36 protein-coding genes and 1 pseudogene are annotated in these 42,187 nt (G+C 72.1%); 16 read left to right on the forward strand and 21 right to left on the reverse strand.

Going from position 1 to position 42,187, the window contains the following annotated elements:
• Window positions 1-57: 57 nt before the first annotated feature.
• Complete coding sequence (locus DSY14_RS09400; RefSeq protein ID WP_211716110.1) at window positions 58-2,013, reverse strand: AfsR/SARP family transcriptional regulator; 1,956 nt, start codon at window positions 2,011-2,013, stop codon at window positions 58-60.
• 119 nt (window positions 2,014-2,132) lie between these two features.
• Between DSY14_RS09400 and DSY14_RS09405 the strand changes: the two genes are divergently transcribed.
• The gene (locus DSY14_RS09405) at window positions 2,133-3,011 is read left to right on the forward strand and encodes an alpha/beta fold hydrolase (RefSeq protein WP_211716111.1); all 879 of its coding nucleotides are present in this window, start codon (window positions 2,133-2,135) and stop codon (window positions 3,009-3,011) included.
• A 61-nt stretch (window positions 3,012-3,072) separates the two neighbouring features.
• On the opposite strand, the gene DSY14_RS09410 is transcribed toward DSY14_RS09405, so the two are convergent.
• From DSY14_RS09410 to DSY14_RS09420, 3 genes are read right to left on the reverse strand one after another with little or no spacing between them, the layout of a single operon-like run.
• Window positions 3,073-3,885: an ABC transporter ATP-binding protein gene (locus DSY14_RS09410; protein WP_211716112.1), complete on the reverse strand. Its 813-nt coding sequence runs from the start codon at window positions 3,883-3,885 to the stop codon at window positions 3,073-3,075.
• Between the two features lie 43 nt (window positions 3,886-3,928).
• Window positions 3,929-5,020: an iron chelate uptake ABC transporter family permease subunit gene (locus DSY14_RS09415; protein WP_211716113.1), complete on the reverse strand. Its 1,092-nt coding sequence runs from the start codon at window positions 5,018-5,020 to the stop codon at window positions 3,929-3,931.
• The gene (locus tag DSY14_RS09420) at window positions 5,017-6,051 is read right to left on the reverse strand and encodes an iron ABC transporter permease (protein WP_211716114.1); all 1,035 of its coding nucleotides are present in this window, start codon (window positions 6,049-6,051) and stop codon (window positions 5,017-5,019) included. Before DSY14_RS09420 ends, DSY14_RS09415 begins: the two co-directional genes overlap by 4 nt.
• A 159-nt stretch (window positions 6,052-6,210) precedes the next feature.
• On the opposite strand from DSY14_RS09420, the gene DSY14_RS09425 reads away from it, so the two are divergent.
• A complete protein-coding gene (locus DSY14_RS09425) occupies window positions 6,211-7,224 on the forward strand; it encodes an ABC transporter substrate-binding protein (protein ID WP_249187590.1) in 1,014 nt (337 codons plus the stop codon).
• A 40-nt stretch (window positions 7,225-7,264) separates the two neighbouring features.
• Here the strand turns inward: DSY14_RS09425 and DSY14_RS09430 are convergent, their stop codons facing one another.
• From DSY14_RS09430 to DSY14_RS09445, 4 genes are all read right to left on the reverse strand, one after another.
• Window positions 7,265-7,771, reverse strand: coding sequence for a GNAT family N-acetyltransferase (locus tag DSY14_RS09430; RefSeq protein ID WP_211716116.1), 507 nt, complete (start codon window positions 7,769-7,771; stop codon window positions 7,265-7,267).
• Between the two features lie 190 nt (window positions 7,772-7,961).
• A complete protein-coding gene (locus DSY14_RS09435; RefSeq protein ID WP_211716117.1) occupies window positions 7,962-8,729 on the reverse strand; it encodes a TSUP family transporter in 768 nt (255 codons plus the stop codon).
• A 403-nt stretch (window positions 8,730-9,132) separates the two neighbouring features.
• Window positions 9,133-9,765 carry an alpha/beta hydrolase gene (locus DSY14_RS09440; protein WP_211716118.1) on the reverse strand — a complete coding sequence of 211 codons (633 nt, stop codon included), beginning with the start codon at window positions 9,763-9,765 and terminating at the stop codon, window positions 9,133-9,135.
• Window positions 9,762-10,712, reverse strand: coding sequence for a ring-cleaving dioxygenase (locus DSY14_RS09445; protein WP_211716119.1), 951 nt, complete (start codon window positions 10,710-10,712; stop codon window positions 9,762-9,764). The genes DSY14_RS09440 and DSY14_RS09445 overlap by 4 nt, the downstream gene beginning before the upstream one ends.
• Before the next feature lie 302 nt (window positions 10,713-11,014).
• Between DSY14_RS09445 and DSY14_RS09450 the strand changes: the two are divergent.
• A pseudogene (locus DSY14_RS09450) lies at window positions 11,015-12,517 on the forward strand (DUF2254 domain-containing protein).
• A gap of 65 nt (window positions 12,518-12,582) precedes the next feature.
• Complete coding sequence (locus tag DSY14_RS09455) at window positions 12,583-13,038, forward strand: GNAT family N-acetyltransferase (protein WP_211716120.1); 456 nt, start codon at window positions 12,583-12,585, stop codon at window positions 13,036-13,038.
• Window positions 13,039-13,098: 60 nt separating this feature from the next.
• Here the strand turns inward: DSY14_RS09455 and DSY14_RS09460 are convergent, their stop codons facing one another.
• On the reverse strand, window positions 13,099-13,578 hold the full coding sequence (locus DSY14_RS09460; protein ID WP_211716121.1) for a hypothetical protein: 480 nt from the start codon (window positions 13,576-13,578) through the stop codon (window positions 13,099-13,101).
• A 269-nt stretch (window positions 13,579-13,847) separates the two neighbouring features.
• On the opposite strand from DSY14_RS09460, the gene DSY14_RS09465 reads away from it, so the two are divergent.
• Window positions 13,848-14,621, forward strand: a complete 774-nt coding sequence (locus DSY14_RS09465) for a thioesterase family protein (RefSeq protein WP_211716122.1) — start codon at window positions 13,848-13,850, stop codon at window positions 14,619-14,621.
• A 262-nt stretch (window positions 14,622-14,883) separates the two neighbouring features.
• Here DSY14_RS09465 and DSY14_RS09470 read toward each other — a convergent pair whose 3' ends face one another.
• Complete coding sequence (locus DSY14_RS09470) at window positions 14,884-16,101, reverse strand: MFS transporter (RefSeq protein WP_211716123.1); 1,218 nt, start codon at window positions 16,099-16,101, stop codon at window positions 14,884-14,886.
• A gap of 69 nt (window positions 16,102-16,170) precedes the next feature.
• Here DSY14_RS09470 and DSY14_RS09475 point away from each other — a divergent pair, with 69 nt between their 5' ends.
• Entirely contained in the window at window positions 16,171-17,103 is a 933-nt protein-coding gene (locus DSY14_RS09475) for a LysR family transcriptional regulator (RefSeq protein ID WP_211716124.1), read from the forward strand.
• A 10-nt stretch (window positions 17,104-17,113) separates the two neighbouring features.
• Here DSY14_RS09475 and DSY14_RS09480 read toward each other — a convergent pair whose 3' ends face one another.
• The 6 genes from DSY14_RS09480 to DSY14_RS09505 all read right to left on the reverse strand — a co-directional run bounded on the left by DSY14_RS09480 (window position 17,114) and on the right by DSY14_RS09505 (window position 23,145).
• The gene (locus DSY14_RS09480; RefSeq protein WP_211716125.1) at window positions 17,114-18,052 is read right to left on the reverse strand and encodes a DUF817 domain-containing protein; all 939 of its coding nucleotides are present in this window, start codon (window positions 18,050-18,052) and stop codon (window positions 17,114-17,116) included.
• 85 nt (window positions 18,053-18,137) lie between these two features.
• The gene (locus tag DSY14_RS09485) at window positions 18,138-19,598 is read right to left on the reverse strand and encodes a benzaldehyde dehydrogenase (protein ID WP_211716126.1); all 1,461 of its coding nucleotides are present in this window, start codon (window positions 19,596-19,598) and stop codon (window positions 18,138-18,140) included.
• A 33-nt stretch (window positions 19,599-19,631) separates the two neighbouring features.
• Window positions 19,632-20,417, reverse strand: a complete 786-nt coding sequence (locus DSY14_RS09490) for an ABC transporter ATP-binding protein (protein WP_211716142.1) — start codon at window positions 20,415-20,417, stop codon at window positions 19,632-19,634.
• 54 nt (window positions 20,418-20,471) lie between these two features.
• Complete coding sequence (locus tag DSY14_RS09495) at window positions 20,472-21,365, reverse strand: ABC transporter permease (RefSeq protein ID WP_249187593.1); 894 nt, start codon at window positions 21,363-21,365, stop codon at window positions 20,472-20,474.
• Entirely contained in the window at window positions 21,362-22,192 is an 831-nt protein-coding gene (locus DSY14_RS09500; RefSeq protein WP_211716127.1) for an ABC transporter permease, read from the reverse strand. The genes DSY14_RS09495 and DSY14_RS09500 overlap by 4 nt, the downstream gene beginning before the upstream one ends.
• Entirely contained in the window at window positions 22,189-23,145 is a 957-nt protein-coding gene (locus DSY14_RS09505; RefSeq protein ID WP_211716128.1) for an ABC transporter substrate-binding protein, read from the reverse strand. The genes DSY14_RS09500 and DSY14_RS09505 overlap by 4 nt, the downstream gene beginning before the upstream one ends.
• Window positions 23,146-23,652: 507 nt before the next feature.
• Between DSY14_RS09505 and DSY14_RS09510 the strand changes: the two genes are divergently transcribed.
• On the forward strand, window positions 23,653-24,357 hold the full coding sequence (locus DSY14_RS09510) for a GntR family transcriptional regulator (RefSeq protein ID WP_307851174.1): 705 nt from the start codon (window positions 23,653-23,655) through the stop codon (window positions 24,355-24,357).
• Between the two features lie 188 nt (window positions 24,358-24,545).
• On the opposite strand, the gene DSY14_RS09515 is transcribed toward DSY14_RS09510, so the two are convergent.
• The 3 genes from DSY14_RS09515 to DSY14_RS09525 all read right to left on the reverse strand — a co-directional run bounded on the left by DSY14_RS09515 (window position 24,546) and on the right by DSY14_RS09525 (window position 27,537).
• Window positions 24,546-25,211: a lytic polysaccharide monooxygenase gene (locus tag DSY14_RS09515; protein ID WP_211716129.1), complete on the reverse strand. Its 666-nt coding sequence runs from the start codon at window positions 25,209-25,211 to the stop codon at window positions 24,546-24,548.
• 52 nt (window positions 25,212-25,263) lie between these two features.
• Entirely contained in the window at window positions 25,264-26,256 is a 993-nt protein-coding gene (locus DSY14_RS09520; protein ID WP_211716130.1) for a glycoside hydrolase family 5 protein, read from the reverse strand.
• Between the two features lie 258 nt (window positions 26,257-26,514).
• On the reverse strand, window positions 26,515-27,537 hold the full coding sequence (locus DSY14_RS09525) for a hypothetical protein (protein WP_211716131.1): 1,023 nt from the start codon (window positions 27,535-27,537) through the stop codon (window positions 26,515-26,517).
• Between the two features lie 209 nt (window positions 27,538-27,746).
• On the opposite strand from DSY14_RS09525, the gene DSY14_RS09530 reads away from it, so the two are divergent.
• From DSY14_RS09530 to DSY14_RS09550, 5 genes are all read left to right on the forward strand, one after another.
• Window positions 27,747-28,841 (forward strand): LacI family DNA-binding transcriptional regulator, encoded by a 1,095-nt coding sequence (locus DSY14_RS09530; protein WP_211716132.1) that lies wholly within the window; start codon window positions 27,747-27,749, stop codon window positions 28,839-28,841.
• Between the two features lies 1 nt (window position 28,842).
• The gene (locus DSY14_RS09535; protein ID WP_211716133.1) at window positions 28,843-30,465 is read left to right on the forward strand and encodes an FAD-dependent oxidoreductase; all 1,623 of its coding nucleotides are present in this window, start codon (window positions 28,843-28,845) and stop codon (window positions 30,463-30,465) included.
• Between the two features lie 83 nt (window positions 30,466-30,548).
• Window positions 30,549-32,726, forward strand: a complete 2,178-nt coding sequence (locus tag DSY14_RS09540) for a hydantoinase/oxoprolinase family protein (protein ID WP_211716134.1) — start codon at window positions 30,549-30,551, stop codon at window positions 32,724-32,726.
• Window positions 32,723-33,433, forward strand: coding sequence for a hypothetical protein (locus DSY14_RS09545; RefSeq protein WP_211716135.1), 711 nt, complete (start codon window positions 32,723-32,725; stop codon window positions 33,431-33,433). The genes DSY14_RS09540 and DSY14_RS09545 overlap by 4 nt, the downstream gene beginning before the upstream one ends.
• On the forward strand, window positions 33,430-34,761 hold the full coding sequence (locus DSY14_RS09550; RefSeq protein ID WP_211716136.1) for a transporter: 1,332 nt from the start codon (window positions 33,430-33,432) through the stop codon (window positions 34,759-34,761). Before DSY14_RS09545 ends, DSY14_RS09550 begins: the two co-directional genes overlap by 4 nt.
• A 72-nt stretch (window positions 34,762-34,833) precedes the next feature.
• Here DSY14_RS09550 and DSY14_RS09555 read toward each other — a convergent pair whose 3' ends face one another.
• Entirely contained in the window at window positions 34,834-36,654 is a 1,821-nt protein-coding gene (locus tag DSY14_RS09555) for a serine/threonine-protein kinase (protein ID WP_211716137.1), read from the reverse strand.
• Window positions 36,655-36,932: 278 nt separating this feature from the next.
• Here DSY14_RS09555 and DSY14_RS09560 point away from each other — a divergent pair, with 278 nt between their 5' ends.
• From DSY14_RS09560 to DSY14_RS09570, 3 genes are all read left to right on the forward strand, one after another.
• The gene (locus tag DSY14_RS09560) at window positions 36,933-38,186 is read left to right on the forward strand and encodes a cytochrome P450 (protein ID WP_211716145.1); all 1,254 of its coding nucleotides are present in this window, start codon (window positions 36,933-36,935) and stop codon (window positions 38,184-38,186) included.
• A 75-nt stretch (window positions 38,187-38,261) separates the two neighbouring features.
• Window positions 38,262-39,317: an endo-1,4-beta-xylanase gene (locus tag DSY14_RS09565; protein ID WP_374223996.1), complete on the forward strand. Its 1,056-nt coding sequence runs from the start codon at window positions 38,262-38,264 to the stop codon at window positions 39,315-39,317.
• 81 nt (window positions 39,318-39,398) lie between these two features.
• Window positions 39,399-40,334 (forward strand): aminoglycoside phosphotransferase family protein, encoded by a 936-nt coding sequence (locus tag DSY14_RS09570; RefSeq protein WP_211716139.1) that lies wholly within the window; start codon window positions 39,399-39,401, stop codon window positions 40,332-40,334.
• A 221-nt stretch (window positions 40,335-40,555) separates the two neighbouring features.
• Here DSY14_RS09570 and DSY14_RS09575 read toward each other — a convergent pair whose 3' ends face one another.
• Complete coding sequence (locus DSY14_RS09575) at window positions 40,556-41,521, reverse strand: AraC family transcriptional regulator (RefSeq protein ID WP_211716140.1); 966 nt, start codon at window positions 41,519-41,521, stop codon at window positions 40,556-40,558.
• A gap of 81 nt (window positions 41,522-41,602) precedes the next feature.
• Between DSY14_RS09575 and DSY14_RS09580 the strand changes: the two genes are divergently transcribed.
• Window positions 41,603-42,187, forward strand: a 585-nt coding sequence (locus tag DSY14_RS09580) for an SDR family oxidoreductase (RefSeq protein ID WP_211716141.1), incomplete at its 3' end; no start/stop codon positions are given.

Consider the following 42,187-nt stretch of genomic DNA (forward strand, 5'->3'; position numbering starts at 1 on the left):
CCCCCACACCTGGTGGAGCCGACCCCAGCGCCCTCCCGCCCCTTCGGGCGGTCCGGCTCACCCCGCCCCGTCGATGCGCCGGAGCAGGTCGGCCACCGGTCCCAGGGTGAACATGCCGCCGGCGGCCCCGGCGTGCTCTCCGAGCGCGGGTGTCAGGGCGGCGCGCGCCCGCCGCAGCGCCGGCCGGTGCCCCAGCGCCAGCGCGGCGTGGGCCACCAGGGCCCAGTGGGCCTCCATCACCAGTCCCGGAGCCGGGTCCTGGACCCGGTCCAGGGCACGGGAGGCCTCGTCCGGCCGGTCCAGGGACAGCAGTCGCAGGGGCGCGACCCAGGGGGCGTGGGGTCCCCAGTCGGTGTCGGGCTCCTCCCGCCAGGGCGATCCGTGGCGCAGGCGCAGGCTCAGCAGCGCCAGTGGCAATAGTCCCTGAGCGAGACCGGGCATCCCGGCCGGGATGGTGCGGTCGGCCGCGGCCCGGTAGGCCTCGGCCACCTCCGCCGGCGCCCGGCCGGTCAGGTCCAGGCGCAGCGCCCGGTACCAGGTGGTGAAGACCTCCACCAGGGGGCGTTCGTGGCGACGGGCCAGCCGTGCGACGGCGTCGGCGTGGTGGTCGGCGCGGTCGGTGTCGCCCACCGCCGCACCGGTCTGGACACCGATGAGGTGTCCCAGGATCTCGAAGGTGTCCAGACCCTGCCGTGCGGACAGCTCCACGAGTTCGGTGCCGATCCGGCCCCGTTCGTCGGCCAGTCCGGTGCGGTGGAAGGTCTGCATCCATCGGCCGTTGAGGGCGAACGCGAGCAGGGTGGGATCGCCCAGCCCACGGGCCAGGTGTTCGGCCTCCAGGGCGGCCAGGCGGGGGCGTTCCGAGCGGTCGCCCCGTGATTCGAGGGCGACGGTCGACAGCAGGCGTGCGCGCAGGGCGTGGTGCCCCTGGTGTCCGAGCGCGGTGAGGGTCTCCTCGGCCGCGGCGACCACCCGGGCGGCCTGTGCCGGGTCGTCGGAGTGTGTCCAGTTGGCGGGCACGTCGTAGGCGCCGATGACGCGGGCGGTGAGGTCGGGGTCGCCGAGTGCGCGCGCGGCGTCGACGGCCTCCATGCGGTGGGTGCGGGCCCTGGTCAGTCCCTCGGGTCCGGTGACGGCCAGGGCGCGCAGCAGACCCACGGTGGACTCCAGGCGGGCTCGGGGGCCGGGGCCGCTGCGGTAGGCGTCGGCGGTGCTGTGCCAGAGCCGGTCGACCGTGGCGGTGGGCGCCTCCACATGGTCGGCCTGGTGGAGAATGTCGTGTTCCAGGCGGCGCAGGGACGGCCCCGGGTCCAGGCCCAACCGGTCCGCGAGCAGGGTGCGGGCCCGACGCAGCACGTCCAGGGCCTCCCCCTGGCGTCCGGCGCGGTACAGGGCCAGTGCCAGGGTGTGCCAGGCCTCTTCGCGCCAGGGGTGGTCGGTCACATGGGCGTCGAGGTCGGCGATGACCCGCCCGGTGTCCCCCGTGGCCAGGTGTGCCCTGGCCCGTGCCTCCACGGCGCCCAGACGTCGCTCGCCCAGGCGGGCACGTTCGGCGCGGGCCCAGGTCGTGTGGGCGACGTCGGTGTAGGCCGGGCCGCGCCACAGGTCCAGCGCCTCGTCCAGCAGCGCGGCGGACCGGGCCGGATCGGTGTCGATCGACGACGCGGCGGCGGTGAGGGCGTCCTCGAACTCCCGGGCGTCCACGGTGTGCGTGCGCAAGGCGTATCCGGTGCCCTGGGTGAGAAGGATCCGGGGCGTGGTCCGGGGCGCGCGGTCGGGTTCCAGCGCCCGGCGCAGCGCCGCCACGAAGGTGCGCACGGCCGCGACCGCGCCCGCGGGCGGAACGTCGTCCTCCCACAGATCGTCGACGAGCACCCGGACGGGGACCACGCGGCCCTGGGCGAGGATCAGCCGGGCCAGTACCGCGCGGTGGCGCGGGCCCTTCAAGGGCAGGGGTCGACCCCGTGCGTCCCAGGCCTGCACGGGCCCGAGCACCCCGAATCGCACCGTCACCGACTCACTCCCCCTCTTTCCCCGCACGGACGCGGTCACCGTACCGCGTGCTCATCGCCTGCTCATCGAGGGCGCCCATGCTGGTCGCACGGATCTCACCGACGAGAGGAAGCATCCGGATGAGTATCGAGTTCCCCGGGTTCGAACACCGACGCGTGCCGGTGGCCGACGGGGTGTCGCTGAACGTGGCCGTGGGCGGGTCCGGGCCGGCCGTGGTGCTGTTGCACGGTTTCCCCCAGACGCACCTGATGTGGCGGCACGTGGCCGCCGACCTGGCGGTCGACCACACCGTCATCTGCCCGGACCTTCGCGGATACGGCGACAGCGACCGCCCCGTGGCGGAGGAGGACCACACCTACGCCAAGCGGACGATGGCCGCCGACGTGGTGGCCCTGGCCCGGACGCTGGGGCACGAACGGTTCGCGCTGGCCGGACACGACCGCGGAGCGCTGGTGGCGATCCGCGCCGGGTTGGACCACCCCGGGGCCATCACCCACCTGGCCGTGCTGGACGTGCTGCCGGTGCCGGAGATGTGGGAGGCGCTGCGGGGCGTCCACGGGGCGGTGGGGTTCCACCTGTACCTGATGGCCCAGCCGCCCGGGCTCCCCGAACAGATGATCGAGGCCGCGCCCGACGCGTTCTTCGGGCACTTCCTCGACGTGTGGACCACCGACCCGGAGGCGATCCCGGAGCCGGTGCGCCGGGTGTACCTGGACGCCTGCCGGAACGCGGTGCCCTCCATCGTGGCCGACTACCGTGCCTCGGCCGGGATCGACCTGGAACACGATCTGGCCGCCCGCACGGCCGGGGACCGACTGACCATGCCGGTGACCGTGCTGCAGCAGGACTGGGGCGCCGCACTGGGCTACGACGCCCGCGGGTTGTGGAGCGGATGGGCCGAGGACCTGCGCCACGCCACGGTGACCTGTGGGCACTTCATGGCGGAGGAGGACCCCGGTCTGGTCGTCAAGGAGCTGCGCGCCCTGCTGGCGCGCTGACCGACCCCCGCGGTACCGGCCGGGCCGGCGCGGTCGGGGCGGTCGGGGCGCCCCGGCCGGGTCAGGCCTGGTCGCGCCGCACCCCGCGCCGGTCCACCGGGACGATCATCGGGGTGTGCGTCTCGGGGTCGTCGATGACGCGCACCGGCAGCCCGAACACCTTCTCCACCAGATCCGCGGTGACCACGGTCGCCGGTTCGCCCTCGGCGACGATCGCCCCGTCCTTCATGACGATCAGGTGGGTGGCGTACCGGCAGGCGTGGTTGAGGTCGTGCAGGACGGCGACCAGGGTGTGGCCCTGCTCGGCGTGCAGGTCCGCGCACAGGTCCAGCATGTCCATCTGGTGGGCGATGTCCAGGTAGGTGGTGGGCTCGTCCAGGAGCAACAGGGGGGTCTGCTGGGCCAGCACCATCGCCAGCCACACGCGTTGGCGCTGGCCTCCGGAGAGTTCGTCGACCGACCGGTCGGCCAGCACGCTCACGCCGGTGGACTCCATCGCCTGGGCGACCACCGCCTCGTCCTGGGCCGACCACTGGCGCAGGAAGCTCTGGTGCGGGAAGCGACCGCGGGCCACCAGGTCGGCCACGCCGATGCCGTCGGGGGCGATGGAGGTCTGCGGCAGCAGCCCCAGGCGGCGGGCCACCTCCTTGGCCGGGTAGGAGTTGATCACCTGCCCGTCCAACAGCACGTTGCCCTCGGAGGGCTTGAGCGTGCGCGACAGGGCGCGCAGCAGCGTCGACTTGCCACAGGCGTTGGGGCCCACGATGACGGTGAAGGAGTTGTCGGGGATGGTGACGGCCAACGCGCGCGAGATGACGCGTTGGTCATAGGCGAGGGTCAGGTCGCGGCCGGTGAGGCGGGCGTCGTCGTTCATCGTCGCTCTTTCGGGTGCGGGACGGGGTCGTGAGGGTGCGGTCTCAGGCGCGGCCGCCGCGCCACTCGGTGTACAGCAACCAGATGAGGTAGCTGCCGCCGATGACGGCGGTGACCACGCCCACCGGGAGCTGGGTGGGGGCCAGGGCGCGCATGGCGACCAGGTCGGCCAGCACCAGCAGGGTGGCGCCCATGAGCGCGGAGCCGATGAGGGTGGTGCCGCCGGTGCGCATCAGGCGGCGGGCCAGCTGGGGCGCGGCCAGGGCCACGAACCCGACGGGGCCGGCCACGGCGATGGCCGCGCCGGTCAGGGCGCTGGCCGCGGCCAGGGCGATGATCTGGGTGGACCGGGTGTTCACGCCCAGCCCGCGGGCGATGTCCTCGCCCGACTCCATGAAGCGCAGGCGTCGGCCCACGGCGAACAGCACGGGGGCGAGCAGCGCGAAACCGATCCACACCGCGGCGACCTCGCCCCAGCCGCGTCCGTTGAGACTGCCGATCATCCAGATCTGGGCGCCCAGGGCGTCGGTGAGGTCGGCGCGGGTCATGAGGTAGTCGCGGACCGAGGCGAGCATGGCCGAGACACCGATGCCGACGAGCACCAACCGGTAGCCCTGGACGCCGTTCTTCATGGCCAGGAGGTAGACGACGGCGGCCGTGACGAGACCGCCGGCGATGGCGCCCAGGGAGATCACGACACTGCTCGCGCCCAGGACGAGGATGGCGAAGACCGCGCCGGTGGCGGCGCCCGAGGTGAACCCGATGATGTCGGGGCTGCCCAGGGCGTTGCGGGACAGGCTCTGGAAGACGGCGCCGGCGATGCCCAGGGCCGCGCCCACGCCGATGGCGGTCAGGGCGCGGGGCAGGCGCACGCCCTGCACGAAGAACACGTCCAGGCGTTCTCCGAAACCGAACAGGGCGCCGGGGACCGCCGCGAAGGGGATCTCGTAGTCGCCGACGGTGACCGAGACCGCCAGGGTCACCAGACTCACCGCGGCCAGGACGAGGCAGGTGAGCAGGGTGCGCGGGTGCAGCAGGAACGACAGGCGTTCATCGCGGCTGCGCCAGGCCACGGTGCCCCGGGGGCGGAGCCGGGTGCCGTCGGTGGGGCGGGGTGGTGCCAGGGTCTCGTTCACAGCTGCGCCATCTTTCTACTGCGGACCAGGGCGATGAACAGGGGTGCGCCGACGAGGGCGGTGATGATGCCGACCTCCAGCTCGGAGCCGGGCAGGACCACACGTCCGACGGTGTCGGCGGCGGTGAGCAGGATCGCTCCCAGGACGGCGGAGTAGGGCAGCAGCCAACGTTGGTCGGGGCCGGTGATGACCCGGGCTGCGTGCGGGATGATGAGGCCGACGAACCAGATCGGTCCCGCGGCGGCGGTGGCGGCCCCGCACAACAAGATGACGGCCACGGCGGTCCCGGCGCGGATCAGGGGGATGCGGGCGCCCAGGGTGGCGGCCAGGTCGTCGCCCAGGGCGACGGTGTTGAGGGAGGGCCCCAGGGCCAGGGTGAGCAGGATGCCCAGGACGAGGAAGGGGGCGACCTGCCAGAACAGGTCGAGGTCGCGCCCGGTGAGGGAGCCCACCTGCCAGAAGCGGATCCGGTCGAACACGAAGTCGTTGAGCACGATGACGCCGTAGATCAGCCCCTGGAGGACGGCGCCCAGGGCGGTGCCGGCCAGGGCCAGACGGACGGGGGTGGCGCTGGCGCGGCCCCGGGACCCCAGGGCGTAGACGGCCACGGCCGCGACGGCGGCGCCGATGAAGGCGGGCCACACCAGGGCGGAACCGCCCAGTCCGAACAGGAACACGGCGATGACGACAGCGGCGGCGGCCCCGGAGTTGATGCCGAGGATGCCGGGTTCGGCCAGAGGGTTGCGGGTGAGGGCCTGCATGAGCGCGCCCGCCAGACCGAGGGCGGCGCCCACGAAAATCCCGATGATCGTGCGGGGCACGCGCAGGGTGAGGATGACGTCGTGGTCGTAGGTGCCGTCGTAGTCGGTGAGGGCGGCCCAGACGTCCGCGGCGGGAATGGGCTTGGCTCCCACGGTGACGCTGAGCAGAGCACAGACGGCCAGGGCTCCCAGGGCGACGATCAGACCGATGGGGCGGATGATGCGTCGGGTGAGGGCGGGGCGCGTTGGTGTGGGCGCGCGCAGGACCACGGCTTCCCCGTTCTGATGCTGGTGCGGATGGTGAATGTGGGGGTGATGACGCCGGTGGTGTCGACGTCGCATCGTACGGCACCGGAGGAAACCGGACGAACACCACCAGCACAGGTTAGCCTTACCTACGTCATGCTCGCACGAAAGGGTCCCCGAACGATGCCCCACACGCGCTCACTGTCGACCGCCCTCGCCCTCCCCCTGGTCGGGGTCCTCACGTTGACCGGGTGCGGACCCGGCCCGCGGGAACCCGGCGCCGACGGTCCGGACGCCGGGCCGAGCCGCACCGTGCGGGCCGCCAACGGCGAGGTGGAGATCCCCGACGCCCCCGAACGGATCGCGGTGCTGTGGCGGCCCACGCTGGCCGCCGTCACCCTGCTGGGGCGGGACGTGGTGGGCACCATGGGCACGCCCGGCACCGCCGACCAGGGGTTGGCGCCGTTCCTACCCGAGGACGTCGACGGCGGCGCGTTGACCCTGGTCACCAACTCCCCCGTGGAGGACGACGTCAACATCGAGGAGTTGGCCACGGCCGAGCCGGACCTCATCATCGGTGTGGACACCCAGGTGGGTGCGCAGACCGCGATGCTGGACTCCCTGGAGGCGATCGCCCCCACCGTCCTGTTGGAGTGGGAGGGCACCGGTTCCTGGCGCGGGCACCTGGAGGAGGTCGCCGACGTCCTGGCCGCCCCCGAGGCCGCCGAGGAGGCGTTGGAGGACTACGACACCGCCGTCGCCCAGGCCCGCGCCCGGATCGAGGAGGCCGGAGTGGACCCCGCCGGCACGGAGGTGTCCCTGGTGCGGTTGCAGGACGCCAACGAGATCCGACTGGAGACCCCCGCGTCCTTCCCCGGGCAGATCATCGACGACCTGGGCTTCGCACGCCCCGACACCCAGGTGGAGTCGGACGGGGACACCGACTTCATCCCGCACAGCTACGAGAACCTGGAGCAGGGCGACGGCGACGTCCTGTTCGTCATGGCCGGTTCCGGCTTCCCCGAGGCCCCGGTCACCTTCACCGACGGCGTGTGGTCCAACCTGGACGCCGTCCGGGACGAGCGGGTCTACCGGGTGGACCACGACGTCTGGGGCGCCGCCAACCACCACGGCGCGCACCGCATCATCGACGACGTCACCGCCGCCCTGACCGGACAGGCGGACCCGGCGGTGTAGACGCCCCGCACGGACGGGGGCGCCGTGACACACCACGGCGTCACCCGCCCGCCCAGGTCAGGGTCTTCTCGTAGCGGGTGACCGGGTGCCATCCCAGGTGGGCGGGGAAGGTGACCTCGCCGCGCGGGCGGTACCCGAGACGTTCGTAGTAGGCGCGCAGACCCTGACCGGCGCTCACACAGTCCAGGCGCACCAGGCCGCGACCGGCGTCGGTGGCCGTGTGCTCGACCCAGGCCAGCAGTCGCTCGCCCAGGCCACGGCCGGTGGCCCCACGATCCACCATGAGCCCGTGCACGTAGTACGCGGGCACCGGCCCCGGGTCGGGCCACACCTGCGGGTCCTCCTCCAAGACCCGGACGGCCGCCACCGGCGCGCCGTCCTGGACCAGCCACCATTCACCCCGCTCGATCTGGGACCTGACCTGCTCGGGTGCGACCTCGCCGGGTGCCCACTGCTCGATCCCCCGGCGTCGCTGCCACCGGGCACAGGAGTCCCTCAGGCGGACCAGGTCCGCCGCATGGTGCGCGCGGGCGCGGGTCGGTCTCACGTGGTCCTGCACCATGGGGCCCTTCCGATTGGGTGTGCGCGCACGCGCCGTGTCACCGGGGCGAGCGTCGCGAGGACGTGCGAGCAGGACTATCACGGACGGCCCTCGCCCAGCGGCCCCCGCCCCACGCCACCGAGAGTCGAAGGGCCCCTGGCGTGGGTCACGGGGACGCCGGTCCTGCGCCGCGGACTCAGCCGAACACGTCCCAGGCCATGCGGACCAGCAGGCCGAGCACCACGACGAGCAGGACGGCTCGAATGAAACCGGTGCCCCGTTGCAGCGCCATCCGTGCGCCGATCTGCGCACCGATGATGGTGCACACCGCGAGCCCCAGCCCCAGCAGCCAGTCGATGTGCCCGCCGATGGCGAAGACCACCAGGGCGCCGAGGTTGGTGCACACGTTGACGATCTTGGCCGAGGCCGAGGCGTGCAGAAAGTCCATGCCCAACACCGCGGTGAAGGCGATGATGAGGAACACGCCGGTTCCGGGGCCGATGAGACCGTCGTAGAAGCTCACCCCCAGGCCGGCCAGCGCGAGGACCGCCAGGATCCGGTTGCGGGTGCGCAGGGACCGGTCGGGCGAGGTGCCCATGGCGGGCCGGAAGACCACCAACAGCGCCACCCCGGCCAGGACGGCCATGATGATGGGTTTGAGGACGTCGGCGGTCAGGGCGGTGGCCATGGCCGCGCCCAGCCCCGAACCGATCAGGGCCAGACCGGCGGTGGGCAGGACGACACGCTGGTCGAGTCGCACCCTGCGGGCGTAGGCGATGGCGGCGGAGACGGTACCGAAGACGGCACCGAGCTTGTTGGTGCCCAGCAGGGTGGCCAACGGTGCGTTGGGGGCGGCGACCATCAGGGCGGGGAGCAGGAGCAGGCCTCCTCCGCCGACGACGGCGTCGACCCATCCCGCGGCGACGGCGGCCAGCAACAGCAGGCCCAGGATCTCGGGGTCCATCACCGGACCTGCGCAACTGGAGAGGGGATCATGGGCTCTATTTCCGTACGGGGATCGGGACGCGAGCCAATCTAGCCGGCCCCGACGAGCACGCTGTCAGGGGACCGGTGCAGTGATCCCCTTACACGAAGCGCCCCTCTCCCCCGATGCGCCGCCTCAGCGGCCGAACCGTGGTCCATGGAGCTCCGGACACGCCGCACGACTGTCGGACGTCTCACATCGGTGGCGCACGAGGGGCGGGGGCGATGTGGTCGAGGCCTGAAGTGAGTGCGTGTGCTTGTGGCACACGGAACCGCCACCTTGACAACGTAGATCTCAATAGGAACCGAAGAGAAGCGGTGGCGTTCGGGTCGGGGAACGCCACCGCCGTCCGGTGGTGGCCCGTCTCCCGGGCCCCAGGTCTCTAGAAGTCCGCGGCCGCGAACCACTCCCGGGCCCGCTCCACCGTCTCGGGCGGAAGCCCGTGCCCCCCGGGGTGTTCCTCGACGCGCACGTCCGCACCCCGCTCCCCCAGCTGCGCGGCCAGCAGTCGCGCCTGGTCGATGGTGGTGATCGGGTCGACCGCGCCGTTGCCCAGGAACACCCGGGTCCCCGACAGGTCGACGCGGTCGGGCTCGCGCCCTTGGAGCGGGGCGCCGCCGGCGAACAGCGCCGCGCCCGCCACCACACCGGGGTGGAGCAGGACCAGGCCGGCGCCCGTGTTGGCACCGTTGGAGAAACCGCTCACCACGATCCGCTCCGGGTCCAGGTCGTAGGCGACCGTGGCGGCCTTGACGAAGTCGGCCAGTTCGGCGGTGCGCGCGATGAGGTCCTCCACGTCGAAGACGCCCTCGCGCAGGCGACGGAACCAGCGGTTCGACCCGTTCTCGTCGACCTTGCCGCGCGGCGACAGCAACGCCGCGCCCGGAGCCAGGATCCGACCCAGTGGCACCAGGTCGTGTTCGTCGGCGCCGGTGCCGTGCAGCAGCAACAGCGTGGGCGCGTCCGGCTCGGTGGCCGGCTCGAAGACGTGGACGAAGTCGGTCACGGCGGTCACCGGGACACCTCCAGGTGGGGCAGGCTCGCGGCGATCTGGTCCTGGCGCGGCTGCAGCCACGGCGGGAGCTTCAACGAGCGGCCCAGCTCCAGCAGGGGTTCGTCGTAGTCGAAGCCGGGGCCGTCGGTGGCGATCTCCAGCAGGACCCCGCCGGGTTCACGGAAGTAGATCGAGGTGAAGTAGCTGCGGTCACGGATCTCGGTGACCCCCACCCCGTCGTCGGCCAGCCGCTGACGCCAGGCGTCCTGGACGGCGGTGTCGGGGGCGCGGTAGGCGACGTGGTGGACGGTGCCGGCGGCGACCACACCGCGCTCGGCACCGGGGTCGGCGACCACGTCGACGATGGTGCCCACGCCGTCGCCGGAGTCGTTGGTGTGGAAGCGCATCCGGCCCGCCTCCTCACTGTGCAGGTGGAAGCCCAACTGTCCGCCGAGCATCTGCGCCGTTCCGTCGGCGTCCTGCTCGGTGAGGGTGACGGCGCGGATGCCGCGGATGGCGCGGTCGGTGGGGACCACTCCCCCGTCCCAGGGGTCGGTGTCGTGGTGGTCGGCGCCGGCGGCCAGTTCGATGAGCAGACCATCGGGGTCGCGCAGGCTCAGGACGTCCTCCTCGGCGCGCTCGACGGGGCGGGTGAAGGGGATGTCGAGGGTGGACAGATGGTCGGCCCACCAGCCCAGGGAGCCCTGGGGAACGGAGAAGGTCGTGGTGGTGGCCTGCCCCGCGCCGATCCTGCCCTTGGGCGCGTCCGGCCAGGGGAAGAAGGTCATGATGGTGCCGGGGTTGCCCGCGCGGTCACCGTAGTACAGGTGGTAGGTGTCCGGGGAGTCGAAGTTGACGGTCCGCTTGACCAGACGCATCCCCAGGACGTTGAGGTAGAAGTCGGCGTTGGCCTGGGGGTCGGTCGCGATGGCGGTCACGTGGTGGATCCCCGAAGGGCGCACGTCCATGGGTCCTCATCCTCTCCTGGAGCACTCGGTCGAACGCTCCAACAAGTTGAATCTTAAACTAATTTCCGCCACTTGTCCTCCACCCCGACCCGGAACGGGGCCCGGATCGGACCCCACACCCTCGGAACCGCTCCCTGCGTCGGCCCAAGGATCGAACGATACGCACGAGAAATCTCCGATTCCACACTCATCGGCCCGCTAACCCTCAAGAGATCCGAGCGTCAAAACCGGAGAGCACGAACTTTTCCCTCGTATCGTCCCTTCGGCGCATCCGACCGGGGGGAACTCCGTGATCATCGCTCGTGTCGGAACCGGCGACCGCCCCCGGCCGGCCACGTTGGATCACTCTGGGCAGACCGCGCAAGTCGGCCGGTCGGGCGCTGGGGGAACACGTCCGGGAGTCGTTCGTACCGGTACCGCTGGCCGGGATGGTGTTCTTCGCCGTCCCGGCGCCCGTGACGGCACTCCTGGACATCGCGCTGGGCGAACTGCCGGCCGCCGGCGAGGGACGGGCTGGGGAACCGTCCCCCGAGGACTGGGCCGCCTGGGCGGAGAACGGCCGGACGGTGATCCAGACCATCGGGCCGGCCGCCCTCACCGTGATGGGCGTGGTCTTCAGCATCACCCTGGTGGCGCTGCGGATGGCCACCGACCGACTCTCCCCGAGGATCATCCACCTCTTCACCCGCAGTTGGACCACCAAGCTCGCGCTCACGGTCTTCCTGGGCACGTTCGCCTACACCGTCGGCGTGCTCTAACTCGGCGGTCTCATCGCCGATCAGGACAACCCCTGCGTTCCGCTGCCGTCCACCACACTCTCGATCCTGACGCTGGTGCTGTGTCTGCTCGCCTTCCTGTTCTTCGTGCAGGGGACGATCTCGCTGATGCGGGTGAGCATCGTGATGGACCGGGTGGCTCACGGCTCCCTGCGACGGATCCGCCGCATGGCCGAGTCCGCTCCCCCACCGGCGACCGAGGGACCCGGTGGGGAGGTCCTCACCCGGGTACGCTCCCGGTCCGATGCGGGCGTGTCGACCCGGGTGAACGAGTGCGCGCCGGCCTCCTGGGCCCGGCGCGAGGACGCGTTCGTGCGGGTCCTCCCGCGTATCGGCGACCCTGTGCCCGAGCAGGGCGTGGTCCTCGTCGTCCGCTCCCGGCGACCCCCACGGTCCCCCGAGCGCGCGGCGCGCGCCCTGCACACCGGTCGGGAACGTTCGACCTACCAGGATCCGGCCTTCGGACTACGGCAGATCGTCGACATCGGCGTGCGTGCCCAGGGCTACGGGGAGAACGATCCGACCACCGCCGTGCGGTGCGTGGATCGGATCCAGACGCTCGTGGGGGCGTTCGCCGAGGTCACCCGGCACAGGTGGACCATCTACGACCATAGGAGGGTCCCCCGCGCCGAGCTGCCCCTGCCCACCTGGGAGGGGTTCGTGGACCTGGACTTCAGCGAACTGGTGCTGCAGTGCGAGGGGCACACCCAGGTGACCCGGCGGCTGTCGGCGGCACTGCGCGACCTGGAGGAGGAGGTGGATCGAACGCGCCGACCGGCGCTGCGCCACCACCGACGGGAACTGCGGCGGGTGTGCGAACGGAACCTGCCCGCACACCTGGTGGAGTTCGCGCTGACCCCCGACCGTCAGGGCCTGGGCGGTGGCGGTCGGGAGCCGGAGCCCGTCCGAGCCGGCCCCGACGCGAGGTGGACCGACGACCGGTCCGAGGAACGGGGCGAGAACGACCCCGAGGAACACTGCGGGCGAGCCGACCGTGCACGCGCGGGGACCTGGGCCGACCTGTGGTGATGCGTCCCGAACTTCCGTCGGTGGTGGTCCTTGGCTCCGGGGGCCGCCGGGGTGAGCATGGAGTCATGACAACGGTGGTGCGAGACGCGGCCCCGGGCGACGGCCCGGGGATCGCCGCACTGATCACCAAGGAAGCACCGCACTTCGACCTGAAGGGGTACCCGGACGACGTGTGGCCGGACACCATGGTGGTGCTGGTCGCGGAGGTCGCCGGACGCGTCGTCGGCTGGTTGGAGGGGATCCTGGACGGCGCCTACGCCGGCGCGGCGGCCCCGGCGCCCGCGCCCCACGGATACGTCCTGGCGGTGGTCGTGGACGGGGGCCTGCGCCGCCAGGGCATCGGCACCGCCCTGATCACCGCGTTCCTGGAGGAGGCGCGCGCGGAGAAGGTCGAGTGGGTGTTCCTCATCCCCGAGGGGGGCGAGGGGTTCGAGGGCCGTGTCCGGTTCTTCGACCGGGTCGGGTTCACCCCCGTGGAGGATCACGACGAGGACCGACTGGTCATGGGCGCCTGGACCTGATCGGCCCCCGCACGTGGGCCCTGCCCCACCGAACCGCGCGTGGTGTGCGAGGCGTCCTCCCTAGGAGGCACGACGTCGCGATCCCGGTTTCGTGTCGATGACGAAGAACGCGCGCGCCTCGGCCGAGGCCAGTGCGTGGGTCATGACGTGCGCCGCCTCCTGCTCGGGGAGGTGCTCCACACTTGCGCGCAGAGCCGCGGTGAAGCGGAGGAGTTGTTCCTCCACCGGCTCCGGTGCGGCGAGCGGATCGACCAGGAGCTCACCGTCGTCGGAGACGAGCCCGCCCTCACCCTGCAGAGCGGGGCCCAGCGTGCCGGGGCGGAGCCGGTAGACCCGCTCCAGCGCGGTCACGGTGTCCTCGCCGTAGTTGTAGCGGACGCCGCTCTCCAGGTCGGTGATGTCGCGCGCGCCCAGGTCGGTGGTCTCCTGCACCTTCTGCAACCATCCGGCCCGATCATCGTGGCGCGCGGGGTCGAAGTCCACGCGGCGAGCGGTGAGCACCTTGCCGATCGTCTTGATGCGCAGCTTGTCCTTGTGCATGAGTCCTCCGGAGGGGTGTGGGCGGGCTGTACCAAGGTAAGGCCCCGGAGCGTGACGGGAATCCCCGTCCCACCCGCGCGGGGACGGCCTCCTCGGCGGCGACCCGGAGGCCGCCGAGGACGACCCCCCTTCGCGTCGCCCGCGGGCAGGGGGTCGATCCTCGCCGACCCTACGACGGACGGGGCCGGTGAGGGCGGAGCCGACGGATTCACGCTCGCGGGCATCGGGGAGGATGCGAAGGGCACGACCTCGCCGTACAGGAGAACCCCTTGTCCCAGAACGCCTACTTCGTCCGGTCGGACCACGACCGCTACCTCCCCACAGAGCATGTCAGTGGCGCTTGGAACCCCTCCGAACAACACTTCAGTCCGCTCGGTGGACTCATCACCCACGCCATCGAGACGCACAGCGAGCAGCGCGGCCTTCAGCTCTCCCGGATCGGCTTCGACATCCTCGGCACCCTCGCCATGACCGAGTGCCGCATCGAGGTGCGCACCCTCCGCCCGGGACGCACCATCGAACTGGTGGAGGCCCTGGTGCACATCGGTGATCGCACGGCGGTGCGCGCCCGCGCGTGGCTTCTCGTCGCCGGTGACACCAGCGCCGTGACGGGCGGGGCGTCCGCACCGCTGCCCGATCCCGACGGGTTCGGGAAACAACCGCTGAGCTCCGTGTGGCCGGGCGGGTACATCGCCTCTCTGGACGCGCGCCAGGTCCGCGCACCCGAGCGGGGACGGGGCACGGCGTGGATCTCCAGTGACGTCGACCTGGTGCGCGACGAACGGGTGGGCCCCGTCGCCTCCTACGTCGCGCTGGTCGACACGGCCAACGGCGTCGCGGTGCGCGAGTCTCCGCAGGAGTGGATGTTCCCCAACGTGGACCTCACCGTCCACCTCCACCGACGGCCGGAAGGGCCGTGGGTGGGGCTGGACACCACCGTCGCGTTCGGGCCCACGGGCCTCGGGCTGACCAGCACGGTCCTGCACGACCTGGAGGGCGAGGTGGGACGCGCGGAGCAGAGCCTCACCGTCCGTCCTCTCTGAGGGTGGCGGTTCACCCGCGACGGGAGGGGACGACCGCCGGTGGGCGGGCGGGAGCGGTGGCGCGGCGACCCGGCCGGCCGGGGACACCCGGGCACCTCCGTGCGAGCGCGGCGGAGGACCGGGCTCGCCGAGCACGCCGTGCGGCCTCGACACCGCACGGTGAGGGCGGGAGGCGCCGAGGACACACCACCCTGGGGTGCGCCCCTTCACCGTCCGCGGTCGCGCCACAGGAGAGCGGGCCGCTTTCCTTGGGTGCGCGAGGTCAGAGGCGGCGCAGGCGCAGCGCGAACAGGCCCGCCAGAACGGTGAGGACCAGGGCCAGGGCGACGGTTCCGTTCCAGCCCACGGCGTCGTAGACCACCCCGCCGAGCCAGCCGAACAGGCTCGCCCCCAGGTAGTAGGCGAGGGTGTAGATGGCCGTGGCCTGCGCGCGGCCGGTGACGGCGTGGGCCCCCACCCAGGCCGAGGCGGTCGCGTGGGCGCAGAAGAACGCGAAGGTCAACAGCAGCAGGGTGGCCAACAGCAGGATCACCGACGTGGTGAACAGCCCGCCCACCCCGACGAGCAACAGCAGGGTCGCGGTGGTGAGCACTCCGTACCGGCCCCAGCGCAGGGCGAACGAACCGGCCATGGCCGATCCCAGCATCCCGGCGGTGTAGGAGAGGAAGAGCAGGGACGCCGCCGCCTGGGACAGCCCGAAGGGCTCGTCGGTGAGGCGGAAGCCCAGGACGTTGTACACCGCCATGAACGCGCCCATCAGCAGCAGGGCCTGGGCGTACATCGGCACCAGCCCACGGGTGGTCATGGCCGCCTTGAGCCGGGCGCCCATGCCGAGGGGGTCGGTCGCGCCGGTGCGGCGGGGCGCCGTGCCGGGCCGCTGTCGGGGCAGGACGAGGACGAACACCACGAGTGCGACGACGCCGAGGAGCGTGTTGGCCGCCACGCCCCACTGCCAACCGCCCAGATCGGCGGCGAACCCCGCGAGAAGCCGCCCGCCCATGCCGCCGAGGGGGTTGCCGGCGATGTAGAGGCCGGTGGCCTTGGGAGCGTCGCGCGGGTGGATCTCCTCGGCAAGGTAGGCCACGGCCGCGGCGGACACCCCGCCCAGCGCCGCGCCCTGGAGGGTGCGCAGCACCAGGAGGACCCAGAGTTCGGGGGCGAAGGGCGCGGCGGCCCCCAGCACGATGGCCAGCAGCAGGGAGAGCGTGATGACCCGCACCCGACCGATGCGGTCGGCGATCCCGCTCCAGATCAGGGTGAAGCCGGCCAGACCTCCGGTGGCCAGGGAGACCGCGAGTGCGGCCTGCCCGGCGGAGGTGCCGAAGCCCTCGGCGATGGCGGGCAGGATCGGCTGCACGGACCACAGTTGAGCGAAGGTGGCCACCGCGGCCGCCACCAGGGCGATCACCGTGCGCCGGTAGGCCGCGGTACCGGCCCGGGGCCTGGGGTCGGTCATGGGGGGCGCACTGGTCACGGTCATGCTGCAACGCTAGAAAGCGCGCTTTCATACGTCCAATGCATGGTTTCACGTTCATGCATACTGATATGCATGAAGAGCGTGGACGTCGACGCACTGACCCAGGTGCTGGCCCCCCGGTTGCGGATGCTGTCGGCGGTCGCCCGGACCGAGCACATCACGCACGCGGCGGAGGCGCTGAACATGCCCCAACCCACGCTGAGCAGGGCTTTGGCCCGCCTCCAGGAGGAGCTGGGCGTGGCGTTGGTGGAGCGCACCGGGCGCGGGATCCGGTTGACCCGGGCGGGCCGGTTGCTGCTGCCGCACGTGGAGCGCTCGTTGGGGGATCTGCGCCAGGGAGTGGCCGAACTCACCGGCGCCGAGGAGGGTCGGGTGGCGCTCACGTTCCTGCCGACGCTCGGTGTCGAGGTGGTGCCGGCGCTGTTGCGGGGGTTTCGCGCGGAGCATCCCGGTGTGCGGTTCACCCTGACCCAGGAGCCGTGGGCCGAGTCCCTGCGTCGGTTGTCCACGGGCGGCGCGGACCTGGCGCTCACCTCTCCCCTGCCGTCCGGGCAGGGCCTGGTCTCCCGGGTGCTGCACACACAGCACCTGCGTCTGGTGGTGCCCGAACGGCATCCCCTGGCGGGGCGCGGCAGGGTGTCGTTGGCGTCGGTCCGGGACGACTTCATCCTGCTCAAACGCGGTCGGGGCGTACGTCATCTGGCCGATCGGCTCAGCGAGCTGGCCGGGGTCACCCCCACGGCCTCCTTCGAGGCGGACGACATCACCACGGCCCGGGGGTTGGTCGCGGCGGGGTTGGGGGTGTCGGTGCTGCCGGAGCGCCCCAAGGGCCCGTTGGGCGGCACGGTGGAGCTGGTCATCGGTGACGGCGACACCGAACGGCCGGTGGGGATCGTGTGGCTCCGGGAGGGGTCGGGCGGCGGCTACGAACCCCCGGCGGTGGCACTGTTCCGCGACCACGTGTGCCGTGTGGGCCCCGACCTCATCCCCGACCTGACCGGCTGATCCGTCCACGTCACCGTGGTGTCTCCCCCGGCGCCCCGTCGGACCCGCGACCGGGACCGGCGGGTCCGTCCCCGTGCGCGGGGTCGTCGAGCGGACGGGGCCGGTACACGAAGGTCACCAGCACCACGGAGATGATCATCAGCAGGAACCAGGCGACCAGCTTCGAGAGGGACACCATCTCCCAGCCGTCCGCCTGGTGGGGGTAGATCCACGATCCGGCGGCGGTGGCGATGTTCTCGGCGACCCAGAGGAAGAAGGCCACGCCCACGAACGAGGCGAGGACGGGCATACGGCGCCACGGCCGCGCCCGACGGTTGCGGAAGTACATGGTGCAGCGGGCGTAGGCCACCACGACCAGGACGAGCAGCACCCAGCGCGCGTCGGGCAGGTAGTGGTGACCGAAGAAGTTGAGGTAGATCGCCAGGCCGAGCACCGCGGTGACCCAGCGCGGCGGATAGTGGTCGAAGCGCAGGTCGAACGGGCGGAACACCCGCACCATGTACGACCCCACGGCGGCGTACATGAAACCCGTGTACAGCGGCACCCCCGCGATCCACAGCAGGCCGTCACCGCCGTAGGTCCACGACCCCACGGCCGTCTTGAAGAGCTCCATGACCGTGCCGACGAGGTGGAAGAGGACGACCACCCACAGCTCACGGCCACTCTCCAGGCGTAGGAGCAGCATGAACGCCTGGATGGCCACCGCCCCGAGCACGAGGGCGTCGCTGCGGGACAGTGCGACGTCCTCGGGGTACCACAGGTGGGTGGTGACCAGGAGGGCGAGCATGGCGGCACCGAAGACGCACGCCCACGCCTGTTTGGCCGCGAAGACCGCGAACTCCGCGAGTCCCCCGGCCACCGGCCCCCGAAGCGCCGCCAGGCGTCGCTGCGCCCACCCGTCCAAGCGCCGCTCGAGAGGGGTCAGGGACCTCTGACGTGTGCTCGTCATGGTCCCGATCGTACGGTCGGCCCCGCCCCGCCCCGGCCCGCCGCGCGCCGCCGCACGGCGTGGGAGGGGCCGCCGGACGGGTCCGTCAGAACGGGTAGCGCGCCGGATCGGCCCGCATGGTCACCCACTGGGTCTCGGTGAAGGCCTCCAGGTTGGCGCGGGTTCCGCCGAAACGCGACCCCGTCCCCGAGTGGCCCACCCCGCCGAAGGGGGCGACGGCCTCGTCGTCGACGGTCTGGTCGTTGATGTGCACGATGCCGCTGGGGATGCGATCGGCAATCTCCAGACCGCGCATCGGGTTGGTGGTGATCACCCCCAGGGACAGGCCGTACTCGGTGGAACCGGCCAGTTCCACGAGCTCGTCGAGGGTCGAGAAGCGCACCACCGGCGCCACGGGGCCGAACACCTCCTCGGCGAAGGGGGGCGTGGTCGGCGTGACCCGGTCGAGCACGGTGGGCCGGTAGTACAGGCCCTCGAAGGTGCCTCCGGCCCGGAGTTCGGCCCCGGCGTCCACGCCCGCGGTCACCAGACGATGGATCTTGTCGCGCTGACCGGCGTCGATCACGGGGCCGAGCGCGGCGCCGTCCTCCTCTGTGCTGCCCACGACCAACGCCTCGGCCTTGGCCGCGAGGCGCTCGACGTAGGCGTCGGCGAGGGAGGCGTGCACCAGGTGACGTCCGGTGGTCATGCAGATCTGTCCCTGGTGCAGGAAGGAGCCCCACGCGCCGATGGAGGCCGCGGCCTCCACGTCGGCGTCGTCGAGCACCACCAGCGGGGAGTTGCCGCCCAGCTCCAGATGGGCGCGCTTGAGGTGCCGGGCCGCGGCCTCACCGACCCGGCGTCCCGCCGCGGTGGAGCCGGTGAAGGAGATGACGCGCACGTGCGGGTCGGCGACCAGGGCCTCCCCCGCCGCCACCCCGCCGGGCAGGACCTGGAACACCCCTTCGGGCACTCCGGCCCGGTGGAAGACCTCGGCCAGGACCGCGCCGCCGCACACGGCGGTGCGCGGGTCGGGCTTGAGGATGACGGCGTTGCCCACCGCCAGGGCGGGGGCGACCGAGCGGATCCCGAGGATGAGGGGGACGTTGAACGGGGCGATGACCCCGACCACGCCCACGGGCACCTGGCGGGAGAAGCTCAGCCGGGGCTTGGCGGTGCGCAGGACCTCGCCGTGGGGTTGGGAGGCCAGGGCGGCGGCCTCGAAGCACTCCTCGGCGGCCACGTGCACCTGGAATCCGGCCATCCCGGCGGCGGCGCCGCTCTCCCGGCGCAGCCAGTCGGTGATCTCGGCCTCGTGGGCCTGGAGGAGGTCGCCGGCGCGGCGCAGGACGGCGGCGCGTTCCTCGAAGGAGGCGGCGGCCCAGGCGTGTCGGGCCTTGTCGGCGCGGGCGGCGGCCTCCCGGACGTCGTCGGCGTCGGCGATGCCGGTGCGGCCCAGGACGGTTCCGGTGGAGGGGGAGACGACGGGGGCGTCCCCTCCCCCGGAGCGGGTCCAGGCGCCGGTGAAGATGTGCGCGGTGTGGGCGTCGGCGTCGAGCAGGCTCATGCTGGTGTCTCCTTGCGGGTGCGTGCGTCCGGGTCAGGCCGCGGGAGGGGCGGAACCCCTCTTGGCCTGCTGGATCTGGGCGTAGACACGGGCGCGCAGGTGGGTGAAGCGTTCGTCCTGGCGGGTGGTGAGCTGGTCGCGTTCGGCGGGCAGGTCGACGGTGATGTCATCCTGGACCACGGTGGGCGAGTTGGACAGGACCAGGACACGTTCTCCCAGGTAGACGGCCTCGTCGATGTCGTGGGTGACGAACAGGACGGTCACGCCCAGCCGTTGCCAGATCTGTCGGACCAGGTCCTCCAGGTCGGCCCGGGTCTGGGCGTCGACGGCGGCGAAGGGTTCGTCCATGAGCAGCACCTGGGGTTCGTAGGCGATCGCGCGGGCGATGGCCACACGTTGCTGCATGCCGCCGGAGAGCTGCCAGGGGTAGGCGTCGGCGAAGTCGGTGAGGCCGACCGCCTCCAGGGACTCGGAGACCAGTGCGGTGCGACGCTCCTTGGGGAGTTTCTTCTCCTTGAGGGGCAGTTCCACGTTGTCGCGCACGCTCATCCAGGCGAAGAGGCTGCGCCCGTACTCCTGGAAGACCACGGCCATACCGGGCGGCGGGGACAGCACCGGGCGACCGGCCAGTTCCACCGTGCCGTCCGTGGGTGCCATGAGCCCGGCGATGCACTTGAGCAGGGTGGTCTTGCCGCAGCCGGAGGGGCCGACGAGGCAGACCAGTTCGCCCTCGGCGAGCGAGAAGGTGAGGTCGCGCACGGCCTCCACCGCCGTGGCACCGCCGTTGTAGATCTTCTGCAGACCGGTGACCTCGAGCATGGTGGGACCTTCTCCTGGGTCGTGCGGGGTGCTGTGGTGGGTCGTGGTCATGGGTCACTCCCCCCGGTGGGCGGCGCGCAGGCCGCGGTACCAGCCCAGGACACGTCCCTCGACGAGTTCGAAGAGGGACGACAGGGCGAAGCCGATGACGCCGAGCAGGACCATGCCGGCCCACATCTCGGGGATGGCGAAGGTCCGCTGGAACTGGACGATGGCGAAGCCCAGACCGCTGGAACTGGCGAACATCTCGCTGATGACCATGAGGATGATGGCCAGGGCGAGGGCGAGGCGCAGACCGGCCATGATCTGGGGGGAGGCCGAGCGCAGGACGAGCACGCGCAGGCGCGTGGTGCCGGTGATGCCGTAGCAGCGGGCGGTGTCGGCCAGGACCGGGTCGACGGCGCGGACGCCCTCGACGGTGTTGAGCAGGACGGGCCACAAGCACCCGAAGACGATGACGGCGATCTTCATGGTGTCGTCGATGCCCGCGAGCATGATCATGAGCGGGACCAGAACGGGCGGCGGGATGGCGCGGAGGAACTCCAGGACGGGTTCGCAGGTGGCCCGCACACGCGCGTTCGAACCCAGGAGCACGCCGAGGCCCACCCCCAGGAGCGCGGCCAGGGCGAACCCCGTGAGCAGTCGGCCCAGGCTGGGCAGGACGTCGACGAAGAACCGTTCGGAGAACCACAGGTCGACGAAGGCCGTGGCGATGGCGGCCGGGGTGGGCGTGTAGAACCCGGCGCCGGGTTGGGCGGTGAAGGCCCAGTAGACGCCGATGAGCAGTGTGGGCAGCAGCAGCACGTGGGCGACGCGCAGGGCCGGTCCGGCGGTGCGGTCGGCACGGCCGCGGCGCCTCGACGGGCGGGCCACGGGGGCCTCCTGTTCGGTCGGTGCCGCGGGCGTGGACGGCTCGAGCGCCGGTTCATGGGCGGTGGGACGGCTCATGCGTCGGCCTCCCCGCGGACGGAGGTGTGCCAGCGCAGGACACGGCGTTCCAGGGCGCGCACACCGAGGTTGATGACCACGCCGAGGATGCCGGTGGCCACGATCCAGGCGTAGACCAGGGCGATGGCCCCACCCTGTTGGGCGGTGGTGATCTGCTGACCGATGCCGGGTGAGCCGATGATGAGCTGGGCCGTGATGGACAGGATGAGGCCGACGGAGGCGGCCAGGCGCAGCCCGGTCATGAGGTAGGGCAGCGTGGTGGGCCAGACGACGTGGCGGACGCGTGCCAGGCGACCCAGACCGTAGGAGCGGGCGGTCTGTTCGGCGACGGGGTCGACGTCGGCCACTCCGTACAGGACCTGGATGTAGATGAGCCAGAAACAGGCGTAGGTCACCAGGAGCAGGGTGGAGCGGATGTCGGTGCCGTACAGCAGCACCGCGAGCGGGATGAGCGCCACCGAGGGGATGGGGCGCAGGAAGTCGACCGTGGAGGTGGTGAACGCACGCAGGCGGGGTGTGGAGCCCAGGACGAAACCGAGGACGACGGCGGCGACGAAGGCGAGGGACAGCCCCAGCGCCCACCCGTACAGGGTGTGTCCCAGCGCCTCCCAGAAGGGGGCGGTGGTGGCGCGTTCGGCGAGGGTGGTCAGGACCTCGGAGACGGGCGGGAAGTAGCGCTCGGGCACGACCCCGATTCGGGGGGCGGCCTCCCAGAGCAGGACCAGGACGGCGATGCCCAGCAGGCCCGACGGCAGACGGTGGGCGCCGGCCCGGTGGCCCGGCCGCCGGGGGCCGACGCGGGGCGGGGGTGCGGTGGCGGTGCTCATCGGATCAACGTGTCCAGGTCGGGCTCGGTGTCGAGGAGCCCGTCGGTGACCATGAGGTCGGCCAGGGTCCGGACCGACTCCTCGTCGATCCGGGCCGGGAAACGGGGCAGGACCATCCGCTCGATGACCTCCTCGTCGATCTCGGTGTAGTCGCCCAGGACGCGGCGGACCTCGTCGGGGTGGTCCTCGGCGTAGGCCAGGGACTCCTCCAGGGCCGCGGTGATGTCATCGAAGAGTTCGGGGTCCTCGGCCAGGCGGTTCTCGGCGGTGAAGTAGGCGGCCACCGACAGGTCCGGGTGGGTGTCGACGAAGTTGGAGGCGATCTCGCGGTGTCCGGCCTCGCGGATGGTGGAGGCGAACGGTTCCACGGCCCAGACGGCGTCGATCTGGCCGGTCTCCAGGGCGGCGGGCATGTCGGGGAAGGGCAGTTCGACGAAGTCGACCTCGGCCGGGTCGCCGCCGGCGGCGCGCACGGACTGGCGGACCGTGGTGTCACCGATGTTGTTGAGGTTGTTGGCGGCCACGGTCAGGCCTTCGAGGTCGGCCGCGCCGGTGACGTCGCTGTCGTCGAGGACGAACACCCCGCCGAAGTCGGCGCCCTGTTCGCCGGCGCTGGTGACCCCGTTGGTGAGGGTCACCAGGGGCAGGCCCTGTTCACGGGCGATGATGAGCGAGACGACGTTGCTGAAGGCGAAGTCGAACTCGCCGCTGATCACGCCGGGGACGATAGCGGCCCCACCGGAGCCGGACTCCAGTTGGAGGTCGATGCCCCGAGAACTGAAGAAGCCCTGGTCGACGCCGAGGTAGACGGGGGCGACGTCCACGATCGGGATGACGCCGGCGGTGATGGTGACGAGTTCGTCCCCGTCCAGAGCATCGTCGGAGGAGGAACAGGCCGTGGCTACCAGGAGGGCGGCGGACGCGACGAGCGCGGGGGCCGAGGACAGGCGCATGGGGACTCCAACAGGGGGCACGACGCACTCGGTTGTACGCTTTGCGAACATGTGTTCTGACCGTGAACTTAAGTGATCCGGATCACCGGGTCAAGACGTGCGCGAGGCACATTTCAGACACGTGAACAGCGTGAGAGGTCGGATGACCGCGCCTGGTCAGCGCCTTCACGGGCGGCGCGCGACAGCGACGGACCTGCCGGGCGACCGGGCGGAGGAGAGGGGCGAAGGCACGTCGTGGCCACGACGGTCGAGGCCGTGACACGGGAGCACCGCGCGGGGATCGGGCCGCGCGACGAAGGCGCGGGGACGCACGCGTGCGCGTGGAGCGCCGGTGAGACGGGGGACCGTGGTCCGGGTCAGGACGGGACCCGGACCACGGAGCCGAACCCCGTATGAGGCCCCATATTCGACCCTGTCTTGTCCCAATGTCAACATTCGTACATCGAGGCGGTACCGAGATCCGAAAGATCCTCGACGTCGTCGGTGTACGCCGTACACTTTTGCGACGTGGCACAAGACGAGGGCACGAACAGCGGGATGCGACGGGTCCGCAGACGGGGGCTGGCCCACGAGGCGGCGGACCGCATCCGGGAATCCATCTTCGACGGCAGGGTCGCCCCCGGCTCGCCGCTGCGGGAGGTCGAACTGGCGGTCTCACTGGACGTGAGCCGCGGGTCGGTACGCGAGGGGTTGGCCATCCTCGAACGTGAGGGGCTGGTACGCAGCGAATGGCACCGGGGCGCACGGGTGATCGACCTGAACCCCAGGGACGTCGACGAGGTCTACACCGTGCGGGCCGCCCTGGAACGGCTGGCCGCCGCGGGCGCCGCCGCCCGCATGACCCCCCACCACCTGGCCGCTCTGGACTCGTTGGTCCAGGCCATGGGTCGTGCCCTGGAGGGCGACGCCGACGGACTGACCCTGCTCGCCCTGGACCTGGCCTTCCACGACCGCGTCTTCGCCATCGCCGGCAACGGGCGCCTCACCGACGCCTGGCACGGGGTGCGCTCCCAGGTGCGACTGATCCAGCTCATCCGCATCGAACGGGACCAGGCGCACTACCGTGACCTGCTGGTCGGCGAACACCACGAGCTCGTACGCCTCATGAGTCGCGGCCCCAGCGAGGAACTGGCCCGCGCCGCCGAGGAGCACGTGGACTCGGCGCGGCGCGCCCTGGTCCACCTGGTCGGCCCCTCCCCCGAGGGCATGTAGTCGCCGGACCCCGCCGCTCCGGGTCCGCCGACGCGGCCCCGGGGCGCGGCGAGGCGCGGCCCTTCGCGGGAGCGGCGCACGCGACGTGTGGTCCGGCCTCCTCCGAAGAGGCCGGACCCCGGCCCTCCCAGGTCGCGGGCGGTCCCGCCCATGCGCCCCAGTGGCCGCACACGGTGTATCGCGCAGTCCTAGTCGAAGACCACGTCCGAGCAGTTGTAGAACGCCTCCGGGCTGTCGGAGCGCTCCCATACGACGTAGATCACGTGCTGGCCCGTGCGCTCGGGCAGGTCGACGTCCCAGCGGTACTCGGCGCCCTCGACACCGCCCTCGGTCAGGGGCGGGTCGGTGACCTCGCTGATCAGTTCCAGGTCCGCCCAGTTCACCGGAGCGTCCGGGGACCAGCCCGGTGTGGTGACGTAGGTGAAGAAGGTGCCGGGGTGGTGGGCCCAGGCGTTGTGGTGGAACTCGACCGTGCTGTCCGAGGGCAGCGACGTGGTGGGCCAGTCGGACCGCACCGCGTTGAAGGCGGCGAAGTCCTCGGTGGGTCCGCACAGTTCTCCGTCGGCGACGACCTCCTGGTGACGGCCGTCGGCGTCGCCGATCAGGTTGCCGAACCAGTTCCAGAAGGCGTAGGAACCGCCCTCCTCCAGGGCGTCGGCGCAGGCGGGGTTGGTGGGTTCGACGTTGCCGCCCTGACCTCCTTCGAGGCCGTCGACGTAGCAGGCGTAGGTGCGGCTGGCGGGATAGGTGAAGGCGCCGTGCGCCTCGGCCGAATCCGCGTCGAGGGTCAGGGCCAGGCCGCCGACGAGGGCGGCCGAGGCGGTCAGGGCTCCGGTCCTGGCGAGGGTTCTCATGGGGGGTGTCCCTTCGGGGGTGGAGGGTCCGGTGGTGAACGGAGCGCGTTCCTCAGCCACCGGTGGCGATGCCGTGGGGGCCGTGGAAGATGCGCTCGCCCCAGGGGGTGAGGCGGTCGACGTCGAACTCCTCGACCATGTCGAGGTACTCGACGCCGCCGCTGTTGCCGCTCCAGGACCAGCCGATGTAGCCCAGTCCCAGACGGTCGGCGTGGGCCATGACGGCGTCCTCGTCGGGGTCGCCGTCACTGTGCAGGTGGCCGAACTCGCCGATGACGAGGGGCAGCCCGGCGTCGGTGAAGTGCTCCAGGTAGGAGACCACCGTCGACTCTTGGGCGTAGACGCCGTACATGTGGATGGAGAAGACGGTGTTGCCGTGGGGGTCGGCGGCGGCGACCTCGGGCGCCGAGGCGCGCATGATGCCCTGCCAGTCCTGACCCCAGTTGGGGGCGTCCACGACGAGCATGTGGTCGAACCCGGCGGCGCGCAGGCGCATGACGGCGGCGGAGGTGTCGTCGGCCCAGCCCTGGTTGGTCGCCTCGTCGTTGCCGTAGGGCTCGTTGCCGATGTTGACGATGATGTGGTCCTCGGCGCCCTGGAGCGCGCTGTGGACGCCGATCCAGTAGTCGACGGCCTGGTCCAGGGTGGCGGCCTCGGGGTCCTCGCCGTAACCGGTGGTGTCGTGGACCTCGAGCATGCAGACGAGGTCGAGGTCGGCGCACCGGGCGACCAGGTCCGCGACCTGACCCTCGTCGGTGCGCTCCCAGCGGTCCCCGCTGGCGAGGACGAGGCGGACGGTGTCGGCGCCGAGCCCGGCGATGTCGGCCAGCGCGGTGGGGGTGCGGTCGATGTACCAGGCGTGGGGGTGGCTGACACCGCGCATGACCAGGTCGGTGCCGTCGGCGTGGACCGTTCGCCCCTGTGCGTCGACGTGCAGACCGACCCGTGCGGAGCCGGGGTCCGCGGTGGCGGGCGCCGCGTGGACGAGCAGGGGCAGGGTGAGGGCGAGAGCGGCCAGGGCCACCGGTGAGCGGGATCGGTGCACTGTGGTCCTCCGTCGGTCGTGGGGGTGACCGCGCGTGGGAGCGTTCCCATGACGCTTGTGATGCAACGTAACAAGCGCGAAACCCCGCGACAATAGGACTTTCGGCAATTAATTCACTCCACGTTGCACTGAATGCACGTTAAGTGAGGATGCCGGTCGCGCCCACCCACGCCCGGACCGCGTCGACCGTCGGCGGACCACCCGGGGGTGGCCCCCGAGGCGGACACCCGACCCCGGAGACCACGGTTCACGGCGGGCTCAGTCGGCGCGCGCGATGGCGATCGTCGCGCCCAGACGGTCCCCCGCCTCGTAGAACATGTACTCCGTGCCGCCGTCCGAGCCGTAGGAGGGCGAGGCCGACCGGCCCGAGTCGGGCGGGCCGTCCATGGGTCGGTGCACGACGCCGAGGTGCACGCGTCGGTCGAAGTCCGCCCCCACCTCGGTCATGCGGATGTCGCCCTGGTCGGTGTGGTAGACGACGTAGGTCCCGCCGCCGCGTTCGACCAGGTGGGGACCGGAGAGGTCGGACAGCCCCACGTCGGAGTGGGAGATCAGGGGTTCGGGGTCGAAGTCGAAGGTGATGCCGTCGGCGGACCACCCCCACCCGATGGAGCGGTTGTCGCCCTCGCTGTTGCGCATGAAGAGCATGACGTAGCGCGACCCCCGGTCGGACAGGGGGTGTTCGAAGACCCGGGCGTAGGAGGCCTCCCGGGTGCCCGGGACCATGTCCGTGTGCAGGACGACGCCCTCGTAGGTGAAGCGCACGCCGTCGCGGGAGCGGGCGAGCCGCGTGGTGTGGTTCTCCCCGTGGAAGTACAGCCACATCTCGCGGTGTTCGGTGTTCCACAGCACGTGGGGCGAGGAGACGTGCGAGACGGAGTAGTGCGGGTCCCAGACGCGGGAGACGATCGGGTTGTCGGGGTACTCGGTGAACGGCCCGTCGAGGTCGTCCGCGTAGGCCAGGCAGATCCCGCCGGGGGCGTCGTGCGGGGCGTAGTAGAGCAGGAAACGCCCGGGGGCGTCGGACAACCGGCCGACCGTGCCCCGGATGCAGGGGAAGATCAGCTCGCCGGTCGGGTTGTAGGCCAGGGACGAGGTGTCCAGCGCCTCGCGCAGGTACGTGTAGGTCGGCAGGACGTCGGCCCCGGCGGTGGTGGTGGCGTGCGCGCCGGGCATCGACGACAGCATCGGGGCGAGCAGGGCGGCGGCGCCGGCGCCGAACAGGGCCGTGCGACGGTCCGGGCCCTCGGGGGCGGTGGGGGTCGGGTGCGCGTCGGACATGGTGGCTCCCTTCCGGAGCGGTGTCGAGGGGTGCTCCAGGGCCCGGAGTCTTCACCAGCCATGATGCGTTGGTCAAGGACCTAATACGTATTAGTGAAACTCCTGGGACATCAGGCGTTCATTCGACGGAATCTCTTGACATCCCGCGGTGACCGGACTCACAGTCGTCAACTAATGCGCATTAGTCGGACGTTTCAGAGGAGTCAGCGGTGAACCACGCCAAGCCGTCCCCGGTCGGCCGTCGGCGGCCCCGACAGTCCGACATCGCTCGGGCGGCGGGGGTCTCCCAGGCCACCGTGTCGTTGGTCCTGCGCGGGACGCCGGAGGGGATGGCCCTGGCCAAGAGCACGCGGCAGAGCGTCCTGAACGCGGCGGAGGAGCTCGGCTACGTGCCGGATCCGGTCGCCACGCGGCTGGCCGCCGCGACCAACGGCATGTTGGGGTTGTACACCTTCAGCACCACGTTCCCCACCGAGGTGGCGCACTCCTACTACCCGATCCTGGTCGGTGTGGAGGAGGAGGCCACGGCCCAGGGGCAGGACCTCATCCTGTTCACCGGGTCGGCGCGGGCGGCGTCCCGCGCCGACGATCCGGCCGCGGTCCGCCGCGTGCGGGTCGCCGACGGCTGTCTCTTCTTCGGGCGACACGTGCCGGAGGGGCCCATCCGCCGCCTCACCGAGGACGGCTTCCCGTTCGTCTACATCGGCCGACGCGACGAACCCGGCGTCCCCTATGTGGGCGCGGACTACGTCTCGGCCTCGGCCGAGGTGGTGGGACGGCTCGCCGCGGCGGGCCACCACCACCTGCGTTACCTGCGCGAACACGACCAGGCCCCGGCCTCGGTCGACCGCGAGGAGGGCGTTCTGCGCGGAGCCCGGGCGGCCGGTCTGGACACCTCCGCCATGGTCGTGCGCACTGACGGCCACGACCTGGACGCCCACCTGCGGAGCTGGCGCGAGGAGGGGGTCACCGCGGTGGTCGTCGAACAGACCGACACCGGGGCCGCGCTCGCCGCCCTCGGCGCCGCCGTCGAACGCGCCGGACTCCGCTGTCCCGACGACCTCTCCCTGGCCCTGCTGGGCGCCCCGACCGGCACCCGCGGCACCGCACCGGGCGGCGGTGCGGTCTACAGCGGGTTCGACGTCCCCATGCGCGAGATGGGCCGCGACGCGGTCCGTCTGCTCCTGGAACTCATCTCCGGAGCCCCCGAGCCGCCCACCCGGCGGCTCCTGCCCTGCGAACCGGTGGCGGGCGGCACCATCGCCGCGCCGACGGCCACCGGACCGAACACCCGAAAGGCGTGACATGACCGAGAGCAGTACGGAGATCCTCGTCGTCGGAGGTGGCCTGGGCGGTGTCGCCGCCGCCCTGGCCGCCGCGGACTCCGGCCGACGGGTCGTCCTCACCGAGGCGACCGACTGGATCGGCGGTCAGCTCACCTCCCAGGCGGTTCCACCGGACGAGAATCCGTGGATCGAGCAGTTCGGCGCCACCGACTCCTATCGCCGCCTGCGCGACGGGATCCGTGACCACTACCGACGTGTCTATCCACTGCGCGCCGAGGCCGCGGCCTCGCGCACGCTCAACCCCGGCGCGGGCCGCGTCAGCAAGCTCTGCCACGAGCCGCGTGTGGCCCTGGCGGTCATCGAGGAGATGATCGCCCCCCACCGGTCGGCGCAACGCATCACCGTCCTGGAGCGCCACCGTCCCGTGGCGGCGCACACCGACGGGGACCACGTCACCGCCGTGGTGCTGGAGGACGAGGCGGGGAACCGGCACACCGTTCACGCCGCCTACGTCCTGGACGCGACCGAGGACGGCGACCTTCTTCCCATGGCGGGGATCGCGCACGTCACGGGGGCCGAGGCCCGGAGCGAGCACGACGAGCCGCACGCGCCGGAGGAGGCCGACCCCACCAACCTGCAGGGCATCACCTACTGCTTCGCCGTGTCCCACCACGAGGGTGAGGACCACACCATCGAACGCCCGTACATGTACGACTTCTGGCGTTCCTACCGGCCCGACTTCTGGCCCGGTCCCCTGCTGGGCTTCTCCGCCCCCGACCCGCGCACCCTCGAAGCGGTGCCGCGGACGTTCGTGCCCAACCCCGACATCGACCCCCTCGCCGTCGACGCGGACCAGAGCGCCGACGCCGGTGACAAGGAACTGTGGGGGTTCCGCCGGATCCTCGCCCGGATGATGCACTCCCCCGGCGCCTTCGACTCCGACATCACCCTGGCCAACTGGCCGCTCAACGACTACTGGCTCAAGCCCGCCCTGGAGGTCGAGGGGCTGGTGGACGCGGACACCGTTCGTCAGGCCCACGAGGAGGCCCGTCAGCTGTCCCTGTCGGTCCTGTACTGGCTCCAGACCGAGGCGCCCCGCACCGACGGGGGCACCGGGTTCCCCGGGCTCAAACCGCGCCCGGACATCACGGGCGGCGCCGACGGGCTGGCCAAGGCGGCCTACGTCCGCGAGTCCCGTCGGATCAAGGCCGTCACCACCGTCACCGAGCACGACGTCTCCCTGGACATCGTCGGCCCCCACGGCATCAAGCGCCGTCACGACTCCGTCGGTATCGGCAACTACCGGATCGACCTGCACCCCTCCACCGGTGGCGACAACTACATCGACATCGCCAGCGTGCCCTTCGAGATCCCGCTGGGCGCCCTCCTGCCCCGGCGCGAGACCAACCTGCTGCCCGCCGCCAAGAACATCGGCACCACCCACATCACCAACGGCTGCTTCCGTCTGCACCCCGTGGAGTGGAACATCGGCGAGGCCGCCGGCCGACTCGCCGCTTTCGCCCTGGACCACGGCACCACCCCGCACGCCGTGCACGCCAAGGACGAACTCCTGCGGGACTTCACCGCGCTGCTGGACCGCACCGGCGTCGAACGCCACTGGCCCGACGTCCGCGGCTACTGAGCCCGACCGGGGCCGCCGACCGTCGTGACGGTCGGCGGCCCCGCGCACCACCCCACCCTCCACGCACTCCCGATAGGGGCACCATGAGCGATCCGACACCACCTCCGGCCCGCGACCCCGTGCGCATCGGCATCGACGTCGGCGGCACCTTCACCGACGCGGTGGCGGTCAGCGCCACCACCTTCGCGCTGCTGGGGCAGGTCAAGGTCCCCACGAGCCACGACCACGCCGACGGCGTCGCCCATGGCATCATGACCGCGTTGGAACGGCTGCTCGACGACATCGGTGTGGACGCCGACGACGTCGGGTTCCTCGCCCACGGCACCACCCAGGCCACCAACGCCCTGTTGGAGGGCGACGTCGCGACCATCGGGATCGTCGGTGTCGGCAGCGGCTACGACGCCTTCGCCACCGGACGTCTGCGTTCCCTGGGCAAGCTCAAACTGGACTCGGGCCACACCCTGCCCATCCGCTACGCCGCGCTGCGCGACCCCCACGACCCCGACGCCGCCCTGGCCGGTGTCGACGCGGTCCTGGCCGAGGGCGCCGAGGTGATCGTGGCGGTCGAACCCTTCAGCGTCGACGACCCGGAGGGCGAACGTGCCGTCCTGGAGGCCGCCGCGCACCGCGAGGTTCCGGCGACCGCCACCCACGAGATCACCCAGCTCTACGGGCTCGGAAAGCGCGCCCGCACCGCCGCGCTCAACGCGGGGGTGATGCCCCGCATGCTCCAGACCGCCGACCTCGTCGAACGCAGCATCCTCAAGGCCGGAGTGAGCGCTCCCCTGATGGTGATGCGCTGCGACGGCGGCGTGATGTCACTGCCCGAGATGCGCCACCGTCCCCTGCTCACCGTCCTGTCCGGACCCGCCGCCGGCGTCGCCGGGGCGCTCATGGGCGAGAAGGTCAGCGAGGGGGTCTTCCTGGAGACCGGCGGCACCTCCACCGACATCAGCGTCATCCGCCGCGGCCGCGTCCAGATCCGCCACACCGAACTCGGCGGCAAGGAGACCTACCTGTCCGCCCTGGACGTGCGCACCGTCGGGATCGGCGGCGGCTCGCTCATCCGGGTCGGCGGCGCGACGGACCGCCGGTCCCTGACCGACGTCGGTCCGCGCAGCGCCCACATCGCCGGGCTGCCCTACGCCTGTTTCGCCGAGCCCGCCGCCTTGGAGGGCGCCCGGCTGACCCTGATCAGCCCCCTGGCCTCCGACCCGGCCGACTACGCCGTCCTCGAGACCGACCAGGGACGCTTCGCCCTGACCGTCACCTGCGCGGCCAACGCCGCGGGAATGGTCCCCGAGGGCGACTACGCCCGCGCGGAGACCGCCACCGCCCGCCTGGCCCTGGAACCGCTCGCCCGGGCCCTGGGCACCGACGTCGACGCGGCGGCCCGCTCGGTCCTGCACAGGGCCACCGAACGCGTCAGCGCCGTCGTGGACACCCTGATCGACGACTACGGGATCGACCGCGACGTGTGCTCGCTGGTCGGCGGCGGCGGAGGCGCGGCCACCGTCACGCCCTACCTGGGCGAACGCATGCGACTGGACGCGCGTATCGCCGCGCACAGCGAGGTCATCAGCCCTCTCGGGGTCGCCCTCGCCCTGGTCCGCGAGTCCGTGGAACGCATCATCCCCAACGCCACCCACGCCGACGTGCTGGCCGTGCGCGCCGAGGCCGAACAGGCCGTTCTCGGCCAGGGCGCCGACCCGGCCGCCATCGAGGTGGACGTCACCGTCGACCCCCAGCGCAACCTGGTCACGGCGGTGGCCACCGGCGCCACCGAACTGCGCACCAAGGACCGTGCGGCGGGCACCGACGAGGCCGGCTCCCGCGCCGTGGCCGCCGCCAGTCTGGACGCCCGCCCCGAAGACCTCACCGAGTACGCGTCCACCGACCAGTACCGGGTCCTGGGGCTGGTGCGGCGCCCCGGCGGACCGTTCGGTCGCTTCGCCCGCGAGCGCACCCACGTGCGCGTCGTCGACTCCGAGGGGATCGTGCGTCTGCACAGCGCCGACGCCCAGGTGGACACCCTCGTCGCCGGTCAGGCCGAGGGCGGGCTCAAGGACCTGGTGGCCGAACGCACCGTCTACGGTGACGGCGGCGCGGTCCCGCCCGCCGTGTGGCTCCTGCTCGGACCCAAGCTCGCCGACCTCTCCGGAGTCATGGACGCCGGGCACCTTCTGGCGCTGGCCGGTACCGAGATCGCCCGGAGGAACCCCGAGGAGCAGGTCATCGTCCTCATGGAGCAGCGGCGATGAGCGCCCGCACGCCGGCCGGCGGCCCCGCGGCCGACGGCGGACCGCCACCCGAGGGCTCGCTGCGCGCGCACTACGCGCGCATCGCCGCCTCCTCCGAGGAAGAGCTGGCGGCCGACCTGCTCGCGCTCACCGCCACCCACGGCGACCGCGATCGCGATCGACTGCGCGACTGGGCCGCCACGGCCCTGGAGTTCGGCCGCGAGATGGCCGACTCCCGAGGCGACGCCTGGTCCCCGCCCGACATCGAGATCACCGAGAAGGAGCGGGGCGGGGTCCGCCCCGGCGAGATCCTGCTCGCCGAGTACCTGCACCGGGGCGCCCGGTCCCGGGTGGTCGTCTACGACGACGCCCTCACCTTCGCGGGGCGCGTGGCACGGGCCGCCGGGTGGAGCGACGACTACAGCCGCGCCACCGTGCGCGAGGCCGCGCTCGCCCACGAGGAGGCCCACCGCATGCTCCACGGGGAACTCGGCCGGTCGCTGCGCCGCCGACTCGACCACACCGCCCTGCGCATCGGACCGTTGCGGGTGCGCGGACACGTGGTCGGCGCCGACGAGATCACCGCCCACTCCTACGCCCGCCACCGCTGCTCGCTACGCCGGAGCCCCATCGCGCTCACCGCGGCCATCGCCGCCGCCCTCACCCACCGGGGCCCGGACCGCCAAGGGCCGGGCCCCCGCGCCACCACCCCCGGAGTCCACCCGTGACCGCCTTCGGAATCCTGCTCGCCATGGCGGTGGGTGTCGGCCTGATGCTGACCCGCCGCCTGCCCACCGCCTTCGCCCTCGTCCTGCTCTCCGTCGCCATCGCGTTGATCGCCGGAGCACCGCTCACCGGTGAGGAGGGCAGCGTGTTCGGGACCGTCCTCCAGGAGGGCGCCCCGCGCCTGTCGGCGACCATGATCGCCATCCTCCTGGGCAGCTGGTTGGGGACCCTGATGTCCGAGACCGGCATCGCCACCACCCTGGTCCGCAAGATCGTGGAGTTCGGCGGTGAACGGCCCTCGGTCGTGGCCGTCGGCGTGTTCGTCATCGCGATCCTGTGCGGCAGCATCACCGGTTCGGCCCCGGCCGCGATGCTGGCCGGGGTGGTGGGCATCCCGGCGATGATCGCGGTCGGCGTCACCCCCACGGTCGCCGCCGGGACCGTGCTGGTGGGCATCACCGCCGGTGTGCCGCTGGAACTCATCAACTGGCAGTTCCTGTCCGACGCCATCGGTGTGCCCGTCTCCACCGTCCAGTACTTCCAGCTGCGCCTGTTCCCGATCGCCCTGGTCGGCGGGCTGGCCTACATCCTGATCGAGATGCGCCGCAAGGGTGCGCGGCACACCTGGGCGGTGCGCGTGCCCGCCTCGGCCGGGGGTGGCGGGCCGGAGCGCCCGACCAGCCGCCGTGGGAGGGCGGCCGAGCGACGGCGCCGCCGCGGGGACGCCCCCTGGTACGCGCTCGTCACCCCGCTCGTTCCCATCGTGCTGGCGCTCGGCTTCGAGATCCCCATCATCCCGTCGCTGCTCGCCGGTGTCGTCTACGCCCTGTTCACCGCGGTCCCGTGGCGGGAGATGACCTCCACGGCCCTGCGCACGCTCTACCAGGCCTTCGACATCGCCGCCCCGCCCATCGTGCTGTTCATCGCGATCGGCATGCTGCTGGCGGCGGTGGGCCTGCCCGGAGCGGTCACCGCGCTGAGCCCGATCGTCACCGCGATCAGCCCGAGCAGCCCCTGGCTGTTCGTCCTGGTCTTCGCGCTCATGGTGCCGCTGAGCCTGTACCGGGGTCCGATGAACATCTTCGGTCTGGGCGCGGGTGTGGCCGGAGTGCTCATCTCCGGCAACATCTACCCGGCCGCCGCGGTCCTCGGTTTGATGGCCTCCTACGGGCAGGTGCTGGGGGTCTCGGACCCCACGAGCACCCAGACCGTGTGGGCCTCGCAGTACGCGGGCATCCGCCCCGAGCGCTCCATGGTCTCCACCCTGCCCTACACCTGGGTGATCGCCATCGGAGGCCTGGTCCTCACCGTGTTCCTCTACCTGCTCTGAGCCGCCCGTCCCGAACGACGCGGCGGGGGCGAGGCTACCGATCGGTACCCTCGCCCCCGCCCAAGGGCCCGCTCAGGCCCAGAAACCGAAGCTGTACAGCAGTCCGTTGGTCGCGGCGACCACACCCAGGGCCAGCACCGCGCCGGTCACGAACGAGGTCCGCAACGACCGCACCAGGTACTCCAGCGCCACCAGGTTGTTGAGGATGAAGTAGCCCAGCATGGTCGCGTACCAGAACGAGTCCATGCTCCAGGGCTCGAAGTAGGACGGGGCGCCCGTCCACACGTCGGTCTCGGTGGTGAACCACGACCACGCCAGCGCCGCGCCGTAGCCCAGGGGGATCTGGATCAACGGCAGGATGAGCAGCGGCAGGAGCTTGACGAAGCTCCACAGGCCGGGCTGGTCCGCGCGTCGGGCCTCCGACTGCGCCCGGCGGGCAGCGTCCTGTTCGGCGCGCATCCGATCGCGGTGGGCCCGCTCGGCCTCCTGACGACGCCGCTGTTCCTCACGCTGTTCCTGTTGCCTGCGCTGCTCCTCCTGCTGAAGGCGCTGCTGTTCCATCTGTCGGCGGCGCTGCTCCTCGGCCCGCCGGTACGGGTCCTGCTGGGGGTCGGTCGCCTCGCGCCGCCCTCCGTACAGGTCGGCGTAGGGGTCGTCGCCCTGCTGCTGGTACCGCGCCGTGGCGTCGTGCCCGCCGGTGTGCGCGGAGCGCCCCGGCTGCTGACCGGTGTCCGGGAACTGCTGTGTGGGCTGGTGACCCTGCTGGAACCGCTGCGTGGGCTGGTACCCCTGCCCGGTCTGTTGCCCCTGGTTCCCCAGGATCGAGGTCGCGCCGGCCGACGGGTCCTGTCCGTACCCGGTCGACGGGGCGACCTGGGTGGATCCGTCGTCGCCCAGTGCGCCCGCGGCGGCGGCCCCGGCCACCGCTCCCGCCGCACCGCCCAGCGCGGCGGCGCCTCCGGCGCCCAACACCTCGGTGCGTTGGTGGCCACCGGTGGCCCCCGGGTCGGCGGCCGAGGTCGCCAGGGCCTTGTTGACCTTGGCCACCTGCTCCTGCACGCCCATCATGACGGCGGGCGGCAGCCAGGACGATCCGGCGTGCACGTCACCCAGGTAGTCCAGGATCTCCCCCGGACTCGGGCGGCCCTGGACGTCCTTGGACAGACAGGCCGCCACCAGGTGCCGGAGCGACTCCGGAACGGCCGTCAGGTCCGGTTCACGGCTGATGATGCGCATGACCATGGTGGGCATGTTGCCCTCACCGAAGGGACCCGTGCCCGCGGCGGCGTAGGCCAGCACCGCGCCGTAGGCGAACAGGTCGCTGGCGGGGGTCAGTTCGGTGCCCTGGACCTGTTCGGGGCTCATGAACCCCGGTGTGCCGATCACCGACTGGGTGGCGGCGGTGCCGTCGGTGGCCCGCGCGATACCGAAGTCGATCACCCGTGGACCGTCCTCGGCCAGCAGCACGTTGCCGGGCTTGAAGTCACGGTGGATGAGTCCCACCCGGTGGATCTCGACCAGCGCCTCGGCCAGCCCCGCCGCCAGTACCCGCACCGACGGCTCCGGCAACGGACCGTGGGCCTGCACCGCCTCGTCGAGCGGCAAGGAGGGCACGTACGAGGTCACCAGCCAGGGCACCTCGTCGTCGGGCCCGGCGTCGATCACCGGCGCCGTGAACGCGCCACTGACCTGGCGGGCCGCGGTCACCTCGCGGGCGAACCGCTCCCGGAAGGAGGTGTCCGCCGCCATGTGCGGGTGGATGCGCTTGATCGCGACGGCGCGGCCGCCGGCCGAGCGTCCGAAGAACACCTGACCCATGCCTCCGGCGCCCAAGCGCCCGATCAGCCGATACCGGCCGATGCGCTCCGGATCGGTGCTCTCTAGCGGCCCCAACGTTCTCATCCTCCGGCCTGTGCGGCGTTTTCCTACGAACGGGGCCCCAGTCTAGGGCGTGGCGTCCCCGCAAAGAGCACCGTCGTCCGCTGTGATCCACGCGTGCGCCGTGGGTTCGGTGTCGGTCCGGAGACGACCGCGGCGGCAAGGGGCGACGCTCGCGACGACGCGCACGGTTCCCACCTGGCCACACGCGGCCAACCGGGGCGTTCGGCACCCCCGTCGGGGCAGGCCCGCCTAGGGTCGAAAGAGTGGCACCGACCGGATGAGGCGTGATCGTGAGAACCCTGGACACCGTCCGAACCGACGCACGGCTGCGTGCCGCCCACGGGCTCTCGTGGCTCGCCGCCCAGAGCGGCGACCACCCCAGTCGTCTGCTCCATCATCCCTGGCGGGTGAACCCGTATCCGACCTACCGTCGCATGCGCGCGCAGGGGCCGGTGGTCACCGGCCGGCTACCGTTCCACGTCGCGACCACGCACACCGCCGTGGAGCGGATCCTGCGCGACCGCACCTTCGAGGTCGCTCCGCCACGGAGCGGTCCGACCGGCGACGGTTTCCACGTGGTGGACCTGTCCTTCCTGCAGTGCGATCCGCCCGACCACACGAGGTTGCGCGCACTGGCCAGGCCCGCCTTCTCCCCGCGTCGGATGGCCGACTACCACGCGCGGATCCAGGAGGTCACCGACACACTCCTCGACCGCGCCGTGCGGCGGGGCGAGTTCGATCTGATGCGCGACTTCGCCCAGCCCCTGCCCATCGCCGTCATCAGCCACCTGTTGGGGGTGCCCGCACGGGATCGGGCCGATTTCGACCGCATCGGCGACGTCATCGGCTCCGCCCTGGACGGGGCGCGTTCGGTGCGGCAACTGGAACGAGTCCGCCGGGCGACCGCGGAGCTGGAGGAGCTGCTCGCGCGCCTGATGCGCGAACGCCGGTCCGACCCGCGTGAGGACGTGGTGTCCGACCTGGTCGCCCACGTGGACGCGGGCGACATGACGGCGGCCGAGCTGGGATCGATGTTCCGGCTCCTATTGGTCGCCGGGTTCGAGACCACGGTGAACCTCATCGGCAACGGCACGATGGCGCTCTTGCGCCACCGGGACGAGTGGGAACGTCTGGTCGCGGACCCGGAGTTGGCGGCCGGGGCGGTGGAGGAGATCCTGCGCTATGACTCCCCGGTCCAGCTCACCGGGCGGTGGAGCCGGCACGACACCGAGGTCGAGGGGGCACCGATCGGTGCCGGTCGGCAGGTCCTCTGCCTGATCGGGTCCGCCGACCGCGACCCTCGACGCTTCGCCGAACCCGACCGGTTCGACATCACCCGGTCCAACGCGGGTGAACACCTGGCCTTCTCCGGCGGGACGCACTACTGCCTGGGTGCGCCGTTGGCCCGGTTGGAGGGTCGTATCGCCCTGCGCACGCTGAGCGAGCGGATCCCGGGGCTGCGTCCCACGGCGATGCCCACCCGGCGCGACACGCTGACCGTGCGCGGCCTGGCCTCGTTCCCGGTCACCGTCGGGGGCCGGTGAAGGGTGGCGGAAGGCGAACCGAGGCAGGGGGGCACGGGGCGGTGGCGCACGACCGCGGGCGGGCGCAGGGCGCTTCTGTCGGCGGCTGCGGTGTGCGTGGTGGTCTTCGTGGTGGCGGCGGTGACGACCCTGGTCCTGCCGGGACCGGCACGGATCCCGGGGGGCACGCTGCCGGGGCTGGCCGACGCTCACGGCATCAAGCTGGGGGTGGCCGTGGCGGTCGATCCGCTGCGGGAGGACCCGGCCTATCGGGAGATCGTCACCGACCACTACACGTCGATGACGGCCGAGAACGCGATGAAGTGGGTGCACGTCCAACCCGAACGGTACGCCTTCGACTGGAGCGGCCCCGACACCGTGGTCGACTTCGCCGAGGACCACGACCTCGACCTGCGCGGCCACACCCTGCTGTGGCACAACCAGCAGCCCGCGTGGGTGGCGGAGGGCCACTACGACGCCGACGGGCTCCGGGCGGTCATGCGTGAACACATTCAGGCGCTGCTGGGACGCTACGAGGGTCGGATCGACTCCTGGGACGTGATCAACGAACCCTTCGAGGACACCGGCACCGACCTACGGGACAACCTGTGGTATCGGACGCTGGGCGAGGGTTACATCGCCGAGGGGCTGTGGACGGCGCACGAGGCCGACCCCGAGGCCCGGCTCTACATCAACGAGTTCGGTGTCGAGGGCGGCGGTGAGAAGGCCGACGCCCTGTACGAGCTCGCCTCGGGGCTGGTGGCGGACGGGGTCCCGCTGCACGGCATCGGGTTCCAGGGGCACTTCGTCCACGGCGACGTGCCCGACGACCTGGTCGAGAACATGCGGCGCTTCGCCGACCTGGGACTGGACGTGGAGATCAGCGAACTGGACGTGCGCATCCCCGAGCCGGTCACCGACGAGGCGCTGGCCGCCCAGGAGGACGAGTACCGGCGGGTCGTCGAGGCCTGCCTGGACGTGTCGCGCTGCGTGGGGGTGAGCGTGTGGGGGGTCACCGACGCCCACTCGTGGGTCCCCGAGTGGTTCCCCGGTCACGACGCCGCCCTGCCCTTCGACGGGGACGACCGGCCCAAGCCGGCGCTGACCGGCATACACGAGGCACTGGGCCGGGGGCGCCGTTCCGCGGAGTGACGGCGGCGCCGGGCCCACGGGGGCGGTCGACGGCCCGCGCGCGGCATGATGGGCCGCACGACGACCCGAGGAGCACCCGGCATGGACCCGCACACCCCACAACGCGTCGACGTCCCGCCGGCCCTGGTCAGGACCGTCACCGGTTTCTTCGGCCCCGCGTGGGCGCGGGGCCTACCCGGTCTGACGGCCCGAGCGCTCGACCGGTGGGGTCTGACGGTCGACGGGGCGAGCATGCACGGGGCGGTCGCTCTGGTGGTCCCCGTCCGTCGCCCGGGCGGGGGTCGCGCGGTGCTCAAGATCCAGCCCCAGGACACCGAGACCGAGGGCGAACCCGGGGCGTTGCGGACCTGGGACGGTGACGGGGCGGTCCGGCTGCTGGAACACGATCCGTCGGACGGGGCCATGCTGCTGGAGGCCCTCGACCCCGGCCGACGTCTGGACTCCGTGCCCCTGGAACCGGCTCTGGAGGTCATCGGCGCCCTGCTGGCCCGCCTGACCTCGTACCCGGGACCCGCGGGGATGCGCGGACTGGGCCCTCTCACCCGCGACGTCGCCGCACGCGGCCGGGACCGGCTGCCCCGGGTCGGGGCTGCGTGGCGCCCGGTGTTCGAGCGCTGGACGGCAGCCGCCGAGGCGCTGTCGGACGAACCCGGCGACCGTCTGCTGCACTGGGACTTGCACTACGAGAACGTGCTCGCGCCCCGGGAGGGGTCCGACCGCGGCCCCTGGCTGGCGATCGATCCCAAGCCCCTGGTCGGCGACCCCGGGTTCGAGCTCCTGCCGGCACTGCGCAACCGCTGGGCCGAAGCGGAGGACACCGGCACACCGGTGAGGGCCACCCGGCGCAGGTTCGACCTGCTCACCGAGGTCGCCGGCCTGGACCGGGAACGTGCCCGCGCCTGGACGCGGGTGCGGCTGTTGGAGGACTGTCTGGGCCGGCCCGAGGCCCGGGCCCGGGTGCCGCGCGCGCACGCCCTCATCGACCGTGCCCTGGCCGAGCGGGCGCACCCCGACTGACCGGGCCGCCCGCGGTCACGAGGCGCGGGCTCCCGGGACGCAGGCCCCGGCCCGGTGGTGGTCGGCCGGGACCAGGGCGAGGGCACGGTCCCGGCGGGACCACGGGGGTTCTCTCGGGTCACGCGTCCCTCGACGAAGGAGAGGTCCTCCTCCAGGGGGAGGACGCGGTGTCCGGTCCACCACCATGGCGACATCGTCCCCGCGCGCGCCTCCAGAAGGTCTCAGCGCAGGGCGACCGGGGCGGGCGCCTCCATCGGTGTTCCGCGCCGGTGCGCGGTGGGGGTGGTACCGCGCAACCGTTTGAAGGCGGCACTGAGCGCGAAGGCGCTGGAGTACCCCACGCGTCGCGCGATGCCGTCCACGGTGTCGTCGGACTCGCGGAGCAGGTCCGCGGCCAGCCCCACCCTCCAGTCCGCCAGATAGGTCATGGGCGGGGTGCACACCAGGGCGTTGAAGTCGCGGGCCAGCGCCGCCCGGGAGACCCCGCAACGCTCCGCCAGGGCGGCCACCGTCCAGGGGTGCTCGGGCCGGTTGTGCATGAGGCGCAGGGCCCGCCCGACCACGGGGTCGGCCATCGCGGTGTACCAGGCGGGCGGCTCCGCCCCCGGCAGTGAGAACCAGGCGCGCAGTCTCGTGATGAGGGCCAGGTCCAGCAGTCGGTCCAAGACCAGTTGCTGTCCGGGGGCGGCGCAGGCGATCTCCGCCTCGATCATCGCGCTGAGACCGTCGTGGCACTCGTCGGCGGGCACGACCAGGGCCGGGGGCAGGGCGGAGAACAGGCGTCGGCTGAGGTCGCCGGTGACCTCGTAGGACCCGCTCAACAGCAGGTCGGGGGCGTCCAGGGAGTCTCCGTAGGTGCGCAGCCCCAGGGTCGCCTCCTCGGTCAGGGGGTCGCCGTCCGGGCCCAGGCACAGTCGTCCGTCCAGGACGGTACAACTGACCGGTGCGTCGATGGGGTGGGCCAGGGTGTGCGGGCCGGGGGCGCGCAACAGGGCGGTGTCGCCCTGGGCCAGGGCCAGGGGCGGCCCGTCGTCGCGGGCGATCCAGGCCCGACCGCGCACCATGGTGGCCAGGGTCAGCGGCGAACCGTGGTCGAAGCGCACGGCCCAGGGCGGTGTCATGACGGATCGGCTGAAGAGGGCACCGCGGGCGCGGACCCCGTCCAAGAGATCGGCGAGTGCGTCCATGACCTCAGCATAGACGCTCGCATATCGATATGAGCTTCTGAGCCATGGATCGTCTCTCGTGCAGGGTGTTGACTCGGGTCCATGACAGAGAACACGACACCACGACCGATCCTCGTGACCGGAGCGACGGGGATGACCGGGCGACGCGTCCTCTCCGGACTGCGCGAGCTGGGCCTCCCGGTCCGGGCCGCCTCGCGCTCATCGGCATGGCGATTCGACTGGAACGCACCGGAGACCTGGGACGAGGCGCTGGCGGGGGCCGGCTCGGTCTACCTGGTCCAGCACGACCCGGCGCCCCTGACGGCGGGCTTCGTGGAACGGGCGGTGGCGCACGGCCTGGAGCGGATCGTGCTGTTGTCCGCCCGCGGGGTGGACCGACCGGGCTACTTCGACGGGGAGGCACAACCGATCACGCACCGGTTGGGCGAACAGGCCGTGCGGGAGAGCGGCCTGGAGTGGACCATCCTCCAGCCCGGATGGTTCACCCAGAACTTCGACGAGGGCGTCCTGGCGGACGAGGTACGCGACGGAGTCCTGCGTCTGCCCGCCGGAGACGGAGCGGCGGCCTGGATCGACGCCGGCGACATCGCCGCGGTGGCGGTGGCCGCGCTCACCGAACCGGGCCACCACGGACGCACCTACGAACTCAGCGGACCCCGCGCCCTG

The sequence above is a fragment of the Nocardiopsis sp. MG754419 genome (assembly GCF_018207095.1).
Taxonomy (GTDB): Bacteria; Actinomycetota; Actinomycetes; order Streptosporangiales; family Streptosporangiaceae; genus Nocardiopsis.

What these genes read in the sequence shown, in the direction of transcription:
- DSY14_RS09575 (WP_211716140.1), bottom strand. Translation starts at nt 41,521, where the DNA reads ATGGACGCACTCGCCGATCTCTTGGACGGGGTCCGCGCCCGCGGTGCC.
- DSY14_RS09460 (WP_211716121.1), bottom strand. Translation starts at nt 13,578, where the DNA reads ATGCACAAGGACAAGCTGCGCATCAAGACGATCGGCAAGGTGCTCACC.
- DSY14_RS09515 (WP_211716129.1), bottom strand. Translation starts at nt 25,211, where the DNA reads ATGAGAACCCTCGCCAGGACCGGAGCCCTGACCGCCTCGGCCGCCCTC.
- DSY14_RS09540 (WP_211716134.1), top strand. Translation starts at nt 30,549, where the DNA reads ATGAGCGATCCGACACCACCTCCGGCCCGCGACCCCGTGCGCATCGGC.
- DSY14_RS09425 (WP_249187590.1), top strand. Translation starts at nt 6,211, where the DNA reads ATGCCCCACACGCGCTCACTGTCGACCGCCCTCGCCCTCCCCCTGGTC.
- DSY14_RS09525 (WP_211716131.1), bottom strand. Translation starts at nt 27,537, where the DNA reads ATGTCCGACGCGCACCCGACCCCCACCGCCCCCGAGGGCCCGGACCGT.
- DSY14_RS09535 (WP_211716133.1), top strand. Translation starts at nt 28,843, where the DNA reads ATGACCGAGAGCAGTACGGAGATCCTCGTCGTCGGAGGTGGCCTGGGC.
- DSY14_RS09405 (WP_211716111.1), top strand. Translation starts at nt 2,133, where the DNA reads ATGAGTATCGAGTTCCCCGGGTTCGAACACCGACGCGTGCCGGTGGCC.
- DSY14_RS09495 (WP_249187593.1), bottom strand. Translation starts at nt 21,365, where the DNA reads ATGAGCCGTCCCACCGCCCATGAACCGGCGCTCGAGCCGTCCACGCCC.
- DSY14_RS09475 (WP_211716124.1), top strand. Translation starts at nt 16,171, where the DNA reads ATGAAGAGCGTGGACGTCGACGCACTGACCCAGGTGCTGGCCCCCCGG.
- DSY14_RS09500 (WP_211716127.1), bottom strand. Translation starts at nt 22,192, where the DNA reads ATGAGCACCGCCACCGCACCCCCGCCCCGCGTCGGCCCCCGGCGGCCG.
- DSY14_RS09570 (WP_211716139.1), top strand. Translation starts at nt 39,399, where the DNA reads ATGGACCCGCACACCCCACAACGCGTCGACGTCCCGCCGGCCCTGGTC.
- DSY14_RS09445 (WP_211716119.1), bottom strand. Translation starts at nt 10,712, where the DNA reads ATGGACGTGCGCCCTTCGGGGATCCACCACGTGACCGCCATCGCGACC.
- DSY14_RS09505 (WP_211716128.1), bottom strand. Translation starts at nt 23,145, where the DNA reads ATGCGCCTGTCCTCGGCCCCCGCGCTCGTCGCGTCCGCCGCCCTCCTG.
- DSY14_RS09435 (WP_211716117.1), bottom strand. Translation starts at nt 8,729, where the DNA reads ATGGACCCCGAGATCCTGGGCCTGCTGTTGCTGGCCGCCGTCGCCGCG.
- DSY14_RS09545 (WP_211716135.1), top strand. Translation starts at nt 32,723, where the DNA reads ATGAGCGCCCGCACGCCGGCCGGCGGCCCCGCGGCCGACGGCGGACCG.
- DSY14_RS09455 (WP_211716120.1), top strand. Translation starts at nt 12,583, where the DNA reads ATGACAACGGTGGTGCGAGACGCGGCCCCGGGCGACGGCCCGGGGATC.
- DSY14_RS09480 (WP_211716125.1), bottom strand. Translation starts at nt 18,052, where the DNA reads ATGACGAGCACACGTCAGAGGTCCCTGACCCCTCTCGAGCGGCGCTTG.
- DSY14_RS09410 (WP_211716112.1), bottom strand. Translation starts at nt 3,885, where the DNA reads ATGAACGACGACGCCCGCCTCACCGGCCGCGACCTGACCCTCGCCTAT.
- DSY14_RS09470 (WP_211716123.1), bottom strand. Translation starts at nt 16,101, where the DNA reads ATGACCGTGACCAGTGCGCCCCCCATGACCGACCCCAGGCCCCGGGCC.
- DSY14_RS09490 (WP_211716142.1), bottom strand. Translation starts at nt 20,417, where the DNA reads ATGCTCGAGGTCACCGGTCTGCAGAAGATCTACAACGGCGGTGCCACG.
- DSY14_RS09485 (WP_211716126.1), bottom strand. Translation starts at nt 19,598, where the DNA reads ATGAGCCTGCTCGACGCCGACGCCCACACCGCGCACATCTTCACCGGC.